This is a genomic window from Paenibacillus timonensis (genome assembly GCF_022427145.1).
GTDB classification, from domain to species: Bacteria; Bacillota; Bacilli; order Paenibacillales; family Paenibacillaceae; genus Fontibacillus; species Fontibacillus timonensis.
In genome coordinates, this window is record NZ_JAKSXN010000007.1 from 1 (window position 1) to 56,361 (window position 56,361).

64 protein-coding genes and 1 riboswitch (1 of these 65 only partly in view) are annotated in these 56,361 nt (G+C 54.9%); of the genes, 55 read left to right on the forward strand and 9 right to left on the reverse strand.

The annotated features are described in order from the left end of the window. A partial coding sequence (locus MJ257_RS03870; protein ID WP_240267999.1) for a GNAT family N-acetyltransferase occupies positions 1-842 on the reverse strand: 842 nt, incomplete at its 3' end. Between the two features lie 120 nt (positions 843-962). Here MJ257_RS03870 and MJ257_RS03875 point away from each other — a divergent pair. From MJ257_RS03875 to MJ257_RS03890, 4 genes are all read left to right on the forward strand, one after another. Further along, positions 963-1,454: a hypothetical protein gene (locus MJ257_RS03875; RefSeq protein ID WP_240268000.1), complete on the forward strand. Its 492-nt coding sequence runs from the start codon at positions 963-965 to the stop codon at positions 1,452-1,454. After that, the gene (locus MJ257_RS03880) at positions 1,451-1,966 is read left to right on the forward strand and encodes a DUF6886 family protein (protein WP_240268001.1); all 516 of its coding nucleotides are present in this window, start codon (positions 1,451-1,453) and stop codon (positions 1,964-1,966) included. The genes MJ257_RS03875 and MJ257_RS03880 overlap by 4 nt, the downstream gene beginning before the upstream one ends. A 53-nt stretch (positions 1,967-2,019) precedes the next feature. Further along, positions 2,020-2,469: a PH domain-containing protein gene (locus MJ257_RS03885; RefSeq protein ID WP_240268002.1), complete on the forward strand. Its 450-nt coding sequence runs from the start codon at positions 2,020-2,022 to the stop codon at positions 2,467-2,469. A gap of 90 nt (positions 2,470-2,559) precedes the next feature. After that, on the forward strand, positions 2,560-3,024 hold the full coding sequence (locus tag MJ257_RS03890) for a hypothetical protein (RefSeq protein ID WP_240268003.1): 465 nt from the start codon (positions 2,560-2,562) through the stop codon (positions 3,022-3,024). A 46-nt stretch (positions 3,025-3,070) separates the two neighbouring features. Here MJ257_RS03890 and MJ257_RS03895 read toward each other — a convergent pair whose 3' ends face one another. Further along, positions 3,071-4,321 carry an RICIN domain-containing protein gene (locus MJ257_RS03895; RefSeq protein ID WP_372489738.1) on the reverse strand — a complete coding sequence of 417 codons (1,251 nt, stop codon included), beginning with the start codon at positions 4,319-4,321 and terminating at the stop codon, positions 3,071-3,073. Positions 4,322-4,529: 208 nt separating this feature from the next. On the opposite strand from MJ257_RS03895, the gene MJ257_RS03900 reads away from it, so the two are divergent. The 27 genes from MJ257_RS03900 (at position 4,530) to MJ257_RS04025 (ending at position 22,352) form a co-directional block, all read left to right on the forward strand. Continuing rightward, positions 4,530-5,036 (forward strand): GNAT family N-acetyltransferase, encoded by a 507-nt coding sequence (locus tag MJ257_RS03900; RefSeq protein ID WP_240268004.1) that lies wholly within the window; start codon positions 4,530-4,532, stop codon positions 5,034-5,036. A gap of 19 nt (positions 5,037-5,055) precedes the next feature. Continuing rightward, on the forward strand, positions 5,056-5,604 hold the full coding sequence (locus MJ257_RS03905) for a GNAT family N-acetyltransferase (RefSeq protein ID WP_240268005.1): 549 nt from the start codon (positions 5,056-5,058) through the stop codon (positions 5,602-5,604). Then, entirely contained in the window at positions 5,601-6,059 is a 459-nt protein-coding gene (locus tag MJ257_RS03910) for a DinB family protein (protein ID WP_240268006.1), read from the forward strand. The genes MJ257_RS03905 and MJ257_RS03910 overlap by 4 nt, the downstream gene beginning before the upstream one ends. Positions 6,060-6,294: 235 nt before the next feature. Beyond that, a complete protein-coding gene (locus MJ257_RS03915; RefSeq protein WP_240268007.1) occupies positions 6,295-6,864 on the forward strand; it encodes a GNAT family N-acetyltransferase in 570 nt (189 codons plus the stop codon). 78 nt (positions 6,865-6,942) lie between these two features. After that, on the forward strand, positions 6,943-7,503 hold the full coding sequence (locus tag MJ257_RS03920) for a DEAD/DEAH box helicase family protein (protein ID WP_240268008.1): 561 nt from the start codon (positions 6,943-6,945) through the stop codon (positions 7,501-7,503). Between the two features lie 41 nt (positions 7,504-7,544). Next, positions 7,545-8,183, forward strand: a complete 639-nt coding sequence (locus MJ257_RS03925; protein WP_240268009.1) for an alpha/beta fold hydrolase — start codon at positions 7,545-7,547, stop codon at positions 8,181-8,183. 38 nt (positions 8,184-8,221) lie between these two features. Further along, on the forward strand, positions 8,222-8,851 hold the full coding sequence (locus tag MJ257_RS03930) for an NUDIX hydrolase (RefSeq protein WP_240268010.1): 630 nt from the start codon (positions 8,222-8,224) through the stop codon (positions 8,849-8,851). Positions 8,852-8,857: 6 nt separating this feature from the next. Further along, positions 8,858-9,277, forward strand: a complete 420-nt coding sequence (locus MJ257_RS03935) for a VanZ family protein (protein WP_240268011.1) — start codon at positions 8,858-8,860, stop codon at positions 9,275-9,277. Between the two features lie 75 nt (positions 9,278-9,352). Beyond that, entirely contained in the window at positions 9,353-9,817 is a 465-nt protein-coding gene (locus MJ257_RS03940) for a putative immunity protein (protein ID WP_240268012.1), read from the forward strand. Between the two features lie 191 nt (positions 9,818-10,008). Next, positions 10,009-10,344, forward strand: a complete 336-nt coding sequence (locus tag MJ257_RS03945; RefSeq protein WP_308193152.1) for a GNAT family N-acetyltransferase — start codon at positions 10,009-10,011, stop codon at positions 10,342-10,344. Positions 10,345-10,363: 19 nt separating this feature from the next. Continuing rightward, positions 10,364-11,059, forward strand: a complete 696-nt coding sequence (locus tag MJ257_RS03950) for a response regulator transcription factor (protein ID WP_240268013.1) — start codon at positions 10,364-10,366, stop codon at positions 11,057-11,059. Then, on the forward strand, positions 11,056-12,567 hold the full coding sequence (locus tag MJ257_RS03955) for a sensor histidine kinase (protein ID WP_240268014.1): 1,512 nt from the start codon (positions 11,056-11,058) through the stop codon (positions 12,565-12,567). Before MJ257_RS03950 ends, MJ257_RS03955 begins: the two co-directional genes overlap by 4 nt. 565 nt (positions 12,568-13,132) lie before the next feature. Beyond that, positions 13,133-14,353: a WD40 repeat domain-containing protein gene (locus tag MJ257_RS03960; protein ID WP_240268015.1), complete on the forward strand. Its 1,221-nt coding sequence runs from the start codon at positions 13,133-13,135 to the stop codon at positions 14,351-14,353. Between the two features lie 49 nt (positions 14,354-14,402). Continuing rightward, positions 14,403-15,104: a stalk domain-containing protein gene (locus tag MJ257_RS03965; RefSeq protein ID WP_240268016.1), complete on the forward strand. Its 702-nt coding sequence runs from the start codon at positions 14,403-14,405 to the stop codon at positions 15,102-15,104. A 226-nt stretch (positions 15,105-15,330) separates the two neighbouring features. Then, positions 15,331-15,834: a DinB family protein gene (locus MJ257_RS03970; protein WP_240268017.1), complete on the forward strand. Its 504-nt coding sequence runs from the start codon at positions 15,331-15,333 to the stop codon at positions 15,832-15,834. Next, positions 15,818-16,270 (forward strand): DinB family protein, encoded by a 453-nt coding sequence (locus tag MJ257_RS03975; RefSeq protein ID WP_240268018.1) that lies wholly within the window; start codon positions 15,818-15,820, stop codon positions 16,268-16,270. Before MJ257_RS03970 ends, MJ257_RS03975 begins: the two co-directional genes overlap by 17 nt. 88 nt (positions 16,271-16,358) lie before the next feature. After that, positions 16,359-17,249, forward strand: coding sequence for a pentapeptide repeat-containing protein (locus tag MJ257_RS03980; RefSeq protein WP_240268019.1), 891 nt, complete (start codon positions 16,359-16,361; stop codon positions 17,247-17,249). Continuing rightward, positions 17,246-18,163, forward strand: a complete 918-nt coding sequence (locus tag MJ257_RS03985; protein WP_240268020.1) for an AraC family transcriptional regulator — start codon at positions 17,246-17,248, stop codon at positions 18,161-18,163. The genes MJ257_RS03980 and MJ257_RS03985 overlap by 4 nt, the downstream gene beginning before the upstream one ends. Positions 18,164-18,177: 14 nt before the next feature. After that, positions 18,178-18,528 carry a VOC family protein gene (locus MJ257_RS03990; protein ID WP_068786143.1) on the forward strand — a complete coding sequence of 117 codons (351 nt, stop codon included), beginning with the start codon at positions 18,178-18,180 and terminating at the stop codon, positions 18,526-18,528. A 42-nt stretch (positions 18,529-18,570) separates the two neighbouring features. Continuing rightward, a complete protein-coding gene (locus MJ257_RS24955; RefSeq protein WP_372489739.1) occupies positions 18,571-18,894 on the forward strand; it encodes a YjjG family noncanonical pyrimidine nucleotidase in 324 nt (107 codons plus the stop codon). Positions 18,895-18,907: 13 nt separating this feature from the next. Continuing rightward, a complete protein-coding gene (locus tag MJ257_RS24960) occupies positions 18,908-19,291 on the forward strand; it encodes an HAD-IA family hydrolase (protein ID WP_372489740.1) in 384 nt (127 codons plus the stop codon). A gap of 101 nt (positions 19,292-19,392) precedes the next feature. After that, entirely contained in the window at positions 19,393-19,896 is a 504-nt protein-coding gene (locus tag MJ257_RS04000) for a GNAT family N-acetyltransferase (RefSeq protein WP_178024652.1), read from the forward strand. Between the two features lie 116 nt (positions 19,897-20,012). Next, positions 20,013-20,522 carry a cupin domain-containing protein gene (locus tag MJ257_RS04005; protein WP_240268021.1) on the forward strand — a complete coding sequence of 170 codons (510 nt, stop codon included), beginning with the start codon at positions 20,013-20,015 and terminating at the stop codon, positions 20,520-20,522. After that, positions 20,515-21,009: a GNAT family N-acetyltransferase gene (locus MJ257_RS04010; protein ID WP_240268022.1), complete on the forward strand. Its 495-nt coding sequence runs from the start codon at positions 20,515-20,517 to the stop codon at positions 21,007-21,009. The genes MJ257_RS04005 and MJ257_RS04010 overlap by 8 nt, the downstream gene beginning before the upstream one ends. Next, positions 21,006-21,512: a GNAT family N-acetyltransferase gene (locus tag MJ257_RS04015; protein ID WP_240268023.1), complete on the forward strand. Its 507-nt coding sequence runs from the start codon at positions 21,006-21,008 to the stop codon at positions 21,510-21,512. Before MJ257_RS04010 ends, MJ257_RS04015 begins: the two co-directional genes overlap by 4 nt. Positions 21,513-21,531: 19 nt before the next feature. After that, a complete protein-coding gene (locus tag MJ257_RS24900; RefSeq protein WP_308193155.1) occupies positions 21,532-21,927 on the forward strand; it encodes a zinc ribbon domain-containing protein in 396 nt (131 codons plus the stop codon). 2 nt (positions 21,928-21,929) lie between these two features. Further along, on the forward strand, positions 21,930-22,352 hold the full coding sequence (locus MJ257_RS04025) for an NUDIX hydrolase (protein WP_240268024.1): 423 nt from the start codon (positions 21,930-21,932) through the stop codon (positions 22,350-22,352). A gap of 58 nt (positions 22,353-22,410) precedes the next feature. On the opposite strand, the gene MJ257_RS04030 is transcribed toward MJ257_RS04025, so the two are convergent. Continuing rightward, on the reverse strand, positions 22,411-23,691 hold the full coding sequence (locus tag MJ257_RS04030; RefSeq protein WP_240268025.1) for an amino acid permease: 1,281 nt from the start codon (positions 23,689-23,691) through the stop codon (positions 22,411-22,413). Between the two features lie 116 nt (positions 23,692-23,807). Between MJ257_RS04030 and MJ257_RS04035 the strand changes: the two genes are divergently transcribed. The 8 genes from MJ257_RS04035 (at position 23,808) to MJ257_RS04070 (ending at position 30,963) form a co-directional block, all read left to right on the forward strand. After that, complete coding sequence (locus MJ257_RS04035) at positions 23,808-24,716, forward strand: LysR family transcriptional regulator (protein ID WP_240268105.1); 909 nt, start codon at positions 23,808-23,810, stop codon at positions 24,714-24,716. A 162-nt stretch (positions 24,717-24,878) separates the two neighbouring features. Further along, positions 24,879-25,196 (forward strand): PadR family transcriptional regulator, encoded by a 318-nt coding sequence (locus tag MJ257_RS04040; RefSeq protein WP_240268026.1) that lies wholly within the window; start codon positions 24,879-24,881, stop codon positions 25,194-25,196. Continuing rightward, complete coding sequence (locus MJ257_RS04045; RefSeq protein ID WP_240268027.1) at positions 25,193-25,735, forward strand: DUF2812 domain-containing protein; 543 nt, start codon at positions 25,193-25,195, stop codon at positions 25,733-25,735. Before MJ257_RS04040 ends, MJ257_RS04045 begins: the two co-directional genes overlap by 4 nt. A gap of 70 nt (positions 25,736-25,805) precedes the next feature. After that, a complete protein-coding gene (locus tag MJ257_RS04050; protein ID WP_240268028.1) occupies positions 25,806-27,272 on the forward strand; it encodes an amino acid permease in 1,467 nt (488 codons plus the stop codon). Between the two features lie 149 nt (positions 27,273-27,421). Next, positions 27,422-28,630 carry a hypothetical protein gene (locus tag MJ257_RS24905; protein ID WP_240268029.1) on the forward strand — a complete coding sequence of 403 codons (1,209 nt, stop codon included), beginning with the start codon at positions 27,422-27,424 and terminating at the stop codon, positions 28,628-28,630. Next, positions 28,627-29,391: an alpha/beta hydrolase family protein gene (locus MJ257_RS04060; protein WP_240268030.1), complete on the forward strand. Its 765-nt coding sequence runs from the start codon at positions 28,627-28,629 to the stop codon at positions 29,389-29,391. Before MJ257_RS24905 ends, MJ257_RS04060 begins: the two co-directional genes overlap by 4 nt. A 125-nt stretch (positions 29,392-29,516) precedes the next feature. After that, a complete protein-coding gene (locus tag MJ257_RS04065; protein ID WP_240268031.1) occupies positions 29,517-30,254 on the forward strand; it encodes a sulfite exporter TauE/SafE family protein in 738 nt (245 codons plus the stop codon). A gap of 187 nt (positions 30,255-30,441) precedes the next feature. Continuing rightward, a complete protein-coding gene (locus MJ257_RS04070; protein WP_240268032.1) occupies positions 30,442-30,963 on the forward strand; it encodes an HXXEE domain-containing protein in 522 nt (173 codons plus the stop codon). Here the strand turns inward: MJ257_RS04070 and MJ257_RS04075 are convergent. After that, positions 30,960-31,649, reverse strand: coding sequence for a hypothetical protein (locus MJ257_RS04075; protein WP_240268033.1), 690 nt, complete (start codon positions 31,647-31,649; stop codon positions 30,960-30,962). The two genes, MJ257_RS04070 and MJ257_RS04075, sit on opposite strands and share 4 nt — an antisense overlap. Before the next feature lie 158 nt (positions 31,650-31,807). Here MJ257_RS04075 and MJ257_RS04080 point away from each other — a divergent pair, with 158 nt between their 5' ends. The 6 genes from MJ257_RS04080 (at position 31,808) to MJ257_RS04105 (ending at position 37,854) form a co-directional block, all read left to right on the forward strand. Beyond that, on the forward strand, positions 31,808-32,428 hold the full coding sequence (locus MJ257_RS04080) for a class I SAM-dependent methyltransferase (protein ID WP_178024686.1): 621 nt from the start codon (positions 31,808-31,810) through the stop codon (positions 32,426-32,428). A gap of 53 nt (positions 32,429-32,481) precedes the next feature. After that, a complete protein-coding gene (locus tag MJ257_RS04085; protein WP_240268034.1) occupies positions 32,482-33,090 on the forward strand; it encodes a GNAT family N-acetyltransferase in 609 nt (202 codons plus the stop codon). Between the two features lie 40 nt (positions 33,091-33,130). Further along, a complete protein-coding gene (locus MJ257_RS04090; RefSeq protein ID WP_240268035.1) occupies positions 33,131-33,922 on the forward strand; it encodes a lipid II flippase Amj family protein in 792 nt (263 codons plus the stop codon). Between the two features lie 11 nt (positions 33,923-33,933). Further along, a complete protein-coding gene (locus MJ257_RS04095; protein WP_240268036.1) occupies positions 33,934-34,578 on the forward strand; it encodes an NUDIX hydrolase in 645 nt (214 codons plus the stop codon). A gap of 38 nt (positions 34,579-34,616) precedes the next feature. After that, positions 34,617-34,931 (forward strand): hypothetical protein, encoded by a 315-nt coding sequence (locus MJ257_RS04100; protein ID WP_178024692.1) that lies wholly within the window; start codon positions 34,617-34,619, stop codon positions 34,929-34,931. Positions 34,932-35,055: 124 nt separating this feature from the next. Then, a complete protein-coding gene (locus MJ257_RS04105; RefSeq protein WP_240268037.1) occupies positions 35,056-37,854 on the forward strand; it encodes a glycoside hydrolase family 3 C-terminal domain-containing protein in 2,799 nt (932 codons plus the stop codon). A gap of 74 nt (positions 37,855-37,928) precedes the next feature. Here the strand turns inward: MJ257_RS04105 and MJ257_RS04110 are convergent, their stop codons facing one another. Then, complete coding sequence (locus MJ257_RS04110) at positions 37,929-38,927, reverse strand: iron-hydroxamate ABC transporter substrate-binding protein (RefSeq protein ID WP_178024696.1); 999 nt, start codon at positions 38,925-38,927, stop codon at positions 37,929-37,931. A gap of 85 nt (positions 38,928-39,012) precedes the next feature. Next, positions 39,013-39,867, reverse strand: a complete 855-nt coding sequence (locus MJ257_RS04115) for a helix-turn-helix transcriptional regulator (protein ID WP_178024698.1) — start codon at positions 39,865-39,867, stop codon at positions 39,013-39,015. A 195-nt stretch (positions 39,868-40,062) separates the two neighbouring features. Between MJ257_RS04115 and fabF the strand changes: the two genes are divergently transcribed. The 3 genes from fabF to MJ257_RS04130 all read left to right on the forward strand — a co-directional run bounded on the left by fabF (position 40,063) and on the right by MJ257_RS04130 (position 43,975). Continuing rightward, on the forward strand, positions 40,063-41,301 hold the full coding sequence (gene fabF / locus MJ257_RS04120) for a beta-ketoacyl-ACP synthase II (RefSeq protein ID WP_240268038.1): 1,239 nt from the start codon (positions 40,063-40,065) through the stop codon (positions 41,299-41,301). A 181-nt stretch (positions 41,302-41,482) separates the two neighbouring features. Next, positions 41,483-42,595: a DUF4349 domain-containing protein gene (locus MJ257_RS04125; RefSeq protein WP_240268039.1), complete on the forward strand. Its 1,113-nt coding sequence runs from the start codon at positions 41,483-41,485 to the stop codon at positions 42,593-42,595. A 180-nt stretch (positions 42,596-42,775) separates the two neighbouring features. Next, on the forward strand, positions 42,776-43,975 hold the full coding sequence (locus tag MJ257_RS04130) for a VanZ family protein (RefSeq protein ID WP_240268040.1): 1,200 nt from the start codon (positions 42,776-42,778) through the stop codon (positions 43,973-43,975). 23 nt (positions 43,976-43,998) lie between these two features. Here MJ257_RS04130 and MJ257_RS04135 read toward each other — a convergent pair whose 3' ends face one another. After that, positions 43,999-45,384, reverse strand: coding sequence for a sensor histidine kinase (locus MJ257_RS04135; RefSeq protein ID WP_240268041.1), 1,386 nt, complete (start codon positions 45,382-45,384; stop codon positions 43,999-44,001). After that, a complete protein-coding gene (locus tag MJ257_RS04140; protein WP_240268042.1) occupies positions 45,381-46,067 on the reverse strand; it encodes a response regulator transcription factor in 687 nt (228 codons plus the stop codon). The genes MJ257_RS04135 and MJ257_RS04140 overlap by 4 nt, the downstream gene beginning before the upstream one ends. 160 nt (positions 46,068-46,227) lie before the next feature. Between MJ257_RS04140 and MJ257_RS04145 the strand changes: the two genes are divergently transcribed. From MJ257_RS04145 to MJ257_RS04155, 3 genes are read left to right on the forward strand one after another with little or no spacing between them, the layout of a single operon-like run. After that, complete coding sequence (locus MJ257_RS04145) at positions 46,228-47,238, forward strand: multicopper oxidase family protein (protein ID WP_240268043.1); 1,011 nt, start codon at positions 46,228-46,230, stop codon at positions 47,236-47,238. Next, positions 47,172-47,711 (forward strand): multicopper oxidase domain-containing protein, encoded by a 540-nt coding sequence (locus tag MJ257_RS04150; RefSeq protein ID WP_240268044.1) that lies wholly within the window; start codon positions 47,172-47,174, stop codon positions 47,709-47,711. Before MJ257_RS04145 ends, MJ257_RS04150 begins: the two co-directional genes overlap by 67 nt. 30 nt (positions 47,712-47,741) lie before the next feature. Next, on the forward strand, positions 47,742-47,948 hold the full coding sequence (locus tag MJ257_RS04155) for a DUF5957 family protein (protein WP_240268045.1): 207 nt from the start codon (positions 47,742-47,744) through the stop codon (positions 47,946-47,948). A 5-nt stretch (positions 47,949-47,953) separates the two neighbouring features. On the opposite strand, the gene MJ257_RS04160 is transcribed toward MJ257_RS04155, so the two are convergent. Continuing rightward, on the reverse strand, positions 47,954-48,835 hold the full coding sequence (locus tag MJ257_RS04160) for a LysR family transcriptional regulator (RefSeq protein WP_240268046.1): 882 nt from the start codon (positions 48,833-48,835) through the stop codon (positions 47,954-47,956). 140 nt (positions 48,836-48,975) lie between these two features. Between MJ257_RS04160 and MJ257_RS04165 the strand changes: the two genes are divergently transcribed. The 4 genes from MJ257_RS04165 to MJ257_RS04180 form a co-directional block, all read left to right on the forward strand. After that, positions 48,976-50,358 (forward strand): MFS transporter, encoded by a 1,383-nt coding sequence (locus tag MJ257_RS04165; protein WP_240268047.1) that lies wholly within the window; start codon positions 48,976-48,978, stop codon positions 50,356-50,358. A gap of 98 nt (positions 50,359-50,456) precedes the next feature. After that, positions 50,457-50,536: riboswitch (cyclic di-GMP riboswitch) on the forward strand. 15 nt (positions 50,537-50,551) lie between these two features. Next, positions 50,552-51,358, forward strand: coding sequence for a transglutaminase-like domain-containing protein (locus tag MJ257_RS04170; protein WP_240268048.1), 807 nt, complete (start codon positions 50,552-50,554; stop codon positions 51,356-51,358). A gap of 218 nt (positions 51,359-51,576) precedes the next feature. Then, entirely contained in the window at positions 51,577-52,008 is a 432-nt protein-coding gene (locus tag MJ257_RS04175; protein WP_240268049.1) for a hypothetical protein, read from the forward strand. Between the two features lie 204 nt (positions 52,009-52,212). After that, positions 52,213-56,361, forward strand: the 5' portion of a protein-coding gene (locus tag MJ257_RS04180; RefSeq protein WP_240268050.1) for a SpaA isopeptide-forming pilin-related protein. The gene runs 222 nt beyond the window's last position; the window shows 4,149 of its 4,371 coding nt (coding positions 1-4,149); its start codon is at positions 52,213-52,215; the stop codon falls past the right edge of the window.

Below are 56,361 nucleotides of genomic sequence, written 5' to 3' on the forward strand. Positions count from 1 at the left end.
AGCACGAGGCCCGGGAGCAAACGAAGGTTTGGGACGCGGTATTCCCGGAGCACGCCGGTGAACTCGTGGTACATCGCCTGTGTTTGCTCGTTTTGCTGCAGCGTCGCGACACCGACGTATCGTTCCCCGTCTTTGGCGATATGGATCCATTCGGGACGGACGCCGGGCTGGTCGATACTCCATTTTTTCCACTCTTCGAACCAAGGGAAGCTTCCGGAGAATCCGGGGATATCCAGGTGTGTCGCCTGGTAAAGCGCATGCAGCTTCCGCTCGTTGGCTTCGCCGGGTTCGTCGGCCAAGGTGACGAATTCGACGCCGGTCCGCCGGGCCGCAGGAATCGCGTCCATCAGATTGCCGCCTTCGAAAGCCGCCAAATCCAGTACGGATTCGAACAGGTGCCGCTCCTGGACGTACCCTCTGCGCTCCGCAAATGCCAGAGAAGCGGCATCGTTATCCTTCATAAAAGTAATCAGTCGTGAGGCCTTCACTTCGGCGGACCAGCGGCGGACTTCATTGTAGATGGCGCGGCCTACGCCGGTTCCCCGCTTCTCCGGGTGTACGACCAGGTTAAGCGTCAGGTCGCCTGGCTCCGTCCAAGGAGCGCGCCAAGCATGCGCATAAGCGATGACCTGCCCCTGCTCGTCTTCGGCTACCCATTTAGGATGATCCCAGCCCGTCAGTTTCCCTTCTTCGTTATAATCCAGCTGGCCCGGCGGAATTTTGGCGTCTTCTTCCTCCAATAGCTTCCCGGTCGTGGGCTCCGATGCGATGAAGTTCAGAAGTTCGGCTGCCGCGTTGTAATCGTCCGGTTTACGCATTTGACGAATCGTGTGTGCGTTCAATAAACTACCCCCATATGATATGAATGAATAACTATTTACTGCTATTATCTCATTCCAGGCGGTTATGGGGAGGGTAAGGTTTGGATATATATAGAAATTCCTGATCTGGAGGGGTACCTATTGAAGAACGTAAGAGGTTGGCTTGTCTTGATCGCGACGGCATTTTTGGTGCTCCTCGGGCTTTATGAATACCAACGGCCCCACGAGGTGAAGCAAACGATCCCCAGCACCCTATACGCGCTCGATCCGGCATTTGAACATCAAGTCGTGGTATCGATAGAAGGAGAGAGGGTCCCGAACCTGTTCGGGCGTGACGTGTTTATTGGAGAGCTGCGAGTCAATGAAGGGTTAAAGTATGATATCACCTTAAAAGAAGATCAAGACGGTTTTTTCGCCCTGATCCGTTCGGAAGATCCTCAGGACATCCGGACAGCGGGATCGATCATAACCTCGAACAAGCTGGATAAAATTTATTTGAAACTCCCGGAATTAAATGCCCGATTTGGATTGAATGACGCGGATATTGCCGGCCCGGCCCATACTTCGGCAGAGGCCCAAGCGATTGCCGGAGAACTGGCATTTGGGGAAGGAGGAAAGGAGGCGTCTCCATGAGACTCTACCATTTCAGCGAGGAGCGGGATATTCGGGAATTCGTACCGAGGCGTATACCGTCCGAACCGCCTTCCGCTCCGGCCATGGTATGGACGATTGATGAGGAGCATGCCCCGCACTATTATTTTCCTCGGGATTGCCCGAGAATTTGTTTATGGTGCGGAGAGGGGACGACGGCAAGCGATCGTGAACGTTTCTTTGGACTTTCGGAGACCTCGCGGATCATTGCGATTGAAGCGGGCTGGTACGATCGGGTGAGGCGGGGAAGGATTTACCGGTATCGCTTTGAATCCGGCCCTTTTCAATTACAGGACGTAAATGCCGGTTACTACACCGCAACTGAACCGGTTCAAGCGGTTGCCGTAGACCAGATCGACGATCTGGTTCAGACCCTGGTCCAAGAGGGCATTGAGCTGAGGGTGACGCCGTCGCTCTGGCCAATGGTTGATGGTGTGTTGAATTCGACGGTGTCTTATTCGATGATACGGATGAGGAACGCGACTCCCAGGTAAAGCCGGAGGAGTTTCAAGAGAATGAAGTTGAACAGGTTTGCAGGAGGGATGCTATGCGATTCAAAACGAAACGGGACCCGTTGTTCGTTTGTCTGTGGCTGGCGTTGATTTTGGTGGCGAATCTGGTCATTCTTTGGCCGCTGCTTCTCGATCCGCAAGCGTTAACGCCGGGCGGACTTGTTGGCTTGATTCTGCCTGATGCGCTCGTCACCGCACTGCTGGCTTGGCTGGCCATTGATATCTCTTATGTCATCCAAGAGGATGTTTTGTTCGTCAAAGGTGGGATGTTCCGTTCGAAAATTCGCTTCGAGGAGATCACCCGGATTACGCGGCATCCGAACATCTGGGTGGGGTATCGGCTCATCTTCTCTCGGGATGCGATCGAAATCCATTACCGGACCGGCGTCCTGGGCAGCGTCGTTATCTCGCCGGCGGAACAGGAGAAATTCATCGACGAGCTGATTCGCCGAAATCACTCCATCCAAGTCGTCGACAGAGCGTGAGCGAAGGGACGCAAGTCATATCCCCGCAAGCTCTATTTTGCTAAGCTGGATGATATGTATGGAGAGAGGCGGGCTTAACCCATGGTGCATGTGACCAGTTTACTGATTCCGGCAGTGATGTTATTGCCTAATTTATTGTTTATGGTGTGGCCTCCAAAGTCGATGCCCGGGGTGAAGGTTCTCAAAGAAAGCTTGCTCTATAAAGTCGCCGAAGGCATCGGACGGGCGGGGGTCGTGGTCCTGCCGTTGTTCTCGGCCGTACGAGTGGAAGGCAATCTTGAACGGATCGCTCTCGTGCTGATGCTCCTCAGCTTCGGGCTTTATGTCATCGGCTGGTTACGTTACCTTCGCGGCGATCGGCAGTACCGCTTATTATTCGCGTCAATATTGGGGATTCCGGTGCCGATGGCGATCATGCCGGTCCTGTATTTCATGAGCGCTTCGCTAATGCTGCATTCCGTCCCTCTGCTGGTTTGCAGCCTGATCCTGGGGATCGGGCATATTCCAGCCAGCCTGAGAGTCCAGCGTTTCCTCGACAATCATGAGCCAACCTGAAAAAGGGCGGAAACCCATTCCGCCCCTTCGAATCCGAAACTCCCGCTTAGTTTACCTTCGTAAACATCCACTTCTGCGCATCCGTGCCGTTGTCCGTCCACTGCTGGATTGCCGCGCCGTCCGTGGTCGAGGCGCCGGACACATCCATCGCCAAACCGCTCGCTTTGGATACCAGCTTGAAATATCCACCGCCTGCATCCACGATTCGCCAACGTTGCGCGTCGGTGCCGTTATCGGTCCACTGCTGCAGTTGCACGCCGGTGGCCGTGCTGGCGCTTGGCACGTCCAGCACCTTGCCGCTATGGACGGCAGTCAGCTTGTAGTAGCCGTCGCCCGTGCTATCCAACCGGAAGCGTTGATTGCCCGCGCTATAGTTGGTCCACTGCTGGATTTTGGCCCCGTCCGCGGTGGAGACGTCTACGACGTCCAGTACCTTGCCGCTGGCTTTGGAGGCAATGGTATAAACCGCGCCGTTCTCAAGGGTTGGCGAGGAACCCGCTTGATCCTGATAAACGCGAACATAATCCACGAGCATCTGCGCCGGGAAAGGCGTGGAACCGTCCGGGCTGCCCGGCCAATTGCCGCCGACGGCCAGATTCAGCAGGAGGAAGAACGGCTTCTGGAATTCTTCCGTATTCCCGGTTCCGTTTGCGATATAGAATTCATTATACTGGACACCATCGACGAACCAACGAATATAACTGGAGTCCCACTCCACGGTGTACGTATGGAATTGGGAGAAATCCAGATTGCCGGAGGTCCGGCCGTAAGAGGCGTATCCGTTTGCGTCCCAATGGACGGTGCCGTTGACGAACGCGTTATGGTTTACGCGTTCCATAATGTCGATTTCGCCGCAATAAGGCCAGTTGACCGAAGTGATGTTCTGTCCCAGCATCCAGAACGCCGGCCATAGGCCTTGTCCAGTCGGAAGCTTGATCCGGGCTTCAATTTTGCCGTACGTGAAGTTCTTTAAGCCTTGGGTTTTGATTCGCGCCGAGGTATAATTTCTTCCTTCATAATTTTCCCGCTGGGCGGTGATCACCAGATTGCCGCCAGTGACCTGCACGTTTTGCGGCCGGTCGGTATAATACTGAAGCTCGTTGTTCCCCCAACCGTTCGTACCTGTGCCAATTTCGGGAGTCCAGTAAGCACGGTTAAGTGAAGAACCGTTAAATTCGTCGCTCCAGACCAGCTTCCAATTGGGAGCCGCGCTTGTGGTTTCGGGTGCAGGGACAAAAACGACCAGGAGGGTAAGCAACAGAAAGAGGAGAATCGGTTTACCGCGTTTTAGCATCATGAATTCGCTCCTTTCAAAAATGAATGGTTTGGGCTAACCTGCCACGTGCGACGTTCATACTAAACCGGTTTCGATTTATTTGATAGCGCTATCATTACATAGATTACCATTTAAAGGTTGAATTTACAACTGTTATTTTGGCAGGTTTTTCAAATGACATCGGTTCTGGTATTCTTGTATCAACCAAGGATAGAACGGGGGAAACGCGATGAAACTGCAATTATTGGAGGAGAGAGATGCGGCAATCTATCAATCCCTTCGATTGCAAGGTTTGCAGGAGAGTCCGGAAGCCTTCGGCTCGACCTTCGAGCGGGAAGCGGCTTTTTCGATCGAAACTGTAGCGGATCGCATCAAACCCAACGAAGACCGATTCGTGCTGGGCGCGTTCGACGATCACGGGACCTTAACGGGGATCGTTGCTTTTATTCGGGAGAACTCCCTAAAAACACGGCATAAAGGGGCTGTGTTTGGTCTGTACGTTACCCCCGAGATGCGAGGCAAAGGGATAGGCAAAGCGCTGATGCGGGAACTCCTTGTTAGAGCCAAGCAGATGGACGGGTTGGAGCAGCTGAATTTAACCGTAGTATCCGCAAACGGTTTGGCTCGCCGGCTCTACGAATCGATCGGGTTTCAGGTCTATGGAACCGAACGGAGAGCCTTGAAATGGGAAGGGGCATATTTTGACGAGGATTACATGGCTTTAGAACTGAAATGAACGGGGGGGGGGCAGAAAGGTGGAATTGAACACGGAACGTCTACGGCTTAAGGAGTTTACGCGGGAGGATGAACAGGCGGTACACGCTTATGCCTCCGATCCGTTGGTGGTGGAGCATATGCTCTGGGGGCCGAATTCCGCGGAGGAGACGCAGGACTACTTGAGGCAAGTGATCCAGAAGCAAGACCTCGTGCCGCGCGAAACGTATGATCTTGCTGTGGTTCTCCAAGCGACCGGTCAGTTGATCGGCGGCTGCGGCCTGTTCCTGGTGGGGTATCGACAAGCCGAGCTTGGTTACTGCTTTAATCGGTCATTCTGGGGACAGGGTTACGCAACGGAAGCGGCACGAGCCATGGTGCGCATGGGCTTCCGGGATCTGGGGCTGCACCGGATCTATGCGACCTGCCGGCCGGATAATGCGGAGTCCGCCAAAGTGATGCAAAAGCTTGGGATGCGATATGAAGGACATTTTCGGGAACATCGCTGGCATCAGGGGAGCTGGCGGGATTCGTATCAGTATTCGATTTTAGCAAGAGAGTTTGAGGATGAGGGGGAGGTCAAAGAATGACAACGCAAGCTACTAAAGATGATTTATTAAACCAATTCCGCGAGTGGACTAGCTACGTCCATGATATTGCGTCATTGGATTGGACAAAGCCCATCGGCGAAGGCAAATGGTCCGTTCACGGCTTGGTCAGCCACTTGATGATGTGGGATAAATATTTCTGGGATAAGGCCATCCAGCCCATCTCGCAGGATCAACCCATTTCGCTTCAGGATCTGGATTTTGACGCATTCAACCGTGATGCCGCGGAGTTCGGACGCTCGATAACGAAGTCGGAATTAATCGAGCTTGCCGTGAAATATCGCCGCTTGATCATCGAGACGATTGAGGGCTTGGACGAGGAGAAGTTCAGTAGATCCTATGGGGATTTTACGGTCGAATCCTACCTGCGCGATTTTATTGGGCATGATCATCATCACCGGAGTCAAATCGAAGAACGTAAAGCGTATCTTGCATAAAAAAGGATCGGCAGGTGAGACATGAAACTCGCCTGTTGACCCATGGGATCATCCTGGTGCCCGAACCCTGGTGGAGCGTGGAAACGCCGGTCCGTTCGGAATGGATTTACCTGCCTAACGGTATCATGTTGATTTATCTTGTGATATTATTTTCCACTAAGGGAAACCGGACCTGACACGAAGTTGTCGCTGGTACGAAGGTGATCAAAGTTCGGGAGAGAAAGGGAGATTACTGATGAAGTATTTCAAGAAGCTGGTGGGATCCAAACTGTATTTGTCCCCCGTGAATCCAGAGGATGTAGAGACTTATACCCGGTGGATCAATGACCTCTCTGTATCCATTAGACTAGGGGCTTCCCGGGAAGTGTTCGGGTTGCCGCGGGAACAGAGCTTGCTGGACGATATGGCCAAAGAAGGCCAACATTTCGCGATCGTCCGGCTGGACGGGGACCAATTGCTTGGCAACTGCTCGTTGTTTGCCATCGATCCGATCCGCAGAGTGGCAGAGGTCGGGATCTTCTTGGGAGATGAGGAGCAGCGGGGGCAAGGGTACGGAACCGAGGCGTTGCAACTCATTTGCGAATACGGATTCAAGATCCTGAACCTGAACAACATCATGCTGCGCGTATTCGAGTTCAACCAACAGGCCGTCCGATGCTACGAAAAAGCCGGGTTCCGCGAGTTCGGCCGCCGTTCGCAAAGCTACTACGTGAATCATGCGTATTTCGACGAAATCTACATGGAATTGCTGCGGGACGATTGCCAGACGACCTATCTGGATGCGAAGCTGCCCCGCCGCGACTAAGATGCCTGATGCTTCATGGCCCGGCCAACGCTTAAGACGAGCCGGGTCAAACTATATGCGGAGGGGGAGACGGCATAGATGGAGCTGGTGATTATTTTCGGCCCGCAGGCTGTGGGAAAGATGACGGTGGGCCAGGAGTTGGAGAAGCTTACCGGTCTAAAGCTGTTTCACAATCATATGACGATTGAGTTGGTCTCGCAATTTTTCGACTACGGTTCTCCCGCCGGCAAGCGGCTGGTCGGTTTATTCCGGGAGGAAATCTTTGAGGAGGTAGCGAAAAGCGACTTGCCCGGGCTGATTTTCACCTATGTTTGGGCGTTTGACCTGCCGGCCGACGGAGAATATATTGAACACATCAGCCGGATTTTCGAAGCCCAAGGCGGAGAAGTGTACTATGTGGAACTAGAGGCCGATCTGGAAGAACGGTTGATCCGCAACCGTGATCCCCATCGCCTGCTGCACAAACCGACCAAAAGAAATGTGGCCCGCTCGGAAAAGGACCTCCTTCAAACCCTGGAGAAATATCGGCTGAACTCTTTTGACGGCGAAATACGGAAACCGAACTATATCAGGATCAACAATACCACCTGCCCACCGGACGAGGTGGCCCGAATGATTCAGGAGCGGTTTCAGCTATAATGGATTGAGATTACCGTAAAGCCGAGAGGAGCGGGGCAGGCATGAAAGCAACCCTTATGAAATTTCCTCCCCGTTGGAACGTGGAGATCAGCGTGAGATACGTTCAGGTCGCAGAGACGAATCGGAAGCTGGTCGTTTTGTTCCCCGGGAAGAATTACTCCTGCGATAAGCCGACGCTGCACTATGCCGGTCTTGCCGCCCGGGAGTGCGGATATGATATCCTGGCATTGGAGTACGGTTATCAGGCAGCCCGAACGGAGCTGGAATACCGGGAGATTCCGAAGATCATCGAAGATAGCGAACGCGCGGTACAGCAGTTGATCGGCAGCTATGAAGAGATCGTGTTCATCAGCAAAAGCCTGGGAACGGTCGTGGCCGGGGAAGTCCATCGCCAGCTGGGCGCGGGAGCGGACATACGGCATATCTACTTGACTCCGATCCCCGATACCCTCCCGTATATCCAGGAAACTCGAGCGGTTGTTGTTTACGGCACGAAGGATGATTTGTTTCCGGCCGAACTGGCAAGCCGCCTGACGGCGTCAAACCGGCTTAAGGTTGTGGCCATTCCCGGTGCCAACCACGGCTTGGAGACGGAACGGGCGGAGGAAAGCCTGGAAATTTTGCGCGAGCTCACCGTTTTATATAAGGATGTGCTTCTCGGAGGCGGGCATCAAGCGTGAAGACGAAGTCATGAGAACGAAGCTACTTGGAGGACAGCATGAGCGAAACCGAATTTTTTGACATCTGGACCAAGGATATGATGAAACTGGGCACCGCCTCCAGACAAGAGGTGCATGCGAAAGGGCTGTGGCATCAAACCTTTCATTGCTGGATCATGAAACGGGATGCCAAGGGACAAATCGATCTCCTATTTCAACGGCGTCATCCCAACAAAGACGTGTTCCCTTCGCTGCTGGATACATCTTGTGCAGGGCATCTCCAAGCCGGAGAAGACGCAAGGGACGGGGTCCGCGAACTGGAGGAGGAGCTCGGCTTAGCGGTAGCGGTAGAGGACCTAACCTATATCGGCAGGGTGGCGCAGGAGCATATCCTTTCGCCCCATTTGATCGACCGCGAGTTGAACCATGTATTTCTCTACGAAAGCGAACGGCCTTTAGTCGATTACCGCATCCAGACCGAGGAGCTGACGGGGCTTTATTGGGTTGGCATGCGGGCCTTTCAGGAGCTGCGCCGCGGGGAACGCGACCAGCTGACGTCAACCGGAGTTTACGTGGACGAGGCCAGCGGGGGGCTGACGGAAGAACAGGCCAAATGGCGGCTCACGGATTTTACGCCCAATTCGGACGAGTACTATCAACTGTTATTTGACCAGATTGGAAAGAGGTAGTTGAAGGTGAAACCGCAAGATAGAAGGTGGGCCTTGCTTGCGCTCGCAGGGTATACCTTATTGCTGGCCTACTGGATGCTGTTTGGTTTCGGCCGAGCCCCGCAAGATACCTATATGTACAATGTGAAGCCTTTTTTTACGATCCGCCAATTTCTTCGGTCAGGGGACTTGATGTCGAGCCGTTGGCTCATCAACATGATCGGGAATATCGGCGTGTTCGTGCCATTCGGCCTCTTGATGCCGATCGTGCCTGGAGGAAAGCTGCGGCGGCTGCTTTCTCTTTTTTTGCTGGGGGTTGCGATTCTGGAGGTTTTGCAGCTGGTACTTAAGAGGGGCAGCTTCGACGTCGACGATATGATTCTGAACACGGCGGGTTTTCTGTTGGGCGTCGGCATATATAAATTATATGATCGTATGCGGCGTTAGCCGAGACTAGCCTATTTATTTTCTACTGGGGTATATTCGCCTCGCTGTGTTCTGGGGGAAAGGGGAAAATCCACATTGGAATCCAGGAAGTTTGTCGACACGAAAATCAAGCGATCCATCGCAAACCAGGCGGAGCAGACGGACCAGCGAACGTTGGCGTTATGGGCGGCGGATTGCGCCGATCGCGTGCTGGCCAGCTTCGAGGCGGAGCGGCCGGGGGATCAGCGGCCGCGATTGGCGATCGAAGCCGCGCGGGCTTGGGTGCGCGGCGAAGTGAGCATGGCCGCGGCGCGCGCGGCGGCGTTTGCGGCGCATCATGCGGCGCGCGAAGCCGGCCATGCCTCCGCCAGCGCTGCGGCCCGTGCTGCCGGCCACGCGGCGGCAACCGCGCATGTGGCGGGCCACGCGGCGCATAGCGCCACCTACGCCGCCAAGGCGATGGCCTACGCCGCGGGCGATGCGGAAGCGGCCAAGGCGAAAACCGAGCTGGAGCGGCAGTGGCAGCTTAGCCGGCTGCTTGAGCTGGGAAGTAACCGGTGATTGGGGCGGTATAGCTTGAGCTCTCGCTAATCGCCGGCGACTTTAACGATTGAATCTATCATCCATGAAGGAGATGTACCTATGAACCATACACTGCTCATTGTACGTCAAGCGGAGCTCGGGGATCTGGAACCATTGGCTCGGTTGTTTGACGAATATCGCTTATTTTATGAACAGGAGCCCGGCAGTTTTTGGAGGAACGGTTGGGTCGGCGCGAATCCGTCGTCTTTCTGGCCATTGAGCCGGTCAGCGGGGGCGCGGTCGGGTTTACGCAACTCTATCCGTCTTTTTCCTCCATTTCGATGAAACGGGTTTGGATTTTAAACGATTTGTACGTGCGGGAGGAATACCGGAACCAAGGCGCGGCGAAGCTGCTCTTGGAAGCGGCGAAATCCCACGCCCGGCAAACGGATGCCAAAGGCCTGGAACTGTCGACGGCCATGACCAACGTCCGGGCTCAGCGCTTGTATGAAACAATCGGGTACGAGCGGGATACGGCGTTTTACCATTACTTCTTAAGCTTGTAGTACGAGAAGGAGTTGTCGCATGACCAAAGTGCTTGTAGTGGATGACGAGGCGAGTATTTCAGGAGCGGTGTCTTATGCGCTGCGGCGGGAAGGGTATACGGTGGAGACGGCGGCGGACGGGCAAGAGGCGCTGGACCGCGTCGAAATGTTCAGACCGGAGGTCATGGTGCTCGACGTCATGATGCCGAAGCTAAGCGGATACGAAGTATGCCGTAAGTTGGAGGGACGGCCGTCGCGGCCGGCGATCTTGCTGTTGACCGTCAAAAACGACATCGTTGACAAAGTGCTGGGCCTGGAGCTCGGGGCGGACGATTACATGACCAAGCCGTTTGATATGCGGGAACTTGTCGCTCGGGTCAAAGCATTGACGCGGCGTGGCCCGCGGACTACCCCGGAAAATACCGGCGAGGAGCAGGAACCCCTTCGGCTGGGTGGACTAACGATAAACCTGCTCAATCGAACGGTTCAGGCTGGCGATACCCTGATCGATCTGACGCCGAAGGAATTCGATTTGCTGGCGCTCCTGGCTGGACACCCTGGGCGGGTGTATACCCGGGAGGCGCTGCTGGAGCAGGTGTGGGACATCGACTTCGCCGGCGGCACGCGAACGGTTGATATGCACGTGCAGCGGCTGCGCAAGAAGCTGGGCCCGTGGAGCGATTGCATTCAAACCGTGTACGGCATCGGCTATAAAAGCGCGGAGCAACTGACATGAAGCGGCGGTCCTGGCGGTTTGGCTTGAAGTGGAAGGCTGCCATGCTGCTTGCCGTCCTGCTTGCTGCGGTCATTGCCGTGCTCAGCGTCCTGGTGTTAGCCGGGATCCGGGAGGACCAGTGGCAGAGGCTGGAGCAAACATTGGCAGCGGAGGCGGAGGCCGCGAATCTGCGGGTCCGCCAGGAAGCGCTGACGAGCGGCTCGCCCGCTCCGGATGCGTTCATGGAACAAAGCGGCCAAGGCCTCGCCGTTGATTTAGGTGCGGAAAGCGGACTACCCGTTACGTTGTACAAAGCGGACGGGTCGCTAGCCGGCACCTCGCTGCCGTTTCAGCCGAAAGCAGACGTCCAGGATGCGCTGGCTTATACGGCAAAAGGACAGTCGGCTTATATCACGGAAGGGGATCGGCTGTTGTATCTAGCACCGCTCTATACGGTTGATCAGCAGCCGGTGGGGACGGTCCAATTTCATGTGTCTCTCACGGAGCAGCACGCTTTTTACGCGAGGATCCGGCGATTGTTCTGGCTGGTTGGCGCTTCGGTGCTGGTCGGTGGATTTCTGCTAGGCTACCTCTACGTTTGGCGACAAGCTCATGTGATCACGCGGTTAAACCGCGCCGCAACGCGGATTGGGGAAGGGGAGTACCTCGATGAGCCAACGGTCCAACGGAAGGATGAACTAGGCGAGTTGGCGCAGGGGATTTATGAAATGAGCGGAAAAATCGCTACGACCCACGCCCAACTGACGGATGAGAAAAGCAAGCTGCTTGAGGCCGTTACCCGTTTACAGGAGCTGGAGCAACAGCAGAAGCTGTTCATCGGGAACATCAGCCATGAGCTGAAAACGCCGCTGACCTCGATCCTCGCCTACACCGACCTGTTGGACATGTACCGGGACGACCCGGCCCTTCTTGAGGAGGCGTCTCGTCACATCGGCATGGAAGCGGAGCGATTATACGCGCTGGTCGAGAAATCGCTGAAGCTCTCCTCCATGGACGTCTACGAGTTCGAAACGCATGCGGCCTCGGTTGATTTGAAGCCTTTGCTCGCGGAAGCGGCGGCACGCCTGCAGGCGAAAGCGGAGAAACAAGGCATCCAAATCGTTACCGCCTTGCAGGAAGGCAAGGTGTGGGCGGATGCGGATAACGTGATGCATATGGTGATCAATCTGCTGGATAACGCCGTGAAATACAACAGACCCGGCGGGAAAGTGTTTTTGTCCAATGAGGTAACCTCGGAGGCGGGTGAATCCGGCCGGATGCAAATCATAGTGAGGGACACCGGCCTCGGTATTCCGCCGGAGGCATGGTCCCGCATCTTCGATCCTTTCTATACCGTCAGCAGCGACCGATCCAGAGCCCACGGCGGGACAGGTTTAGGCCTGCCACTCGTTCGCAGCCTCGCGGAGAAGCAGCATGGCTCGGTTAACCTGACGGCATCCGGACCCGAAGGATCGATGTTCGTGATCGAACTGCCGCTGGAACGTCCGCATCTTAACGGTGGCGGCTAATCCCGCAGGTTTCAGCCCAGACTTGAACAAGTCGGGGCTTTTTTGCATGGTGCCCGGGCGGGTGGATAAGCTCCTGGGCGGCTAAGCTGCTGGACTGTTGGCTTATTGGCTTCCTGGCCGCTGGATTGCGGCTGTAGGCTGGTGGGCTGTAAGCCGGCGGGCTGCAATATGCTGGGCTATAGGCTGGTGAGTTGCCGCGCTGCCGGGCTGTTTGCTGCTAGGCGTTGGGCTTCTGGTAGCCAGGCCTCGGATTATCCGGTTGCAAGGACTCCGGTTGCAGGCCACTGAGCGATAAGGCCAACTGCAAAAGTGGCGTTTTCGGCCGAAATGAACTGCATTTTTGCATTTGAAGGGCCACCAGCCGCCATTTGCGTACAAATCGCCTGCACTTTTGCATTTGGCGAAGCCGTTACAAGAATATGCCGTTACAAGAACGTTACAAGTCGGATATTTTTACGTGATAACTCTTTTCTATACTGAGGTCAACAGGGGAAACGGTCCGGGTAAAGGGCAAAAGTTTCGGAGCGCTCAAGCCCCTGTGACCCTAACGCGGGAGGTACCTCTGATGAAACAGCACGCCGGGAAGTACGGTTTCAAGCTGTTGGCGGCAGCGCTGATGTCCGTCGCCGTGACGGCCTGCCAATCGTCCGGAGAACGGCTGACGGTCGTTGACCCCGGGGCTCACCGAACCGGACAGCAGCAGCCCGTCCGGGATGGTGCGGTTGAAGTTGGCGCCAACCGGCAATTGACGGTTGTAAACGCGCCGACACGATCGGAAGGCCGGGAGATTAGCGTTGCCAGGACGCATGTCATTAAGGCTTCGAGCATTCAGTCCTGGATTTCGGAGGACGAGATCGAGGTCGAGACGACCAGACAGATCAAAGCAGGGACGGCGACAGAGGAACCGGAGTATGCGTACGAGGCCTCAATCGTGAACCTGGTGACCGGCGAAACGCGCAAGCCTGCGGGAGAGGAGGGACAGCAGATGGACGGCTACATGCTTGTGAAGGGAACCACGTCTCCTGACGGCCGGTACCGTTTTGTTCAGAAATGGAAGGATAAATACATGGCCGACAATTTCGTGGAGGATCTCCGGACGGGAGATACGATTCAGATTCCGGGAGAAAACTACTTGGAGCTCGGCGGCTGGCTGAACGAAGAGACGTATATTTTGGCAGCAGGTTCGCCTAACGGCCGAGGAGATATCAGGCAAATTTCTGCGGCAGACGGGAAGGTGACGACGCTGGCGCTGGAGGATCCCGACATTGAGGTGTTTACGCAATTCGGCGTTAGCCACGGACGGATTTACTATACCGACAACCACCAGACCTTGAAGGTATTCGATCCCGGTCAATCCAAGCCGGTCAGCTTGATCCGTGACGTCTGGAATTTTCTGATCTCGCCCGACAGCCAATATATTGCGGTCTCCACGGTTACTCAATCGGGAGCTTTTCAAGGCAGTGAACTGCTGATCTACGACTCGACTGGCCGCTTGCAGGGCACGCTCATCGGAAAAGGAGACCTAATCTCCTACGTATCCTGGTCTCCGGATTCTGCGAAGCTGGCATTCGATGTGTATACCGAGAAGGCGCCGGGGATGAATGGAGTCTATATTTTTGATACCGGCTCCGGGCAAGTGTCGCCGCTCGCTCCCTATTACGCGTCCGCTGACCCGCTTCCCCATCCAGTGTACCCGCTAAGCTGGAGTCCGTCGGGCAAACGTCTGGGAATTACGTTGGATGATCCGAAATCGCTGCTCGTCACCCAAGTCATCGACTTTAAGTAACCACGAAAATATCCATTAAGGGAGAGGAATCAACGACATGAACAATCACATGAAAAAATCCATCTTGGCTTTCGCCGTAGTAGGCATGACCTTTACCGGAGCCGCCGGAGTCTATGCCGGAACGCAACTGCAGAAAATCACCGCTTATTTGAACCATCAGATCGGCATCCAGGTCGATGGCAAAACCTATGCTCCGGTTGACGGACAAGGCCGTCATTTAGCGCCAATCACGTATAACGGCACAACGTATTTGCCGGTACGGGCATTGGCGGACGTGCTGAAGGTCCCAGTGAACTATGACGCGAACAACCATCTGGTGCAAATCGGCAGCAAAACGCCGGAAACCCCGGAAGCTCCAAATACGGGCTTAATTCCCGCAACCTATACGAAGGCCCAATTGGAGGAGATCACGAAGGCGTTCGCCCAATTCGAATCTTTTGAAACGCCTTATGCGCCTCAACAAATGGCCAAAGGAGACGCCTTTAACATGGTGGGCGCCTCGGAGGATGGCGTAAATCTGATCTTTAATCATATGACGGTTACGGTATCCCCGCGGGACTACGCTTATGAATACGAAGGGAAGACGGTGACCCTGTCGAACGGCGTTCAAGCCAAATGGTACACGCCGTCCGAAACGCCGATGCTTTCCTTCAAGCTGGACGACCGTTTCGTTACGCTGAGCTCGCCGGACGGCAAATTAAGCAAAACGCAGCTGGAGAAAGTTGCCGTTACCGTTGCGAAGTTGAAATAAAAAAATAAGCCAGCACGAGATGAAAAAGGAAATATCCTAAGGAATCTCGGGAGGCCTGCCGGAGCAGAAGGAATTCATGCTTCGACAGGCCTCTTTCCGTTAGGCGAATGTCAGTAAATCGGCATTTACGACCCACCCGTTCTGGCCTAATATGGTGTTATTGGGCAAATCTTGATATGTTTCGGAGGTGACGTAAATGGGAGAGGACGAACTAGGCGAGTTATTCATGAGAATAACGCTCCATCGCATGACGGATCTGTATAGGCCGAAGCTGCGGGAAGCTTTAAGCACAATAAGCTTAGAGGAGTTGTGGTCAGAACCGTACCCCTCGGGTAATCCGGTCGGCAGCATCGTTCTGCATGTGACCGAGCACGTAGCCAGAAGCAGTTTGCGGCTACATCGGCACTGCGATCAATTGCAGCCGAATTTCGAACGTTTTTTTCCGGCGGGGGATCAAACCCCCGAGCAGCTCATCCAGCTCTTTGAGGGGGAACTCCTGTCATGGAAAATCTTCATGCTCGAGTGTTTGAGCGATGGAACCCGGATGGATCCGGAGCAGATGCACCAGTTGTATCACGTGGTCGAACATACCGGCTATCATTTAGGGCAAATCATCGACCGAGTGCAAGCGTCAACCGGAAAGAAGTTTTCCTTTGCCCAAAACGGGTTAAATGAAGCGTATTTGCGGCGTCAAATCGAGGAGGGGAAGTTGGATGAGCAGATCCATTGAACGATTTGAACTTCTGCTGGCGGAGCTTTCAAGCATCGTCAGCAGCATGGACGAGGTAAGGTTTATGAGTAAACCGTCGCCGGAGAAGTGGTCGAAGCTGGAAATCCTCGGGCACTTGTGCGATTCGGCAGCAAATAACCATTTGCGGTTTACGCAGATCCTAACGACGGACGAACCGGTAAGGATTGAGGGGTACGCGCAGGGTGAGTGGGTGAAGCGTCACGGGTATCAGCATCATTATCGCCGCGAGGAACTTCTCTTGTTGTGGAATCAACTCAACGTGTGGATCCTGAACGTGCTGCGGAGCGCCGCCGAATCGGATTGGGCGAAACCGTGCGTACTCGGCGACGGCACCTCGCTAACGCTCGACGAATTGTTTGAAGATTATGTCCGGCATGCGGAGCATCATCTCGGGCAAATCCGCGAAATTCGTTAAGAAGATAAAATCCCTATGATTTTCCCGGTTCCTTGTTTATATTAGATACACATACACAACCATGAAGAACAAAGAGAGGGAAATAGCCATGCCTGAGAATGAAACGACCGGGGAATCCGCATACGGGCAACGCCGCTTGACGCTGCAGGCGGACTGCGAGCATTGCTTTGGTTTGTGTTGCGCTGCCCTGCCTTTCGCGGCGTCGGTGGATTTCGCCGCGGATAAAGCGGCAGGACAGCCCTGCGGGCATTTACAAGATGATTTCCGCTGCGGGATTCACGGCAAACTGCGGGAGCAAGGGTATCGGGGGTGCACCGTTTACGACTGCTTTGGCGCGGGACAACAGGTATCGCAGGTCACCTTCGCCGGCATGAGCTGGCGTCAGGTTCCGGGATCGGCAAAGCCGATGTTTGAAGTTTTTCCGGTGATGTGGCAGTTGCACGAACTGCTTTGGTACCTGGACGAAGCGTTGAGTTTGCCTCAGGCGAGCCATCTGCACGATCGTCTGCGAAACGCCTATGACGAGACGGAACAACTGACTTATGCGGACGTGGACGGCTTGATCAGTTGTGACCCGGCTGCTCATCGCGCGAAAGTCAACGAGCTGCTGCTGGAGGTAAGCGAACGCGTCCGCGCCGAAGCGCTCCGGCAGGCCCAATCTGCGCCTGGACGCCGCAGAACCTTTGGACGCGGCGCCGACCTGATCGGTGCTAAGCTCCGGGGGGCCGATTTGCGCGGCGCCCACTTAAGAGGGGCCTATCTGATCGCCGCCGATTTGCGGGGAGCGGACCTCCGCGGCGCCGACGTGATTGGCGCGGACCTGCGGGATGCCGATGTAAGGGGGGCCGATCTGTCCCACAGCCTGTTCCTGACCCAGGCCCAGGTCAACGCCGCCAAAGGGGACGCGGCCACCAAGCTGCCTCCCCTCCTGAAACGGCCCTCCCATTGGGAAGAGGCTATGGGGAGGAAAAAGGCTTGATCAACGATTATCGGGATAGAGTCAACCAAGTCTGCAAGTATATCGAAACGCACTTGGATCACAAGCTCAGCTTGGATCAATTGGCGGATTTGTCCCATTTCTCCAAATACCATTTCTCGCGGATTTTTGCCTCGGTGACGGGGGATACGCCTTTTGCGTATATCACCAAGCAGCGGTTAGCAAGAGCGGCCGCTTATTTACAGAATACCGACCAATCCGTGCTGGAGATTTCGCTGCGCTGCGGGTTTGAATCCGCTTCGAACTTCAATGCGGCTTTCAAGAAGCATTATGGCCAAACGCCGACCGAGATGCGTGAGCAGGCCATGCAGGATCGCAATATTTCGCTATGGGACCGCAATTCCGAGGAAGCCGGCTCAGCGCCAACCCTTTATGATCAAACTGTAAAACACAGTTTATTGAGGAGGGTTTGGCAAATGCAAGCAACCATCGAAGAGCTTCCCTTGATGGAAGTAGCGTATGTAAGGCATGTCGGCAGTTATCTGGAAACTTATCGGGCTTGGGCGAGATTAGGAGAGTGGGCCGCAGAACATCGGTTGTTTCCGCCGGAGCAATCCTTTATCGGCATTTCCCTGGACGATCCGGCGATGACCGAGGAGGAGGAATGTCGATACGATGCCTGCGTAACCGTACCGAATACGCTAAGCCGAGCGGATGCGCCGCCGGAGATCCGATTTCAGACGCTGCCTGGAGGGCTATATGCCAAGTTTACTTTTTACGATACGCTGGATAAATTCGCGCTTCTGTACCAGAGCATATTCGGAAACTGGTTGCCGGACAGCGAATACGATCCGGACGACCGGTACTGCCTGGAGTTCAGCATGAACGATCCGGCGCAGGATCCGGAAGGCAAAGCTAAGGTGGACTTATACATTCCGATTAAAACAAGGGCATGAAAGGGGAGGGTTCCTTGAATCCGATCAGCAATCAAATCGGGACGGTGTTTCTCCCGGTCAGCGATATTGAACGGGCCCGGGACTGGTACTGCGGCTTGCTTGGGCTGCCTGCCGATGGAGAAATTCTGCACGGGCATTTGTACGTGCTGCCAATGCAGGGAACTAGCTTGGTGCTGGACAGCAAAATCTACACCAAGGAAACGACGTTTCGCGCTCCGGCATTTCATTTCAACGCTCGGGACATTGCGGAAGCTTATGCCTACATGAAGGAACGGAACGTGGAATTGATTACGGGGATCGAGCATAACCACTGGTTTAATTTCAAGGATCCCGACGGGAATGTGCTGATGGTGTGCCGGTGCTAGGTATTTTAATTCGTTAACTGACAACGCAACAGGAGGAGCCCCATGACTTACACGCATATTATATTCGACGCGGATGATACGTTATACGATTACCCTAAGGCGGAAAACCAGGCCCTCAATCGGACGCTTTCGGAGGCGGGCATCGCCTGCACCGACGAGCTGATGAAGGCTTATCAGGCGATTAACCAGCAGTTGTGGCGCGATCTTGAGCAGGGCCTCGTGACGCAGGCCACGCTGAGGACGGAGCGGTTCGCCAGGCTGATTCAAGAGCTCGGCTTAACTCCCCGGTTCCGAGTAGAGGAGATCAGCGAGCGTTATTTGGAACGGCTTGGGGAAGGCATTTTTCTGATCGACGGCCGCTTATGAGCTCTGCCGCGATTTGAACGAAGCCGGTGTTCGCCTCGCGATCCTCACGAACGGCATCAAGAAGGTGCAGACAAGCCGAATTGCCGGCTCGGAATTGGCAGAGATGTTCGAAGCCGTCATCGTGTCCGAGGACACAGGATATCAGAAGCCGCATCCGGGGATATTCGACTACGCGTTTGATAAACTGGGGCTTCGGCAGGCGGACAAAAGCCGGGTGTTGATCGTGGGAGATTCGCTGACCTCCGACATGAAGGGCGGCCTGAATTACGGCATCGACACTTGCTGGTATAACCCGTTTCACCGTCCGAACACGCTGGACCGGAAGCCGACTTACGAGATTCGCAGCCTGGCGGAAGTGAAGGAACTGGCAGGCGGCGGGGGCCGACCCGCACGATAGAAGGAGATCTGATCCGCATATTTGGATTGCATCGAAGCCCTGAATATTTATCTCCGGGACAAAAGAGGAAGGCAATTCGCGAAACCAAGGAGGGGTTCAGCGTGGACGTTCATCTCGCGGAAATTTTACCGTCTCAAAAGTCGCTGTTCTTTAATTTGTTTAACTTGTACTTGCATGATTTGTCGGCTTTCACCGGCGAGGAGCCGGGTGAGGACGGGAGATTCGATCTGGCGAACACGTACCTTTATTTGGAGCGGGAAGAACTGCATCCTTATTTTATTTATTGTTCGGGAAAGGTGGCCGGATTCATATTGGTTTGCGCACCGCCATTCGTGCCCGAGGACATCGACTTTACGGTGCAGGAGATGTTCGTGCTGCATAAATATCGCGGGCGAAAAGCGGCGGAAGCGGCCGTGTCCGACATCCTTCGGCGCTTGTCGGGCCGGATCCGGGTGGAGCAATTGCAGAATAACGCCGTTGCCGTGGCTTTCTGGAAGAAGATTTACCGGCAGCATGGAATCTCGTTCGTCGAGTCGATCGAAAGCGTGGAAATCGAGGGGTTGTCCGGCCTCCACGACGTTCTGGCACAAACCTTTTCGTTGTAAGAGAACGCGAACACTCCAAACGGTCCCAAATTAGGTATAATGGAGAAACCAACACATGACCCGGCCCCAGGAAGAATGATCGGCGGCCGGGCATTTTTTTATCTAGGGGGAGAGACATGGCACATCTTTTTCATGCGGACCGCGTTACTTATCATCAGAAGCAATCGCCTATTCCGGAGTTTGCTTGGCACACCAGCGAACGTTTGGCGGAGCTGACCGGCTCCAAGTACTTGACGTTCGATATCCGCTCGCTGGATCCGGGGAAGTACTCTTATCCTTATCATTTTCACCGCAATGCGGAGGAACTCTTCGTCATTCTGGAGGGAAGCGCGTTGCTTCGTACGCCGGAAGGGCATCAGGAATTGCATACCGGAGACATCGCGTTCTTCGAAATAGGGCCCTCAGGGGCGCATCAGCTGTTTAATCATACGGAACAACCGTGCAAGTACCTGGATATTCGCACGAGTATGGGACTGGATGTCTGCGAATATCCGGACTCGGGGAAAATTAATATTTTGCCTGATCAAGAAATTTACGAAAGCGCCGGCCAAGTGGATTATTTTAAGGGTGAGGACCGGGTTGCAGACAAGTGGGCGGCGAAAGAGCGCGGGATTGAGAATGAGTAGCCCGACGCATCTTCGTTTGTATACCGAGGCGGATTTCGAAGCGCTCCAACGGTTTGAGCTCCCCTCCGAGCAGGTCGCGTTTACGGCGCTGCCCGGGGAGGCTTTGGAAGTGGCGGCCCAGGATCCAAACCGATATCCGGTGGTTATCCAATCGGCGGAAGGGGAAACGGTCGGGTTCTTCGTTCTGCATCTCAACGCGGAATCCGCTTCGTTGGTCGACAACCCGCGGGCCATCCTCTTGCGAGCCCTGTCGGTCGACTTCCGGCATCAGGGAAAAGGATATGCCAAAGCGGCAATGCTGCAGCTTCCCGCCTTCGTGGGGGAGCATTTTCCGGAAGTCGATGAAATCGTTCTGGCCGTCAACGCGCGGAACCTTACGGCGCAGCGGCTATACCATCAAGCCGGATTTGAAGACCGCGGCTTGACCCGAATGGGTCCGATGGGGATGCAGTATATCTATCATTTCAAGGTGGAGAGAAACGTATGAATGAGATTAGAGAAATCAGGGAGGACGACGCCGAGCGATTCTTGCGTCTTTGCTTGCGGTTGGATCAGGAAACGAAATTTATGCTTTATGAACCCGGGGAACGGACCACGACGGTAGAGGCGCAGCGGGACCGGATTCAATCGATCCTGACCGAAGGCCGCTCCACGATTCTGGTGGCGGAGGATCAGGGAGATCTTGTTGGCTATTTGGCCGTGTTCGGCGGGAATGCCAACAAAACGAAGCATGTCGGTTACCTCGTCGTCGGCATCGTTGAAGCCCATACCGGAAAGGGCCTGGGGACTTCGTTGTTTCAGGCGGCCGAGGCGTGGCGTTCGCAAACCGGACTTACGAAGTTCGAATTGACGGTGATGGTCCCGAATGAGCGGGCTGTTGCCCTTTATAAGAAAATGGGTTTTGAAGTGGAAGGCGTCAAACGAAACTCCATCCGCATGGATGGGCAATACGTCGATGAATATTATATGGGCAAAATTTTCCCAGCCTAACCCATAAGGAGGTGAAAGCGTGGTTCAATGTCCTTGGTGCGGAGAACGGGTCGTTTTGGTCGGGGACATCTGCCCCGAATGCAGACACGAGGTGTTGCCGGAGCATCTGGAAGGGCTACCCGGGCCGGAACCCGGGGATCCTTCTGACCCCCCACGGGTCATGGATTACTTCGATTTGGAAGAGGTGCTGCAGCGCCGCTTCAAATGCGTCAAGTGCGGGAAGCGGGAGGCCGCGGTGAAAGAAGTGGCGATGACCGGCAACGGGTTAAGTAAACTGATGGACATCCAGCACAACCATTACCTATTCGTCTCCTGCCTGCATTGCGGCCATGTGGAGATCTATGATCCGGATGTGCTCCGGGGACAGCCGTCCGGCAAATTTTCGACGATACTGGATTTATTATTTGGAGGCTAACGATGAAACGAACGGATGTCGTATATCTGTTGATTCCCGATGAGACTAGAACCAAGGTGCTCATGGTGCAAAATGAAAACGAAGCCTGGACGCTGCCGGGAGGCGCGGTGGAGCCGGGCGAAACGCTGCAGATGGCGGCGATCCGCGAAGGGAAGGAGGAGACGGGACTGGAGGTCAAGGTGCACGGGATCGTGGCCGTCAATGAGTTCGTACATATGGAGAAAGAGGAGCATGTGATATTGCTTACCTTCCGGGCGGAAATTGCCGGAGGCGAGCTGGAGATCACCCGTCCGGACGAGATTTTAGACATCGCTTGGGTGGAATTGAATCGCGCTGACACGCTCATGCCGTACTACCCGGAAGGGATTAGCTCTATTGTGACCAAAGGTGCGGAGGTCACGTACTTTGACGAGGGCCGGATATGAAAAAGGCTACGATGGACTGTATGCAGGTCCACTGTAGCCTCGTCCCGCCGGCCTTAAATTAGGCATCCAGCGAAGCGGCCTTCCGCCGGCTGAAGCGCAGCTGGATCACGAGAAACAGCACGGTGATCAGCAAAGGGTAGAGCATGGCCCAGCCCGTGAATGGAAATACGGCGGCCGTGGCCGCAAACGAGATCCAGCTGAGGACGACGCCGGCACGGCTGCCTTTCAGGAGCCGGATTCCGGCTGCACAGCCGCCCATGTACGTCAGAATAAAGGTCGCGTTCGGGAACTGGATCAGCGTGCTTAGGGATACGGCCCCGGTTCCGTATAGCAGCATGACTGCGGCAAAGCAGAACATGAGGAACAAGAGCGACCCGGTTGGCGTATGAAACCGCGGGGATAACCCGTTCCACCATTTTGGTGCATTTCCCTCGCGGGACATGGCGTAAGCGACCCGGGCAGCAGCACCGGTATAGGCGATGATCGCAGCCATGCAAATGAACAGCCCGGTAACCCCGGCGACGATGCCTCCCCAGGAACCCAACGGCTGGCTGATAATCCAGACCATGGAGGAGTCCGATCCGCCCTTCAAGTAACTTTGCGTGCCGACCGTGGCTAACGCCGTCAGAAAATATAAGATTCCTACGATAATCGCGGCGGCGGTCACTCCTTTGATCGCCGCCTTTTGCGGATCCTTAAACTCCTCGGACATGTGCGATACCGCCTCCCAGCCGATGAAACACCAGAACAGCATGGAAGCTGCTTGACCGACGCTGAGCCAGCCGTACGGCATAAACGGGGTGAAATGGACGCTTTCCATCCGCGGCAGCGCGGCCCCGAATGCGAAGATCAATACGGAGGCGATCGCGATGACGACGGCGATCTGGATTTTGCCGGCAAGCTGCATGCCGATCCAGTTCGTCAACAGGCCGGCGGCCAGCATCGCGGCGGCTACGCCCAGCTTGGCCCCTTCGCCCCAACCGAGCGCGGCGGTCAAATATCCGGCGCCGGTTAATGCGGCGACCGGCGCGCCGATCGGCACCGACATCAGGAAGAACCAGCCGACGAGTGTTCCTGCCTTCTCCCCATAAGCCAAAGTGACGAAGTGGGACACCCCTCCGGCATTCGGATATTTGGCTGACAGGAGTCCCATCGACAGCGCCATCGGCAAAATCAGCAACGTCATGAACCCCCACGCGAGCAGGGAGGCCGGCCCGGCCATCTCCGCCGCCAGCCCAGGCACGATCAGGACGCCGGAGCCCAGCACGGCGCCGATGTATAATGCGATGGCCTGCGGCAGGCCAATCCCTTTTTGGAGTTTGCTGCTTGTTTCTTTCATGGAGCGATTCCTGCTTTCATTGTGTTTTTTTCTAGCGTATCAGATAATAGATCCATAGGAAAAACAGAATTATCGAATTTTATCCATTCGAATTTCCGATGGAAGAAGGTGTGCTTATGGAGTCCCGTCATTTGTTTACGTTTTTGGTGGTGGTCGAGGCCGGCAGCTTCACCCGGGCCGCGCAGCAGCTTGATTATGCGCAGTCCAGTGTGACGGCGCAAATTCAAGCGCTGGAAGCGGAAATCGGCTTGCCGTTGTTCGATCGAATCGGCAGGAGGATCGTTTTGACCGATGCGGGGCGGCGGCTGCTTCCTTACGCCCAAGAGATCTCCAAGATCCACGAGATGGCCAAAAACGCGCTGCACCCGGAAGCCGAAATGGCCGGATCGTTGAAGATCGGCGCACCGGAATCGCTGGCCGCGTTCCGGTTGCCGGAGGTCATCCGTCAATACAGGCAGCGTTATCCCCAGGTAAAGATCGTGTTAAAGCCGGGTCAATGTTGGGAATTACGGGATTTCGTGCGTTCGGGAGAACTGGATGTGGCCTTCTTGCTGCAGCCGGAGGTGGAGGATCGGGATTTGCACATCGAAACGCTCATCCATGAGCCGATGGCTCTGGTTGCTCCGCCCGATCATCCGTTATGCGGGGAGCCGGAGGTCGTTCCGGCCCAACTGAAGGATCAGACAATCCTGCACACCGAAAGCGGCTGCTCCTATCGTACCTTGTTTGAGCATTACTTGAACAGCCACGGCGTTTTTCCCGATCCGAATTTGGAGTTCTGGAGCATCGAAGCGATCAAGCAGTGTGTGATGTCCGGGTTGGGCATATCTTTCCTGCCGTTGATCACCGTCCGCAGCGAACTTGCGGAAGGCAAACTGGTCAAGCTGGGCTGGAACGACGCATCGCAGCGGGTCGCGACGCAGTTGGCCTTGCACCGCAAGAAATGGCGTTCTCCCGCGTTGGAGCAATTTGTCTCGATGGTTCAGGAGCAAGCGAAGCGATGGCGTGAAGAAGCCGCCCTCTGAAATGGGAAATGAGCCGAATGAGGATAGATCACGGCGCTGCCGTATCGCTTTGGCGATACGGCTTTTTTCATAAAACAACGGGAGGTTTGATTTGTATCGCAACGTGATGTATATTTATATCACAACGTGATATAATACGGAGCGATATATGGAGGAAGGAACATGAATTTCGAGAGCGCGAAAAAGCGGTTCATTCCGATGAGCGAAACGATGTTTTACATCCTGCTATCTCTCCAGCAAGAGCGGCACGGGTACGGCATCATGCAGCATGTCAAGGAGATCACGAACGATCGCATCGTTCTTGGTGCGGGTACGATTTATCAAAGCCTTGGCAAGCTCGAAAAGGACGGATTAATCGTGCCGACCCGGGAGGCGGACCGGAAGAAATTTTATGCAAGCACGGAGCTGGGCAAACAGATCTTGATGGAAGAAGCTAGGCGAATCCAAGAGCTTCATCATAATGTGGAGGGATTGATATGAGCGAAAACAGGGTCGAATTATTATCTGCATTTCGTTATGTGGTTCCGGCTCAGTATGAGCAGTGGTTCGAGGGATTGGCAGCTAAGGGTTGGCATCCAATTAAGGTGGGGCAATGGAGTTCCATAGCTATGCGCTTCGTCAAGGGAACCCCGGAAAGATACCGTTATGTCGTTGATTTGCAGGCAGTCCCTCAGAAAGGTTATAAGCAGATCTACGAGGAGTTTGGCTGGGAATACGTCGGCTGCATGTCAAACCTATTTGTGTGGCGTAAACCTTATGAGGATGAGCGTCCTGAGTCGTTCAGCGACGCGGAAAACTTGCGGGCCAGAAATCAGCGATTCGTTTGGGCAATCTCGTTCTCGTTGATCGTCGTTGCTATCGTGGCCACCCTGTTGACGGGCTGGATCGTCTCTCACGCGTGGGATAAAGGCCAATCGATTTCATATGCGGTTGGGGCCGCTTTGGGTTGGGGTGTCGCATTTTATCTCGGCTCGGTCATGCGGAAAATCAAGCGGAGCGTGCGCAACGGGACTATGTGAGAATGACATATTTTAGCTTGAAATAGCCAATACTCCCTATAGTTTCTATATTTATCTGGGAGGCGTGCATGTGGGCAAGGGCAAGGCGGGCGAAAAGGGGATCTCGACGTTTCATTTAACGATGCTGGCGCTGGGGACCGTGGTCGGCGGTTCGTTTTTTCTCGGATCCGGCGTGGCGATCAAAGCGGCCGGTCCCAGTATCATGTTTTCGTACATCTTGGGCGGTTTGCTGGTCTATGTCATCCTCTATGCCCTATCGGAAATGACCGCAGCCGATCCGGTGCCGGGTTCTTTCCGCACCTATGCCGAACGCAGCTTTGGCCGGGGCGCCGGATTTATCACCGGCTGGGTGTATTGGGTCGGCTTGATTCTGGCGATGTCCAGCGAATCGATTGCAGCGTCGACCTTTCTGCGGGAATGGTTTCCGAACTTCCCGGAGGTCGCTATGGGCATGCTCATTATTGTGGGGATCACGCTGCTTAATTTGCTTGGGGCCAACTACCTGAGTAAGCTTGAGAGCGGCCTGGCGGCGGTCAAGCTGCTGGCGATCGTCGGGTTTATCGTGATCGGCCTGGCCCTGATCGCGGGCTGGGTTCCCGGAACCCCTGCCGCAGGCACGGGGGAACTGCGAGGCGAAGCTTGGTTTCCCGGCGGATTTGCGGGGATTGCGGGAAGTATGCTCATCGTGATTTTCACTTACGCCGGATTTGAGGTGATCGGACTAGCCGCCTCTGAGGTCGAGAACCCGAAGAAGACGATTCCCCGGGCCATCAATATGACCTTGATCAGCCTGGTTGCCCTTTATATCGCCGCCATCGCCGTGGTTCTTCTCTTATATCCAACGCAGGGGATGATCGCGGACCAAAGCCCGCTGGTACTGGCCCTGACCCGTTGGGGAATGGGATGGGCCGGGACGTTGATCAATATCGTGATGATTACGGCGATCCTGTCCACCATGCTGGCCTCGACGTTTGGTCTAGCCCGGATGCTGCGTTCGCTGGCGTCGGAAGGCCACGCTCCCGCATGGCTGAAGGACCGGCAGGATATCCCGTACAAGAGCATCCTGTTCTCCGGCGCCGCGATGCTGCTCGGCCTGGGCATGGGTTATCTGCTTCCCCAGCAGGTTTACCTCTTTCTGGTCAGCTGCGGCGGGTTTTCGCTGTTGTTCTCCTACTTTGTCATCCTGGCCTCCCACTACCGCTGGCGGCGGACGACGCCTTGCTCTCCTGAAGCGGCCTGTCAGCTTCCGGGTTATCCCTATACGTCTTGGGCCGGTCTCATCGGCATGGTCGGAATCCTCGTGAGCATGCCCTTCATTTCCGGACAAGGAACGGGACTGGTGGTCGGGTTGAGTCTGGTAGCGCTTCTCGCCGGGATCTATTGGATGAAAGAGAGATGGACCCGAGGGACGGTGCGGTCTACGCAACCACGGATCGCCGCGCCGCTAATGGAAGCGTCGGAGGAGATCACAGGGAGTCGAGAAGGACGGAAAGCGGCTGGCAAAACGCCGGGCTCGACGACCAAGCCCCAAAAGTAAAATCGGATATAAGCGCCTGCTGATTTCGAACGACCTACTCCGAGCCTTGTCGGGGAAGGTCTTTTTTATTGATTTCATCGTCGGTTCTTTTGTTCCGAACCCTTGCGTAGTAGAATGGGATAAAATGCCGGAAGAGGAGTGGATATGAAGTGGAAGCGCTACTGCTTGACGACTTTACCGGGTATCGTTTCCTGTCGGCCGTACAACTCTCGCCGAACGGGAGCTATGCCGCATATAGCGTGAAAACCAGCAATCCAGAGAAACAAGGATATCTCTCCGATTTGTGGATCACGTCCGTCGGGGACGGCCTAACCCGTCAGTATACGGGAATGGGGGATGTCGGTTCGTTTAGGTGGCTGGATGATGATACCCTTTTTATTCAGGCGGAGCGGGAGCATCCGGACAAGGAGCCGCACCCGCTTGAAGCGCAGACCCATTTCTACACCTTACGCCTGGATGGCGGTGAGGCGCTTAAAGCTTTTACGCTTCCGCTTCGGGTAACGGAAATATTGCCGCTCTCCGGCAACCGTTGGGCGGTGCGCGCCACGTATGACAACCTCTACCCAACCTTAGCGGGGCAAACGGACGCGGAGAAGGATAAGGCTCGGAAAACCTATGATGAAGAGCAAGATTACATCGTGATGGACGAAATTCCGTTTTGGCAAAACGGTGCGGGGGTCACCAACAAGAAGCGCAGCCGGGTTTATTTGTGCGATGCGGCAGAGGGAAGCTTGACGCCGATGAGCGGTCCTTCCTTTGACGTATCCCTCATGAAAGCGAATGAAGCAGGAACGCAGCTCCTGTACATCGGGGTGGAGTTTTCCGACAAAATGGAGCTGACGGATTCGCTCTGGACGGTGGACCTTAGCACGGGGCAGGCGCATGAACGGATTCCGGCCGGCACCTATCAGTTTCGTTCGGCTGAATTTCTGGGGGAGGACATCGTTTTCGCCGCTTCGGAGCGCCGGAAATATACGATTAACGAAAACCCGACATTTTCTCGGATGGACCCGCAAGGACGCATTATCCGCTTTGCCGACCCGGACCTGTCCTTAGGCAACACGGTAGGAACGGATTGCCGCTTGGGCGAAGGGCGCTGGTTCATGGTGGAGGAGGATGGCGTCTACTGTATCGTCACTGACCGGGCTTGTTCCCGCCTATGCAAAATCACTTACGACGGCCGTTCCGAGTTCCTCAGCCGGGCCGAAGGATCCATGGATGTGTTGGCCAAGAGCAGGGAGACGGTGGTGTTCACCGTCTGGACTTATCCTCTGGAGAAGAGACGAGGCTTACAAATTTCAATGATCAGGTTCTGCATGGAAAATACGTTGCGATCCCGCAGCCGCTCAGCTTCGTGAATAAGGACAGCGTGGAGATCGACGGCTGGGTGCTGTTGCCGAAGGATCATGAGGCGGGCCGAACCTATCCGGCGATCCTGAACATTCACGGCGGACCGAAAACCGTATACGGAACCGTCTTTTTCCATGAAATGCAGCTATGGGCGAATGAAGGATACTTCGTGTTATACTGCAATCCGCGGGGCGGGGATGGTCGCGGGGACGATTTTGCCGATATTCGCGGCCGTTACGGCACGATCGATTACGACGATTTGATGGAATTCGCCGATCGGGCCTTGGCGGCCTATCCCGCGATCGACCCGCAGCGGCTGGGCGTTACCGGCGGCAGTTACGGCGGGTTCATGACGAACTGGATCATCGGGCATACGCAGCGTTTTGCCGCCGCCGTCTCGCAGCGCTCCATCTCCAATTGGATCTCGATGTGCTGTACCACCGATATCGGATATTATTTCGCCGTGGATCAAACCGCTTCTACGCCGTGGGACGGGGTGGAGCGCATGTGGGAACAGTCTCCGCTGAAGTATGCGGACCGCGTGCAAACTCCGACCTTGTTTCTCCACTCCGACGAGGATTTCCGCTGCTGGCAGGTGGAGGCGCTGCAAATGTTTTCCGCTTTGAAAATGCATGGCGTGGAGTCGCGATTATGCTTATTTAAAGGCGAGAACCACGAGTTGTCCCGCTCGGGCAAACCGGCGCACCGGATTCGCCGTTTGAAGGAGATCTCGGCGTGGTTTAAACGTTATTTGCAGCCGGCGACGTAACCAGGTCCTTTGAGCTTCGGCCGGTTCGGGAGATTTGGCATGGAAGGAACCGGCCGATGGTGGTAAAGTAGACGGAGCATGTCCACCATGTCTTCAGGAATTTACCCCAGAAGGAGCTCGTGATCATGGAGTTGCCCGTTCTTATCTTACTTGGAGTCGTCGTCGTATTAGCCGCCGGATTTACCCAAGGGCTGACGAGTTTTGGTTTTGCGCTGATCGCGACGCCGATCCTGGGGCAAATCATCCCGCTGCAGCAGACCGTTCCCATCGTCGTAATTTTGAGCCTCTGCACGAATGGAATTGTATTCGCCGGCTGTTACAAACACGCCGACATTCGTAAGATCTGGCTTCTGATCCTCTCCAGTCTGCTGGCGGCTCCGCTTGGAACGTATCTCTTGCTGTTTCTGAGCGGGGATACCTTGAAGCTGGCAACGGGTGTCCTCATTATCATTGTCGCAACGCTCCAGTTGGCGGGCAAATCGTTTCCGGTCAAGCGGGATAAGCTGGCGTACCTGCCGGTTGGCGCGTTAAGCGGGCTGTTGAATGGAAGCATCTCCATGAGCGGGCCGCCGGTTGCCTTGTTCCTGTCGAACCAGGGCGTAGGCAAGGAGACGTTTCGGGCGAATATTTCGGTTTACGGGATCTTCCTTAACATGGTGACGATCTTGACCTACCTTTACGGCGGATTGCTAACCCGGGAGACGCTCCATTATACGGTATGGTTCGCCCCAAGCATGCTGATCGGCGTGTTCGTCGGCATCCGTGCGCTTAAGAAGCTCGACGAGCAGCGGTTTAAGCGAATCGCCCTGTGGCTGATCCTCGCGTCCGGCCTCTGGACGATCATCGGGGTCGTGACGGGGTAAACCGACCGGGATTGGGCAGGAAGTTCCAGCCTCGCAGTACAATAAATCGGCAACAGGATATGATGTGGTGGTGTATCCGATTTTTCATACATAAAGTAGTTTAGTAATCGTTCGTTAGCTTTTAAGGGGGATCGGCGTGATAAGGATGGAGCAGGCGGTTGAACGGGACATTGAGGAGGTTTAATAGATGGACAACTTAAGCGTTACATCCCTGGTTTGGCTGTTTCTCGTGACTTTCGTCATCCATGACATGGAAGAGATTATCTGGGTGGGGCCATGGGCGAAGCGGAATCGGCAGAAGGTCACGGTGACGGTCCCAGCGCGCATGAAACGTTCGTTGACGCAGATGCTTAACATCACCAGCAGTCAATTTGCCGTGGCTGTACTGCTGGAATTTATCGTCTTTGTTCCGTTTACGCTGATGGCGGCGGAGCAGGGGAGGTTCTTTATTTTTTTATCGTTTAACACGTTATTCTTCTTGCATGTGTTCACCCACGTGGCCCAGTCGTTGTATCTGAAAATGTACACGCCGGGCGTCGTCACCGCCGTTCTGATTGTGCTTCCTTATTCGCTATTGTTATTTAACCGGTTGCTCTCGGAGAACCTGGTTACCTGGGGAGAAGTCCTGCTGAGCATTCCGGTTGGGCTGCTTGTCGTGCCGCTGGTGCTGGTCGGCCACGAACTGGGCAAACGATGGGTGAAATCTTAGGCGCCGGATCGTTTCTGCTCGCGCAACCGGTTCAGCAGACCCTTCATGCGGGCAGGAATTTCCCGCTTCAGCTCTTCCCAGCTGACCAGCAAGTCGGGCGTCCATTCGAACGGCATATAGGTGCCAGCGATGTCGAACCGGAAGCCGCGGAGGTGCTCGGCTGCCAACTCGTCGGCATCGGGCAGCGTCTTGTACGTGCCGCGCAGCATGTCAGGCTCCAGAACGCCGTCTTTGCCCGCATGCTCTCCGGTCGCTTGATGCAAGCTCGGAAGCAGGTCAAACAACTCGCGGAGCGGAGAGTAGGCATGTTTTCCCGGTTGGCAGTACAAGCTGATGCGTCCATCAGACCCTACATTCGTTTTGCCGGGGGCGATGCCTTTCAGGTACGTCCCGTGGAAGCTGGCTTCGCAATCCACGACGGTACCTTGCGGAGACAGGAAGATCCACATATGTTCCAGATCGTAGAGATGGGTAATGTCGTAATCCCAATAAACCGCATATTCGATCACAGCCCCGACACGTTCGCCGTCCACCTCCAGCATCCGCTTGAACGAGGGAGACGGTCCGGTTTCGGTCAGCACCGTGACGCCGACCCGGACGGGACGGAATGGCTCGCGTTCGTCGATCAGCATGCGCGGGATATGATGAAAGGCCAGCTCCCGCCAATTGACGTTATACTCCAGCATGTTGAAAGCCTCCTTCGGTTTCATTTTCTCTCCCCAGCCTAGCACACGTTGTTAATCGCAGTATTAACCTCAATTATAAGGTTTTTCCTATAACGATCCCTGGTTCTTTAATATAATGTTTGTGAACGAAATTACATACCTATAGGAGCGTGAGGGTTATGCAAGAAATATTCAAGCAAGTTCCGTTGTACCGGTTTTTGGCTTATTGTCTGGACACGAACAGCCCACGACGTATTCTGGATTGCGGGGCAGGCGGGGACATGCCTCCCTTGAGCCTGTTTAGCGCTTACGGTTTTACCACTTACGGCGTCGATGCGGATCCGGTGCAATGTGAATTGGCTAACGACTATGGCCGGCGAAAGGGCCAAACCCTGAACATCCGCCAAGGGGATATGCGCCAATTGGACTTTCCGGATCAATCGATGGGATTCGCCTACTCGTACAATTCGATTTTCCATATGCGTAAAAAAGAGGTCCAACAATCGGTCGAAGAGTTAAAACGCGTCTTGATGCCGGGCGGCCTGATGTTCGTTAATTTTTTGACGACGAACGACTTCCGCTGCGGGCAAGGACCCGATGTAGGCAACCACGAGCACGAACAATTTGACGATGATCTGCCGGTCATTCATTCCTATTACGAGCCGGGGGAACCGGATGCGCTTCTGAGCGATATGGAGATCCTGTACAAAGAGGACAGGGTGCTAGAAAGAATTTTTGAAGGAGAACGCATCAGACAAGGCTTCGTCGATTACATTGTTAGAAAGAAAGCGATTTCATGATTGGGGGTAGCTTTCCCCGCCGAGTCCAGTGTATCATAGATTTGTAATACGGCATGAATATCATTTTTCGACATCCGACCCGGCTGGAGATCGTCCATATCCAAAGCTGGGTCCAGTTATTTCAGGAAGAGAAAGGATTGAAGCTGATGGATTCACTGCTGATCCGTCCGGCAAGGCTGAACGACATCGAAGGCATTCGCGAGGTGGCCGTGGAAACCTGGAACAGCACGTACGAAACGATTTATCCGGAACATTTCATCGCTACGTACTTGACACATGCCTATGCCAAAAGCAGTCTGGAGCAAAGTATTACCTTGGATGAGGCGCAATCGTCTCGCAAGTTTTTGGTTGCGGAATGGGAAGGGGAGATCGTCGGTTTCGGCCAATTGTCGGAGCCGGATGAAGGAGTCAGCGAACTGACCCGACTCTATATCTTAAAGGAGCATCAGCGCAAGAGCATCGGCAAGCATTTGCTGAACGAGCTGATTCGCCAGAACCCCTTGATTAAGGAAATTTACGCCTGGTGCGAGCGCGAGAACGGCATCGGCACGCTCTTTTATAAATCCAATGGATTTGTGTATACCGAGGACAAGGAAGAAGTATTGTTCGATTACCGAACGATGATGGCTAAATTTGTGAAGCGCATTGAAGTACGGCAATGAAACCTGAAACCGAGGAAAGCTAAGTGGAGATGGGAATAAATTGACCACTAACCTGATAATTGTATGTATCCTAACCATGATTATTCATGCAGCTGAGACCCTATCGTATTCGATCCGTTATGCCGGCGTGAAATTGAACAAAATCGTGGTTGCTTTGTCTCTGACCGGGATCGTCGTGCTTGTATCCAGAACGGCGAATATGCTTCAGGCACCGATGACGGCCACGTTTATCGATTATGCCAAGAAGCATCCCGATTTTCAGGTGATGGATACGTTGCGGATCATCCTGTTGGCCGGTTCTGCCGGAACGCTGCTGGCGATGTTCCTGTTTCCCACCTGCGTGAATCTCTTTGAACGCGTGATCGCCAAGTTGGAGGTGGCAGGATCCCTGCCCAAGCTGGTCACGAGCGTATCGGTCACGCAGCTTAAAAACGCAAGGCATTATTTCCGCAAACCCAGCCTGCGCCTCCGTTCCTTTCGTCTGCTGGGGGTGCCTAAACGCTTCGTTTTGCTGAATATCGCGGTGACCGCCATTTATACGGTCGGCGTGTTGGCTTCCTTGTACGCCGCTTATCTGGTGCCGGCGCTGAGCACGACCGCTTCGCAAGCGTCCGGCATCATAAACGGCGTGGCAACCATCTTGTTGACGATCTTCATCGATCCGCAGCTCGGGCTGATCACCGAACGCGCGCTGCATCAGGAGGAATCCCGGCAGCAGCTCGGGAGGATCTATATTTTATTGATGGGCGCGAGATTTCTGGGGACGCTTGTGGCACAAGCGATAATCCTGCCGGCAGCCCATTTGATCGCCGTGGCGGTGCAATGGATCTAGATCACTTCGATATGAAAGGTTGCGATGCGATGTCGGACTCGGTTCCGCAACAGTTATGGCTGGAATGGGCCAAGCAAATTCAGGCGATTAGCCAGGCGGGGTTAGCCTATTCCAAAGATATGTATGACCTTGAGCGTTTTGAGATGCTCCGCGAACTCAGCGTGGACATTCTGGCCCGTTATACGGAAGTAGAGACGGATAAAATAAAGTCCCTGTTTGCCGGAGAAAGCGGGTATGCCACCCCGAAGGTTGACGTTCGCGGCGCGGTATTTCAGGATGACCGGATTTTACTCGTCAGGGAACGCATCGATGGGGCTTGGGCCCTTCCCGGCGGTTGGGCGGACATCGGTCTTTCGCCCAAAGAAGTCGTTGTCAAGGAAGTGAAGGAAGAAGCCGGTCTCACCGTCGTCCCCGTGCGATTGCTGGCCGTGTTGGACAAGAAATTCCACGAGCATCCTCCCGAAGCTTTCCATATCTACAAAATGTTTATTTTGTGCGAGATTGCAGGGGGCCAAGCGCAAGCCGGAATGGAGACGCTGGAAGTCGGATTCTTCGGCCGGGACGAATTGCCGCCGTTATCCATCGGAAGAAACACGCCGAAGCAGATTGAACGATTGTTCGACCTGTGTCACGAAACCGAAGTATGGCTTGATTAGGCACACCGATCCCGATGAAGGAAGGCAGGTCATTTCTCATGTCGTCCAAACGCAAAACATTGCTTTTCTTGATCCTGTCGCAGCTGGTGTATTTGATGTTCTCCATCGCGTGGCTCGTGGTGCTCGGCATTTCCGCGTATCTATTTCATGATTCCGGCGATGTCAACCAGGGAATGCGGCTGTTGTTCGCTTATCTTCAGGCTTATCCCGGAGGGCTGCTGCTAGCCCTGATTTTAGGTTGGACCTATTTCGCCAAAGGCAATTACAAACGTGCGGTTGGGTGGAATCTACTGCCCTTGCTATGGGTGGTGCCTTATCTCGGCATCATCGTTTACGCGAATTTTTTCGCTTGATTTCTTAGGACAAGGATCACGTTATTCTATCCAACAACACGTTGGTTTTGGTATAGTTAAAGCTAGGACTACTTATGAGACATCCCATTTTGGGATCTACTAACGGATAGGAGAGAGCAGAGAAATGAGCAAATCGATGCTAGGCGTTCCTTTGGAAGGTTTCGCCGAATATAGCAGAATCGCGGCAGCCGAAGGCGGCGTCCTGCTGAAAAATGAAAACGCTATGCTTCCGATTCGGGAACATGAAGTTGTATCCGTTTTCGGAAGATGCCAAATCGATTCCTATCGAAGCGGTACGGGGTCCGGCGGCGCCGTGAACGTCCCTTATGTCGTCAGCATTTTGGACGGGCTGCGGGCCAATCCGCGCATTCGCCTCAATGAACGGCTAGCCGGGCAATACGAGCAATGGATTGCCGAGAACCCGTTCGATAACGGCGGCGGCGGATGGGCTGCCGAGCCTTGGTGCCAAAAGGAAATGCCGCTCACCGACGAAATCGTGGCCGAAGCAAAGAAAGCGACGGACAAAGCGGTGGTCGTTATCGGCCGGACCGCTGGCGAGGATAAGGATAATGCCGATACCGAGGGCAGCTATCGGTTAACGGAGCAGGAACGGCTGAATCTCGAAACGGTCACCCGGCATTTTGAACAGGTCGCCGTCTTGATGAACGTCGCCAATGTCATCGACATGAGCTGGATCAACGATCCGGTACACCAAGGACGGATCCGGGCGGTTATGTTCGTGTGGCAAGGCGGGATGATCGGCGGTCATGCGGTGGCCGACCTGCTGTCGGCGGATGTCACGCCAAGCGGCAAGCTGCCGGATACGGTCGCTTATCATATCGAGGATTACCCGTCGACGGCCAACTTTGGCAGCGAAGTGCGGAACCTCTATGAGGAAGATATTTATGTAGGTTACCGCTATTTTGAAACGTTTTGCCCGGACAAGGTCCTCTTTCCGTTCGGTTATGGCCTTTCCTATACTTCCTTCGCCTGGAACGTGCAAGGCGTGGAGCTCGAAGGCGCTGGCCCGGCGGCCCGGCTCGAGGTCGAAGTGGCGGTGACGAATACCGGAACGGAGTTTGCCGGGAAAGAAGTCATTCAGCTGTATTATGAAGCGCCGCAAGGCCAACTGGGCAAGCCGGCCCGGGCACTCGGGGCTTTCGCGAAAACGAAGCTGCTCCAACCTGGCGAGACCGACGTACTGACGCTGCAGCTACCGTTGGTTCGAATGGCTTCCTACGACGATGGCGGATTTACGGGAAATAAATCCTGTTATGTGTTGGAAGCCGGCGATTACGAGCTTCATGTCGGCAACAGCATCCGAAATACGGAGTGGGTGGCCGTAAATGGGAAAGCCGCTTTCCATCTTGCAGAACTGGCGGTCGTGGAACGGCTGGAGGAAGCGGCGGCCCCAACGGAGCGTTTCTCGCGGATTAAGCCGGGAAACCGGAAGCCGGACGGGACGTATGACATTGTCCGCGAGGAAGTGCCGCGGCGCACGGTTTCGCTGAAAGAGCGCATTGAGAGTCGATTACCGGAAACTTACCCGCAAACGGGGAATCGCGGCATCAAACTGAAGGACGTGCAAGCCGGCAAAGCCAGCTTGGAGGAATTCATCGCCCAACTGAGCGATACGGACCTGGCCACGATTGTACGGGGCGAAGGCATGAGCAGCCCGAAGGTCACGCCGGGAACGGCTTCCGCTTTCGGCGGGGTGGGGGACAACCTGCTTGAGTACGGGATTCCTGTGGCAAGTGCCGCCGATGGCCCTTCCGGCATTCGCATGGACAGCGGCCTGAAGGCAACCCAGCTTCCGATCGGTACGCTGCTCGCTTCCAGTTGGGATGTCGGGCTCGTCGAGTCGTTATACGTGCTGGAGGGACAAGAGCTGCTGCAGAACGAAATCGACACCTTGCTGGGCCCGGGGATAAATATCCATCGGCATCCGCTGAATGGGCGGAATTTCGAGTATTTTTCCGAAGATCCGTATTTGACCGGTTGTTTTGCGTCAGCAATGACGCGGGGGATCAAGAAAGGCGGCTCTTCCGCCACCGTGAAACATTTCGCCGGCAATAATCAGGAGCAGGCGCGTTCGAAGGTCGATGCGGTCGTCTCCGAGCGGGCATTGCGCGAGATCTACCTGAAAGGCTTTGAAATGACCGTGAAGGAAGGGGAAGCCACGTCGATCATGACTTCCTATAACCCGGTCAACGGGCATTGGGCGGCTTCCAACTATGACCTCAATACGACCATTCTCCGTAACGAATGGGGATACGGGGGCATCGTCATGACGGACTGGTGGGCGGTCATGAACGACTGCGCGGAAGGCGGCCCGGCCGACGCGAAGAACACGTCCTTTATGGTACGGGCCCAAAACGACCTGTATATGGTCGTGAATAACAATGGCGCGGAGATCAACTCGCTGGGGGATAACACGCTGGAAGCCTTGGCCAATGGCACGTTGACGGTCGGAGAATTGCAGCGCTGCGCCATGAATATTTGCCGGTTTTTGATGAACGCGCCGGTATTTACGCGGGAACCGAAATCGGCTGACGAAGTCCGCTCGATCCAGGCTGTTCAAGGCCGCCAGTCGGTTGCCGGGGACGGAACGCAAGGATATGCGTTGTCCCGTTCGCAAAGCGCCAAGATTTTGGCGAATGCACAAACCGCGGTCGTGAGCGTTCAGGAAGCCGGGATCTATACCGTCGTAGCGCATATTCGCTACGAAGCGATGAACCTGTCGCAGTCGGCCTGCAATCTGCTGCTGAATGGCGAACTGCTGACCACGGTACAGACGAATGGCACCTTCGGCAAGTGGGTCACGCAGAAGCAACTGCGCATCGAGCTTACGGAAGGCGATTACGAGCTGAAGTTTGATTATATCAAGCCGGGGCTGGAGATCGGCTGGATCGAGTTCGTTTAGCCAATGAAAAAGGGATGAGCCCTTCCGTTCGGAAGCGGAGCTCATCCCTTTTGATTTTAAAGCGCCGCGAGGCCTTAAGGCAAAGAAAGGAAACCATCCTTAAAGATCTTCAGCAAATATTCCAGCGTGACCGGATCGCTGTACGTCGAAGCGGCGGTGTCGATCTCGATCACATGACCGTTTTTGACGGCCGGGATATTCTTCCACGTATTGGATTGCAAAAACTCGTTTTGGGCTTCTTTGTTCTGGCTCAGAACGATGTAGTCTCCGGCATACTCGGGAATGATCTCGTTCGATAACGTGTAGTAGCCGGGGCCCAAGGCATCCTTCTTCGCTTGTTCCGGCATGTTGAGCTCCATCATCTGATACAACAGCTCCGTACCGCGGGCCCAGTTGTTCCCGAAGACATAGAAGCTCTTCGAGTCATATTCGAGAACGGAGACGGTGGCGTCCTTGCCGATCTTCGCTTTGATCTCTTCGCCTACGGCTTTGGCGCGAGTCGTGAAATCCTCAACCCAAGCCTTGGCTTCCGCTTCCTTGTTCAGCACCTTCCCGATTTCCACCTGCTGCGACAAATAGTCCAGCTTGCCCCAGGTATAAATGATCGTCGGCGCGATTTCGCTCAGCTTGTCGAGATTCTTCATGTGCGATCCGGCAATGATGAGGTCGGGTTCCAGGGCGAAGATCTTCTCCGGATTCTCTTCGGACACGATGGCGACATCCTTTAATTTGTCGGTGAAAAGAGGGTTATTCATCGTCCAGGTATCAACGCCGACTAACGTTCCGCCCAGAGCCACGACGTTCGGAGCATTCGTCAGAGCCACGATCCGCTTCGGATTGGCGGGAATTTCAATCGGACCGTTCTCCGATTGATAGGTAACCGTACCGGAAGCCGTCTCCGCCGCCGCCGAGTCGTTTCCGCCCGTCGCGTTTGCAGCTTCCTCCGTCGAGGTATTTGCAGCCGCTGCGTTATTCTGGGTGTTGGCGGCAGGATCCTGCCGTGCCGTTTCGTTGCCGCAGGCGCCGGCCAGGACGGCGAAGGCTAAAATAAGGGGGATAAACAGCTTCTTCATACGTGATTCTCCTTGTCACCGATTATTTTATGATAATGATTATCAGTATCACTAAGAATCACAATACGAATTTCTCCGCGGTTTGTCAATACAAATCCTTGGATGTTCCCTCTATCAACTTCTTGAGCTTGGATTCGGTCGCCGTTCCTTCAATGGGGGTATAAATGCTGCAGCGCAAATCGGCATCGCCCTGTACCTGGAGCGAGGTCAAATTAAATAACATCTTGCCGGCTTTGGCATGGCGGAATTCAATCATGACCTCCGGGGCGGCGCTGACCTCGCTCTGGTTCCACAACTCCTGGAAATCCGGATAACGCCGCGACATCCTATCAATAAACCGGGAATACCAAGGATCGGCGACGTATTGTCCATAGTAGGCGCGAAAGATAGCCAAGAACCCTCTTACGAAATCAGGCCAGTTGACGGCCAAGCTGCGCAGCTCTTTCTTGGCGAACAGAAGGGAGATCAGGTTGCGCTCCTCCTTGGGGATCTGCTCGAAGTCCACGAACACGTGGGCGGCGGCGGGATTCCATCCCACGATATGGCAGTGCCGGTCGGAGATAATCGTCGGGCAATATTTCAGCTCCTGCAAAATTTTATGGAGCGAGGGATTGATCACCGGCTCCTTTTCCTCCACCCAATCGGGGTGAAAGCCGCTGTCGGACGCCAAGTCGAACAAGTACTTGCGCTCGTCGGCGTTCAGTCTCAGCGCCCCGGCGATCGCGTCCAGGACGGAAGCGGACACCTTGATATCCCGGCCTTGCTCCAGCCAGGTATACCATGTCGTACTCACCCCGGCGAGCTGGGCGACCTCCTCGCGGCGCAGGCCTGGCGTTCGCCGGCGCGAGCCTGCCGGCAGACCTACCGTATGGGGATGCAGCTTGGCGCGCTGCGTTTTCAAAAATTCGGATAAGGCTTCCAATCTCGGTTCCGTGCTCATTGGCCGTGTCCTCCTCCTGGGCAGCTTCTTAATGTGTTATCTATTATACTAGGATAACTAAAAACTTGTAATAGGATACTTTGGGGATACAATAGATAACAACAGAGAGTTATATCTTCAACACGAGGCTGGCCGTACTGAGCCTGCTGAACGTGAGATGCAAACCATAAATGAAGTTGCCGAAGGAGGATGCTTATGGAACGGGTTGTCATTACCGGAATGGGGATATTGTCTCCGCTGGGCAATGATGTGGATACATTTTGGCAAGGCTTAAAAGAGGGACGCTCCGGGATTTCGCCGATTGATCGGTTCGACGCTGCCGCGTTTGGCACCCGGATCGCGGGGCAAGTTCGAGGGTTTGACGGCGAGGCGGTGTTTGGGCGAAAAGAAGCGCGCAAAATGGACCTCTTCTGCCAATTCGCGCTGTTTGCCGCCGAACAGGCGGTCCAAGACGCCGGGCTTGTGCCGGAGAAGCTGGACCGTGAACGGTTCGGCGTGTACGTCGGTTCGGGAATCGGCGGGATCGAGACGCTGGCGGACAACGTGAAGGTGCTCGAGGAGCGCGGACCGAACCGGGTGAGCCCCAGTCTGGTGCCGATGATGATCTCCAACATGGCCGCCGCGCAGATCAGCATCCGCTTCGGAGCGTTAGGCGAAACGCTGTCGCCGGTTACGGCCTGCTCGATCGGCAATTCGTCGATCGGCGAAGCGTTCCGGCTAATCCGCAGCGGGGAAGCCGATGTGATGATCGCGGGCGGGACCGAAGCGGCGGTGCATCCGCTCGCGCTGGCCAGCTTCGGGAACGCGACCGCGTTGTCGAAGCGGAACGATTCCCCTGAGCAGGCCAGCCGGCCGTTCGATGCCACCCGCGACGGTTTCGTGATGGGCGAGGGCGCGGGGATCGTCGTACTCGAATCGCTGACGCACGCGCTGCGGCGGGGGGCGCGCATCCACGGCGAGGTGATCGGCTACGGTGCAAGCTCCGATGCCTACCACGTTGTCGCATCGCATCCCGAAGGCTTAGGCGCCTACCAGGCGATGAAGCGGGCGCTCGCTTCGGCGGGCATCGCGCCGGAGCAGGTGGACGTGATCAGCGCCCATGCGACAAGCACCCAGGTCGGCGACCTCGGGGAGACGAAAGGGATCAAGAAGGCGTTCGGCGAACATGCCTACCGGATTCCGGTTACGGCGAACAAATCGATGATCGGACATATGTTTGGCGCCGCCGGCGGCGCGGAAGCGATCGCCCTGGTTCAATCGCTGAAGGAAGGCATCATTCCGCCGACGATCAACCTGATGAACCCCGATCCGGAATGCGATCTCGATTATGTGCCGAACCAGGCCCGCCAGGCTGACCTTGAAATCGGATTGTCTAACTCGTTCGGGTTCGGCGGCCACAACGCCGTAATCATGCTGCGCAAATATCAGGCATAAACTGTATTCGAACCGTCCCGGCTTCCGGGACGGTTATTTATTTTGCGGGACGGGCAACTTTCGGGACTCTTCAAGCGTTAGGATGGTAAGAGACGACAGTGCATGGTGAACATAAAAAGCGAACCGACCAAGCCAGCATCGTGCGGGAGTCTTGAACCTGAAACAGTAGGGGGTCATACCTATGGGAAAAAGGGGAAAAAAGGTTGTCATTTGGGGCATCATCGCGATGCTTTTGCTGCTGCTTGGCGGCTGCGGAAGCGCAAGCCATGATGCGGCATCGAATTCGCTAGCCGATAGCGGAGCAGCGAATGGGATAGCCAGCACGGCCGAAAGCGAAATGGACGGGGGAGGCTCCGAGGAGGTTGCTGCCGATACGGCCGCAGCGCCCGCGGCCAACTCCGGTGCGGCGGATTCAAAGGCAGCCGGCAACGCCGGAAGCAGCAGTGCGGCGGTAAACTCCGCGCCGGGGTTTCAGCAGGCAGCCACGGACGCCGGGCTCAACAGCAAGCTGATCTACCGGGCGAGCGTCGTCATGGAAGTGAAGGACTACGCCAAAGCCCAATCGGAGATCCGCAATTTGGTGATGCTGGCGGGCGGGTACATCGTTGAATTTTCCGAAAATCAATCGCAGCATGAGCTTGGCGGGAACTTTGTGTTGAAGGTCCCGGCGGCGGGCTTCTCCTCGTTCTTGGACCGTTTGGAGGGACTCAAGCCCGAGTCGTTGCAGCGGAGCATTCAAGGACAGGACGTCTCGGAAGAGTACGTCGATCTGGAATCCCGGTTAAAGGTCAAGCAGGCCATGGAAGCTCGGTACTTGAAATTCGTCGAGCAAGCGACCCAAACCAAGCAGTTGGTTGAATTCGTGAACGAACTGGAGCGAATTCAAACGGAGATCGAGCAGATCAAAGGGAGAATGCGGTACATCGACAGCAATGTGTCCTTCTCGACAATCGAGATCCGCGTCTACCAGCCGGATGCGTCGAAGCTGGCGGCGGCGTCAAGCGGCGACACGCCGCTGCTGGAGCGGATGAAAAACGCTTTGACGGGCAGCATCGACGTCTTGTCGCTCTTCTTCCAGTGGCTGGTCGTGTTTGCGGCCGGCGCGCTGCCGCTCCTCCTCATTGCCGCCCTCATCGTCATCCCGATCTGGATGGCGCGCCGGAAAAACCGGGCGGAGCGGGAACGCCGCCGTGCCCAGCTCCATGCAGGCCACGCGGCAGTACCTACGACGGGTTCCTCGCCGCCGAAGGCGGATACGGAGGAGGAGCGCGGGGACACGACGGAAGAGCTCTAAGCGCAGGAACGAATTGAAACACAAGCCCAAGGGAATGCCCTTTGGGCTTGTGTTTTTTTGCGCGTAAGGATATATGGATAAACCTTCCCAAATCTTAAACTAAACTTAAACAGGATGTATTCCGTTCTATGTTAAGATGAATGAACCAAACACCCCGAGATTGAAAGGGTTGAACCTGCGATGTTAGAAAATTACCTCTTTCCCATTACGTATGCATTCGGTGCGTTTCCGTTTGCGGCGCTGCTGTTCACTTTGCCGTTTCTGGTCGTGCAATACCGGCGGCACGGTTACGTCAACAAGGTACGGGCGTTCGTGCTGTACCTGTTCCTGCTGTATTTGATGAATGCGTTATTCCTCGTGATGCTGCCGCTGCCCGCCAGCCGGCATAATCTGCCGCTCAGCGACGGGGCGTTGCAACTGATTCCTTTTCATTTTATCCAGGACATTGTAAAGGAAACCGCGATCGTTCCGGGGGAGCCGTCGACGTATTGGCGGGTGCTCAAGGAGCGGGCTTTTTTGCAGGTTGTATTTAACGTGGCATTAACCGTTCCGTTTGGGATGTTGATTCGGTATTACTTTCGTTCGGGTCCGATCGCAAGCCTGATCCTGTCGTTCCTGCTGTCCTTGCTGATCGAAGTGACGCAACTGACCGGAATATTCGGATTTTATGACCATCCTTACCGCGTCTTCGACGTCGACGACCTGATGACCAATACGCTCGGGGGCATGATCGGCTTTTTGCTGGCCGTGTGGCTGTCCCGGTATCTGCCGCGGATTGAGCACCTGGACAGGGGGGTGGACCTGGCGACCAAACGGGTGACGTATACCCGGCGCGGGTTGGCGTTGTTTTTCGACTATCTGCTATGGGGCGGTTTGATGACCGTGATTTATCGGCTAGGGATTACGGAAGCTTACTTCGTGTCCACGGGGCTGTACTTCATGTTGATTCCTTACTTGACCGGCGGAAAGACGCCCGGAAAATGGCTGGTAAGGATCCAGCTGGTCGGACTTCCAACCGAAGAGGGGGAGCGGCAGCCGACCGTCAGCCTGGCCGCAGCCTTGCACCGTTATTTGTCCGCCGCTAAGAGCGGGCGGCAAACCGTGGGACTGCTCCCCTTGATCGTCCGTTATGGGCTGCTCTATTGGGGAGTGTTTGGCCTCAACCGCCTGCTGGTTTTCCCGCCGGCCGATATGCCGAGCTTGTTCCGGGTGCTGTTGGCCTTGGTCGTTCTCGTCGTGAACGTGGGCTTCTTCATCCATGTCGCCAAACGATTCTTTCGCAAGGAACCGCTGCTGTTCTACGAAAAAATCAGCCGTACGGGTCATGCCATCATGTTGAAGGAGCCGGCACGAAAAACGACGGCCCGTGTACGGCGCTAGCGTATGATTCGAGAAAATCCAGGCTAAGGCGCGTTACGTGTTACCGGGCCAATAGGCAACGTGACGATAAAAGCCGTTCCTTCTCCGGGGCGGCTTTCGGCTTCCAGCGTGCCCCGGTGGTTCGTTACGAACTCCTTGGCGATGGCCAGTCCCAGCCCCATCCCTCCGGCGTGGCGGGAACGCGCTTCATCCGTTCGGTAAAAGCGATCGAACAAATAAGGCAAGTGTTCGGGGGAGACGCCGGGACCCGTGTCTTGAACGCGAATCTGCAGCATCCGCACCGGGCTGGGGCTGACGGTCGAAGTAACGTCCACTTCCCGCTGCGTTAGAAGGATCCGTCCGCCCTCCGGGGTATACCGGATCGCATTATGCAGCAGGTTAAGAAAAACCTGCATCATTCTCTCCGCATCAGCCGGAACCGACGCGCAGGTGCCCATAACCTCAATGGAAACCGCGATGTTCTTTGCCTCCGCTTCCCAGCTTACCCGCTCTACGGCTTCCCGCAGCAGTTCGTCCATATTCGTCGGGCGAAGATCCAGCTGAAGTTTGCCGGCCTCCGCCAATGATAGCTGGTGCAGGTCGCCGACGAGCCGCGTGAGACGGATCAATTCATCCTGGATCGGCAGCAGGTTCTCCGGCCGAATCTCGCCGCCGCCCTGCTGCAGGAGATCCAGTTTGCCGCGGACGATCGTGAGCGGCGTACGCAGCTCATGAGCGACGTCGGCAACCAGATTCCGGCGCACTTCCTCGGCCCGTGCCAGCTGCGCGGACATGTCGTTGATCGCTTGCGCCACCTTGCCGTATTCGTCCTTGGTACTCACCGGCGCCTGAATCCCGAATTCGCCGCGGCCCAGCCGATCGATGATCGGAACCAATCGGCGCAGCGGGGAAGTCAGCCAACGCGAGACAAAAAAAGCAACGCCGAGCGAGAGCAGCATAAAAACAACCGCTCCGGCCCCAACAAGGAAAACGACCGAGATGGGGGTGCCGATCCGCAGCTTGGACAAATTCGCCACATCGGAATCGTAATAATACGCCCAACCGATGGTTTTGCTCTGGCTGGAGAGCTCCCGGTGGATTCCCAGCCGCTCCAATAATCGAACCGGCAAGTCGTCGCTGACCGCCAGCATCCGACGGCCCGCATCCATCAGGCCGATGCTGGGTGCCCGTCTTCCGTCCGGCGCAAGGCGTGCCAAATCCGCAGGCGTCAGCGCTGCCCAAGAGCTTCCGTGATCCTCATAATAGGCCTCGAGTTTCTCCTCAATTCGATTCAGCTCCTCCATCCTGGAAGATTGCAGCATCACTTCAAGGGAATCCCGGATCGTGAAATAGGTGAACAACATAAATATCAAGCTGACCCCGAAAATAAAAGCGGCGATGACGAGAAAAAGCTTGCGGGAGACGGTCATGGCTGCGGGGTTTCAAACCGGTAACCAAACCCGTATACGGTCTTGATGTAGACGGGATGGGCCGGATCCTCCTCTATTTTTTTACGGATGCGGCTGATATGGGCGTCGGCCGTTCGCTCGTCGTTGGCGAAATCGTCTTCCATGGCGGCGAGCAGTTGCAGCCGGCTGTAGACGATGCCCGGTTTGGCGGCAAGCATCAGCAGCAGCTTGAATTCCGTTGGCGTCAGCGCAATCTCCGCGTCCCGCTTCCATACGCGGCATTGCGCTTCGGAAATCGTCAGTTCCCCGCGGTTCAGCAGCTGTTCGGCCGCCGCATTCCCCTCGATTCGCCGCAACACGGAACGAATGCGGGCTGCCAGCTCACGCAAGGAAAACGGCTTGGTCATATAGTCGTCGGCACCCACCTCAAGGCCGATTAATTTGTCGGTTTCCTCTACCCGTGCGGTCACCATAATAATACCGACCATCCCCGTTTTTCGCAGTTCCCGGCAAACCTCGATCCCGCTCATTTCCGGCAGCATCCAGTCGAGCACGACTAACGAAGGTTTATGCAATGCGGCTTTGTGCAGCGCATCACGTCCTGTCGCGGCCGTGATGGTTTGAAATCCTTCCTGCTGCAAAAAGGGCTCCATAAATTCTATGACTTGACGCTCATCGTCGACAAGCAGCAAAGTATGCGGCATTGATGTTCGTCCTCCCATGCCTGTTTTTTTCATTATATCCGCTTTCCTCCTGCTTTCCATCCCGCCCGGGGAATTTCACGGAAACCGTAAAGGATCGTCACAAGTTCTCAACATTTGACGGATATGATGGGGTCGAACCAAGAAGGAGGAGGAAGGCAAGATGGCCGGATTCGGCTTGATACTTAAAAAATCGGCACTCTGGAGCGCATGCTTCGGCGTCCTGCTGCTCTTAGCTTCATGTGGCTACAATGAGCTTCGTTATCCGGAGGAAGTGGATATGAGCCAAATGCATCGTGAAGCCTTAGAAGGCGATGCCCTTAATCATACCGGCCATGAAGGCCACGATGCCCCTGCAACCGGAGATTCTACCGATGCGGTATCCTGCACCGAGTTGAAGGAGGCCGAACCGGACTCAGGGGAACCGGTGAGGAGTTTTGAACTGACCGCGGTAAAGTCCGTTCTAACTCTGGACAACGGGAAAAGGACGGAGGCTTGGACGTTCAACGGAACTTCGCCCGGTCCGGAGCTGCGGGTCAAGGAAGGGGAACGCGTAAGAGTAACGCTAACGAATCGCGATATCGGCAAAGGGGTGACGATTCATTGGCATGGCGTCATCCTGCCCTGTTCCCAGGATGGTGTGGCCGGCGTCACGCAGGACGCCGTTTGGCCGGGCGGGCAGTTTACCTATGAATTCATCGCCCGTCATCCGGGAACGTACTGGTATCATTCCCATCAGCAAAGCTCGGAACAGGCGGGCAAAGGGCTGATCGGCCGGTTGATCGTCGAACCGAAGCAGTCGGATTTCGACTACGATCTTGATTATGCGGTCACGCTGCAAATGCTGAACGATAAGCTGAAGCTGACCAATGGCCAAGCCGGTGGTTTATATCTCGATGCAACCCCCGGCAAATCGGTAAGGCTGCGGTTGATCAATGCCTATAGCGAGGTGCAGTGGATCGGGGTGGCCGGCGCGGAGTTCCGGGTGATCTCGATCGACGGGCAGGACTTGAACGGGCCGGGGGTTCTCCGGGAACAGTGGATTCCGATCGGCGGAGGCCAGCGCTACGACGTCCTGTTCACGATGCCGGCTGACGGGCAGGTCAGGTGTACAGCAAAGAACATAAAGCCTGGAACATCATGCTGGGGAGCGGGCCGATACCGGAGCCGCTGAGCAAGGACGCGCCGCAATTCGACTTCACGAACTACGGAACCCCGTTGGCTGACGGGATCACTAACGACATGAAGTTCGATCGGGTATATGATTTAAAGCTCGGCATCCTCGACATAAACGGCAAGAAGTTTCATGAAATTCCGCCGCTCCTCGTGAAGGAAGGGGAGTGGATCAAAATCCGTTTCAAGCATACTTTTGGCGGCCCGCATCCGATGCATCTCCACGGACATCTCTTCAAGATCTTGACGAAGAACGGCAAGCCGCTGACGGGCAGCCCCATTTACGCCGATAGCGTGCTCCTGTTCAGCGGCGAGGAGTACGAAGTGGCCTTCCAAGCGGACAATCCCGGCTTGTGGATGGAACACTGCCACAATTTGGGGCATGCCGCCAACGGGATGACGATGATGGTGAACTACGAAGGGATGACCACACCGTTTCGCGTGGGAACCCGTACGGGCAATCTCCCGGATTAACCATTCAACGAAGAGGAAGGAGGAATTCAAGTGAAAAAAGCACTTTGGTTTATCGCAGCGCTCGTCGGCGGTTTGATCGGCGGGTTGGTCCTTAGCGAGTGGATTGCCGTCTCCGCGGTCGCCTTGCTCAGAGGAGATCTCTCCTGGCTGAGGGGGATAAAATACTTGCCGCTCGTGACGGCGGCGCTGGCCGGCATCTTGGTACTGAAACGGAACTCTCGCCGTAGGAACCGCTAAGACATTTACGCGCCGCTATAATATTCGCTCAGAAACTGCCGGAACCGGCGGGCGGCTTCGGATAAATACCGCCGTTCCAGCCAAGCGACGGAGAAAACACGCCGGCACGTCGGGCTTTCGATCCGCAGCATCGGGTAGGGAGGACGTTCGTCCTTCCGGCATGCCGGAACGAAGGCGACGCCCAATCCGGCTTGGACGAGGCTGCCAAGCGCGGTGGGTTCGTCGACTTCGCAAACGATGCGGGGACGAATGCCTGCGGCGAGGCAAAACGATTCGTTGATCTTGCGAAACGGGTGTCCCGCTTTATATTCGATGAAAGGTTCGTCCGCCACGTCTTCGAGGCGGACGCTTTCGCTTGCCTCCAACCGGTGACCGGGCGGGACGGCGAGAAACACCTCGGCGTCCAGCACCGGCAGCTCGCGCACTCCCGGATGATCAAGCGAGGAAGCGGTGAAGCAGAGATCCACCTCGCCTTTCTCCAACAGCTCGATCATTTCCTCAACGGATGCCGGCGACGTTTGCAGGATGCGGAAGTTCACCTCCGGGTAGGCTTCGCGGAAGGCACCAAGCGCGGCGGTAATGCGTCCCAGGGTATTCGTAGCCAAATGGATGCTGCCACGCTCCATCCCCGCCAAATCCGCCACCTCCTGCCGGCCCTCTTCCAGGACGTCCAACGCCGTCTCGACCTTTTTCAAAAAGGCTTTGCCAAAGGCATTCAGCCGAATCTGGCGATTTTGCCGATCGAACAACGGAACTCCCAAGTCCTCCTCGAGCCGGGCGATCGTTTTGCTGAGCGCCGGCTGGGCAATATGCAGCTCTTGGGCGGCCCGGGTCATATGCTCCAAATGAGCGACCGTGCGAAAATACTCCAATTGAAGCAACTCCATGTGGATGACAACTCCTCTCGGTCTGGAACTTGGTAATTGATAACCTCAAGTTTATGGATATATAAATTAATATATATTTTTCATTATTAATATTCAATCATACAATAACTTGTGAGGAAATCGATGGGGGGACGATAACGATGAAAAATGCCGGTTCATCGGAGGCGAACGAGAAGCTGATCCGGATTTTGGCTTTTACCATGATCTTGTCATCCATGGGGGCAACGATGTTTAATATCGTGCTTCCTGAAATCAAAGACGAATTCGGCTTATCCGTTACCCAGGTCAGCTGGGTTTCGACGGCTTATGCCCTGATTTACGCCATCGGCGCCGTGATTTACGGAAAGCTGGCGGATGCTTTCCAGTTGAAAAAACTGCTGACGTTCGGGCTAATCTTGTTTTGTTTGGGTTCATTGACCGGATTGTCGGCTCAGGCGTATTGGATGGTCTTGCTGGGCCGCGTGCTGCAGTCGGCTGGCGCTTCTGTGGTTCCCGCGGCCGCGATGATCATACCGGTGCGGCATTTTCCCGCTGAGCGCCGCGGGTATGCGCTCGGCATTACGGCCACGGGACTGGCGATTGGAGGCGCGATTGGGCCGGTCGTATCCGCGCTGCTGGTCACCCTGGTCGATTGGCGGTGGTTGTTTTGCATCCCGATGTTGATGCTGTTTACGTTGCCGTTCTACCGGAAATACCTTAGCGATGAGCCGATTCGGGCCGTTCGGATCGATTGGCTCGGCGGTGGGGCGCTTGGCATCACGGTCACTCTGTTATTGCTCGGCGTCACCTATGGTCGCTGGGAGCTATATTTAGGCAGTTTGATCGGGTTTCTCCTGTTTCTATGGCGGATCCGCCTGGCTCCGCAACCGTTCGTGGATCCGCGATTATTTCGGAACCGAAGCTATTCGCTTGGCCTGCTGTTGGCGGTGCTGGTCATGGGGATCGGCTATGCGCTGCCGTTCCTGACGCCGCAGCTGCTGGCCGATGTGAACCGGTTGCCTGCCGGTTGGATCGGGTTTGCCATGGTGCCCGGGGCTGTCGCCTCGGCAATCCTCGGCCGCAAAGGCGGCAAATTGGCGGATGCCAAGGGCAACTCTTTCGTCATCTATGTGGCATCCTTGCTGCTGATCAGCTGTTTTGCCCTGATTTCGGTGGCGTCCGGGGCGGCGGCGGGCTGGATTGCGGCGATCTTGATCCTGGGCAATGTGGGCCAAATGTTCATGCAACTGGCGTTGTCCAACACGATCTCCCGCACGCTGCCCAAAGAGCAGACCGGGGTAGGCATGGGGCTGCTATCCATGCTGGGCTTTTTGTCCGGCGCGGTTTCGACCAGCCTTTACGGCAATGCCGTAGATCACGGTTCGGCTTCGCATTGGAATCCGTTGAATTCATTTGAGGGCTCCGCCGCGTTCGCCAACATTTATTTGATCCTTACGCTGCTGCATATCGGCATCCTACTTTTTTACTATTTTTGCTTCGGTCGAGTCGGACGGTCCCGCATGGAGGAATCAGTATCGAGGTAGGTCTAAAGACCTGAGAAAAAACCGGTTTTGGAGCCTATCTCCATAAAACCGGATTAACAAATGGCATGAATTGTTCCGATAGATCTTTCAAGGAGCTTTTCCGATAAAGGCAAACCTGTCGAAAGGCAGGGACGCAAAGCTATAGGGCCTAAGCATGTTGTGGCAGCCAGCTACCGAAGGGAGTTTTTTTGGCATGAGAAAGTGGATATCCGTGGCGCTTGCGATCTTAATTTTGTTCGGAGGAGCCGGCGCAACGCAGGTTCATGGTTCGGAATCCCCGGGCTGGATCGATAAAACCCGGGTGGATCAGGGAGCGATCCGCATCAACTATGACGTGAAGACGAACATCAAAACCAAAGTGCTGATCGCCAAGGGCGAGGGGAAATACACCTACACGCTGACGTCTGGGCCCAACGGAGTAACCTTCCCGCTTCAAATGGGGAATGGAGAGTATACGGTCAGTCTTTTGGAACAGATCAAAGGGACTACGTACCGTTTGGTCCATAAGGGCACGGTCAAGCTGCAATTGCAGGACGAGAAGCAGGTATTTTTGCATTCCACGCAAAACGTGAATTGGGAACCGGACGGCCGCGCGGCAAAAATCGCCTACGAATTGACCCAAAAAGCGGTCGGAACCGAAGAAAAAGTGAAGATCATTTATGATTACGTTACAAGTACCATCAAATACGACGACAGGTTGGCGTTCAGCGCCACCTCCAGTTACCTGCCCGATCTCGACCGGACGCTAACCGAAAAGAAGGATATCTGTTATGGATTCTCTTCCTTATTCGCTGCGATGCTGCGCAGCGTGGGGATTCCGGCCAAATTGGCGATGGGAACCTCGGATTACGTCAGTACCTATCACGCCTGGAACGAGGTTTACGTAAACGGCAGCTGGATCACGATCGATACCACGGCGGATGCAGGCTGGAAAGGAACGACGACCGCTTTTACGATGATCAAGGATCCCGCGAAATATAAGACCGAGAAAGTATATTAAGCGACGAATCCAATTACGACGGTTGCGGAACACGCGCCGCTTCTGACATTTTGAACCTGCTTGCCGGGTCGGGTGTCGAAGCGGTTTTTTTGCGTTTTCACGCCCCCTAATCCCCGCCAACTAGCTAGAATGTCCAGAAGTTGTATAGACTCCCTATTTATACTCCTAGCAAACGTATTCCACAACAATGACGACTTACCAGGGAGAGGTAAAAGGTGATGGATGTTGTCGCTCATTTTAGGGACGGTTCCCGCGGCCTGGAGCTGGATACCTTCCAAGAGATCGAACTTACCAAGCGGCTGAAAAGAGATCAGCAAAGAGGCTTTTATATGAACTACCGGAAAAATCGGATCGGCATCGTTGCCACGCCGGACGGCCCCGTTTTTTTTGGCAACGGGCGTTTTTACCCTTTGAAGGAACGGCCGTTTCGATTTCGGCTCCACCGCCAGAAAAGGCGAATCGGGTTTCGCTTTGAATGGGACAACGAAATGAAGCTGAGCTTCACCTATTCGTCGATGGTTTACCGTGATGGGCGAATGTGGGAGGTCGACGAATTTCGCGATTTTGGCTGCTGGTTAGCGGAGGCGGCGAGAAAACATAATTTTTTGGATTTCTATACCGTAAAAACCCGGGACAAGCAGGGTTTATGATTTGGAAAATGACGGATGCGTCAATGAATAATGTCACTTATTAGCAAGGTAATCCTGTTTTTTCGGTCGATTGTCGAGAATTTGTTTAGAATGCTGAAATACGATGGTCATGTTGCCCAACACAACGTTTAACGAAGGGGGCAGGGAGACAAAGCCATTTGATAGTATCGATACCTTGGATAAAAGGAGGCAAAAACACGACTTATGAAACGCAAATTCTTGGCCATCATCATGGCCGCCGCGCTCGTTTTTCAAGGGATCTTCGGAGCGGGAGCGACCTTGGTCAGCGCCGATACGGAGGGATCCCCAAGCGATGCCGCCGCCGTGATCGCTGCGGATGCCGTTACTGACGCGGTTTATGAGGATCATGCCGCTGCTCTGGGCGCTTCCGCGGGGCAGGTCATTTCGGAGAATCTGATTACGGGTGTGGAGATACGCAATCAAAAACCCGAATATGATCCGGCTGCCGAAAAACTAATCATCAAGGGAGATCGTATTCAGGACATTCGGCCGGCGGTAAAGGACGAAGTGGCCGTCATTTACGCCTGGGCGTTCCCGAACGACTCCCACGGTTACAGCGACGGCTCCACCTTTGCTTTTCATTTACCCGATAAACTTAAAATCGGGCAGCAGTTGGAAGGTAATTTGGATGGCGAGGTTGGAACATATGTTGTCCATCCGGACGGAGAGGTCGTTTTTACATTTAACGACAGTATCGTTGGGCAAAAGCTGGAAGGCTATTTTTACGTATGGGTCAGCTTTGACGAAGACAAGTTTGAGGATGGCCTGCACCAACAGATTGATTTTAGCTCCACCGGGCTAGGAGTCATCGATGTTCATTTTGCGAATACGGCCGAGGACAGGCTGAAAAAGTCGGGGATCGCCAACCGAAACGGCTTTAACTCCGACGAAATCGAGTGGACGATTGATTTCAACCAAGGGGAAAAGGAGATCACAGCCGCGATACTCGAAGACACCCTGCCGGAAGGGTTGAAGCTTAAGGGCGATATCGAAATTCGCAAACTGCAGGTACAGGTCGACGGCTCGGTCAAAGCGGGGGAGGTAGAACGTACGGCGAATGCTTTCCCCATCGCGTTGGGCGATATCCATGAAGCCTACCGGGTGATCTACAAAACAAGCGTGGAAGCGCCAACCGCAGGGCCTTTTAATCGACTTTACGACAATACGGCCGTGCTCACCGGCAACGGGGATCAATACCGGGAAGAGGCCGACGGCAGCGTGAACATTCGCTTTAACGAGCCGCTTAACAAAGTAAGCAAAGCTTACGATCCGGTGAAGCAGAGCATTACCTGGAAAATCGAGTACAACTACAATCAACAAACGCTGGACCCGTTTGATCCGGCCGATCCCGATAAACCCGATGCTGCGTGGCTTAAAGACGAGTTTGATACCACGAAGCAGCGGCTAGTCGAGTCTTCCTTCGAAGTGTATGAAGTTGAGATGGATACGAGCGGCAAGGCGGCGAAACGTACCGGGCCTATCGATTCCTCGGCGTATACCGTCACCAAGACGGCCGACGGCTTTGAGTTCAAGTTCAATCAGGCCATCAACGGCGCTTACGACATCGAATACCGGACCGAATCGATCAAACGGGTTTACGAGGACGATCACATCACCAATAAGGTCGAAATCAAAAACGGAATGAAGAAATCGGCGGGACAGGACATTCGCGAACATATTTTTGCGAAAAGCGTAAGCAAAGAGGATTTCAACAAGAAGGAAATCGAGTGGAAGCTGGTTCTCAATTCCGACCTGAAGGATATGTCGGATATCGTCATTACGGAGAACTATGCGGGAAGAAATATGAAACTGGTCCCTGGCAGTTTACAAAAGACCGGTGCTCATAAGGATGATTTCCTGTTGGAAGCCAACGCGGATGATCCGAATTTTGAAAAAGGTTTCGTGATCAAGCTGAAACCGGGCGTTACGATTAATACGGAGCACGTGTTTACGTTTGCCACGGCCTTTGATCCGACAAAGGGAGTGCCAGCGGGCGGCCTTTATAGAAATGATGCTACCCTAGACTGGAAAGAAGCTGGAATATCGCAAGACTCGATTACCAAGTCGGCTTCGGTCACTCCGCAAAACTATACGATTGATAACGGCAACAAAAAAGGCGAGTACAGCGCCAAAGATAAAGCGATCACCTGGACGATCGACGTGAACTACAATTTATACGATATTCAAGATGCCGTGCTCAGGGATGCTTACACCGGCAACCAGGCTTATATCGACGGTTCGGTTCAGGTGAATAAGCTGGTGCTGGATAGCCGAAATAACGCCGTCGCTATTGGTGAGGAAATTAAACCGAAAAGTCAGGATAATCCGAACGGCTTTGATTTCCAGCTAAATCCGGATGGCAAGGGTTTTATGTTGAAGCTGGGCAACATCGGCAAAACGGCCTACCGGATCGAGTACAAAACCAGCCTTGACGGGGCGTTTCCGATTGTAGATACTTACTCCAACTATGCTACATTACACGACGGTGGAGTTCTACGGTTTGAAAAATCGGCCAATGTCACGCCGGCACACGGCGGGGTGTTTGTCAACAAAACCGGGAAGCAGCAAGGAACGAGCGATATCGCTTCCTGGACGGTCAATATCAACCCGAGTCAATCTTATATCGCGGCAGGCTCCAAGCTGACGGATACGTTGTCGGACAATCAAATTTTATTGCCCAACACCTTGAAGCTGTTCAAAACGGATTTGCCCGCGGATAATTCCGGGAACGTTTCGACCAAAGCCGGGTTGGTTGATCCCGAGGATTACGAATTGGCCGTAAACGGAAACACCTTTACGTTCACCTTCAAAAAAGCGTTGACCACCGCGTTTATTCTGGAATACCAGTCGTATATTAACGCGGATGATGGTGACAAAATTACCAATAAGGCTGAATTTGCCGGTCAAACCTCTTCCGTGAAGGGAGGAGATGGACAGGTAGGTGTGAAGGTTGCGTTAGCCGGCGCCGGCGGCGGCGCATCGGGAGGACGAGCCCCCATCCAAGTCGTCAAGGTGGACGATCGGGGTCAACCTCTGGAAGGTGCAGTATTCGAAATTTATAACGCTTCCGGAACCGTATTGCTGGAGACGCTTCCGGCAACGAACGCTTCCGGCGAAACGGAAAGCTTGCGGGAGTACCGGTTTAACGGCACGGACGGCCTTCCGTATCGACTGAAGGAAGCGTCGGCACCTGCGGGTTATTTGGTCGATCCCGAATACGGCGCTGGCACAGGCAAACTCGTTGCCTTCAAAAACGATGAGCCCTATAAAATCGAAAACAAAAAAATTCGGCAGGGATTTCAGTTTACGAAGGTGGATGCCGCAGATCCGTCCAAAAAATTAAAAGGTGCGATTTTCGATCTATACGTTAAGAACGGAGCAGACAGAGATTTCATCGAGACGTTGACGTCAGGTGAAGACGGCACGATCGCAAAGGCCGATCTGGCGCCGGGAGAATATGAACTGGTTGAAACGAAGGCTCCCGATTATTATCAATTGAATTCGCAGCCGGTTGCCTTTACCATCACCGCGAATCAAACCGCGATTGTTACGCGCGATCTGCCGAATGAACGGGGGTCCGGCGGCAAATTGGTGATCACGAAGGTCAATGCCAAGGATCAAACCGTCCTGAGCGGCATCGAATTTGAATTGCGGGACGGCACGAATGGGGCGGTCGGAAAGAAAACCACCGATCGAGACGGCGTGGTCGAGTTTGATAACCTGCCGTATGGTCCATATACCTTAGTGGAGACCAAGGCGGAGGGATTCGTGATCGAGCAGCCGGAGACCGAGGTTTCCATCAAGGAACCGGTCACGGCTTTGACGATCGAAAATAAACCCAATGACCGCTCGGTGAAGTTAATCAAAACCAATGCCGCGAAAACGCAAAGACTCCAAGGTGCGGTATTTGAACTGCTCGCCCAGAGCGTGTTCTTTAATCCGCAGGGAAATTATGAGTTTAGAAAAGTCGACGCGATCGATCCCTCCAAGCTCGTCACGGATCGGAACGGCGAATTGTACCTGGATCAATTGGAACCTAACAAGTACCGGCTAGTGGAAATTTCCGCGCCTGCGGGTTATGTGTTGGACAAAACGCCGATCGAGTTTGAAATTACGGAGAAACAAACCGAATCCGTGATTGTAGAAAAAACGAACAACCTGATTTACTCCCCTTCCAACCCAGGGGGTGGAGGCGGACCTGGCAACCCTAGCGACCCTAGCAATCCGGTTACCCCGAATACGCCGGTAGATCCGGCACAACCGGGCGAAGGCACGGTCGAGGTGCCGGAGGATCCGTCTCCGTCTGACGGAACGGGCGGCGAGAAGCCGCAG

What these genes read in the sequence shown, in the direction of transcription:
- MJ257_RS03880 (WP_240268001.1), top strand. Translation starts at nt 1,451, where the DNA reads ATGAGACTCTACCATTTCAGCGAGGAGCGGGATATTCGGGAATTCGTA.
- MJ257_RS03885 (WP_240268002.1), top strand. Translation starts at nt 2,020, where the DNA reads ATGCGATTCAAAACGAAACGGGACCCGTTGTTCGTTTGTCTGTGGCTG.
- MJ257_RS03895 (WP_372489738.1), bottom strand. Translation starts at nt 4,321, where the DNA reads ATGATGCTAAAACGCGGTAAACCGATTCTCCTCTTTCTGTTGCTTACC.
- MJ257_RS03900 (WP_240268004.1), top strand. Translation starts at nt 4,530, where the DNA reads ATGAAACTGCAATTATTGGAGGAGAGAGATGCGGCAATCTATCAATCC.
- MJ257_RS03910 (WP_240268006.1), top strand. Translation starts at nt 5,601, where the DNA reads ATGACAACGCAAGCTACTAAAGATGATTTATTAAACCAATTCCGCGAG.
- MJ257_RS03915 (WP_240268007.1), top strand. Translation starts at nt 6,295, where the DNA reads ATGAAGTATTTCAAGAAGCTGGTGGGATCCAAACTGTATTTGTCCCCC.
- MJ257_RS03920 (WP_240268008.1), top strand. Translation starts at nt 6,943, where the DNA reads ATGGAGCTGGTGATTATTTTCGGCCCGCAGGCTGTGGGAAAGATGACG.
- MJ257_RS03925 (WP_240268009.1), top strand. Translation starts at nt 7,545, where the DNA reads ATGAAAGCAACCCTTATGAAATTTCCTCCCCGTTGGAACGTGGAGATC.
- MJ257_RS03930 (WP_240268010.1), top strand. Translation starts at nt 8,222, where the DNA reads ATGAGCGAAACCGAATTTTTTGACATCTGGACCAAGGATATGATGAAA.
- MJ257_RS03950 (WP_240268013.1), top strand. Translation starts at nt 10,364, where the DNA reads ATGACCAAAGTGCTTGTAGTGGATGACGAGGCGAGTATTTCAGGAGCG.
- MJ257_RS03955 (WP_240268014.1), top strand. Translation starts at nt 11,056, where the DNA reads ATGAAGCGGCGGTCCTGGCGGTTTGGCTTGAAGTGGAAGGCTGCCATG.
- MJ257_RS03960 (WP_240268015.1), top strand. Translation starts at nt 13,133, where the DNA reads ATGAAACAGCACGCCGGGAAGTACGGTTTCAAGCTGTTGGCGGCAGCG.
- MJ257_RS03965 (WP_240268016.1), top strand. Translation starts at nt 14,403, where the DNA reads ATGAAAAAATCCATCTTGGCTTTCGCCGTAGTAGGCATGACCTTTACC.
- MJ257_RS03970 (WP_240268017.1), top strand. Translation starts at nt 15,331, where the DNA reads ATGAGAATAACGCTCCATCGCATGACGGATCTGTATAGGCCGAAGCTG.
- MJ257_RS03975 (WP_240268018.1), top strand. Translation starts at nt 15,818, where the DNA reads ATGAGCAGATCCATTGAACGATTTGAACTTCTGCTGGCGGAGCTTTCA.
- MJ257_RS03980 (WP_240268019.1), top strand. Translation starts at nt 16,359, where the DNA reads ATGCCTGAGAATGAAACGACCGGGGAATCCGCATACGGGCAACGCCGC.
- MJ257_RS24955 (WP_372489739.1), top strand. Translation starts at nt 18,571, where the DNA reads ATGACTTACACGCATATTATATTCGACGCGGATGATACGTTATACGAT.
- MJ257_RS04005 (WP_240268021.1), top strand. Translation starts at nt 20,013, where the DNA reads ATGGCACATCTTTTTCATGCGGACCGCGTTACTTATCATCAGAAGCAA.
- MJ257_RS04010 (WP_240268022.1), top strand. Translation starts at nt 20,515, where the DNA reads ATGAGTAGCCCGACGCATCTTCGTTTGTATACCGAGGCGGATTTCGAA.
- MJ257_RS04015 (WP_240268023.1), top strand. Translation starts at nt 21,006, where the DNA reads ATGAATGAGATTAGAGAAATCAGGGAGGACGACGCCGAGCGATTCTTG.
- MJ257_RS04025 (WP_240268024.1), top strand. Translation starts at nt 21,930, where the DNA reads ATGAAACGAACGGATGTCGTATATCTGTTGATTCCCGATGAGACTAGA.
- MJ257_RS04030 (WP_240268025.1), bottom strand. Translation starts at nt 23,691, where the DNA reads ATGAAAGAAACAAGCAGCAAACTCCAAAAAGGGATTGGCCTGCCGCAG.
- MJ257_RS04035 (WP_240268105.1), top strand. Translation starts at nt 23,808, where the DNA reads ATGGAGTCCCGTCATTTGTTTACGTTTTTGGTGGTGGTCGAGGCCGGC.
- MJ257_RS04040 (WP_240268026.1), top strand. Translation starts at nt 24,879, where the DNA reads ATGAATTTCGAGAGCGCGAAAAAGCGGTTCATTCCGATGAGCGAAACG.
- MJ257_RS04045 (WP_240268027.1), top strand. Translation starts at nt 25,193, where the DNA reads ATGAGCGAAAACAGGGTCGAATTATTATCTGCATTTCGTTATGTGGTT.
- MJ257_RS04065 (WP_240268031.1), top strand. Translation starts at nt 29,517, where the DNA reads ATGGAGTTGCCCGTTCTTATCTTACTTGGAGTCGTCGTCGTATTAGCC.
- MJ257_RS04070 (WP_240268032.1), top strand. Translation starts at nt 30,442, where the DNA reads ATGGACAACTTAAGCGTTACATCCCTGGTTTGGCTGTTTCTCGTGACT.
- MJ257_RS04075 (WP_240268033.1), bottom strand. Translation starts at nt 31,649, where the DNA reads ATGCTGGAGTATAACGTCAATTGGCGGGAGCTGGCCTTTCATCATATC.
- MJ257_RS04080 (WP_178024686.1), top strand. Translation starts at nt 31,808, where the DNA reads ATGCAAGAAATATTCAAGCAAGTTCCGTTGTACCGGTTTTTGGCTTAT.
- MJ257_RS04085 (WP_240268034.1), top strand. Translation starts at nt 32,482, where the DNA reads ATGAATATCATTTTTCGACATCCGACCCGGCTGGAGATCGTCCATATC.
- MJ257_RS04095 (WP_240268036.1), top strand. Translation starts at nt 33,934, where the DNA reads ATGAAAGGTTGCGATGCGATGTCGGACTCGGTTCCGCAACAGTTATGG.
- MJ257_RS04100 (WP_178024692.1), top strand. Translation starts at nt 34,617, where the DNA reads ATGTCGTCCAAACGCAAAACATTGCTTTTCTTGATCCTGTCGCAGCTG.
- MJ257_RS04105 (WP_240268037.1), top strand. Translation starts at nt 35,056, where the DNA reads ATGAGCAAATCGATGCTAGGCGTTCCTTTGGAAGGTTTCGCCGAATAT.
- MJ257_RS04110 (WP_178024696.1), bottom strand. Translation starts at nt 38,927, where the DNA reads ATGAAGAAGCTGTTTATCCCCCTTATTTTAGCCTTCGCCGTCCTGGCC.
- MJ257_RS04115 (WP_178024698.1), bottom strand. Translation starts at nt 39,867, where the DNA reads ATGAGCACGGAACCGAGATTGGAAGCCTTATCCGAATTTTTGAAAACG.
- fabF (WP_240268038.1), top strand. Translation starts at nt 40,063, where the DNA reads ATGGAACGGGTTGTCATTACCGGAATGGGGATATTGTCTCCGCTGGGC.
- MJ257_RS04125 (WP_240268039.1), top strand. Translation starts at nt 41,483, where the DNA reads ATGGGAAAAAGGGGAAAAAAGGTTGTCATTTGGGGCATCATCGCGATG.
- MJ257_RS04130 (WP_240268040.1), top strand. Translation starts at nt 42,776, where the DNA reads ATGTTAGAAAATTACCTCTTTCCCATTACGTATGCATTCGGTGCGTTT.
- MJ257_RS04135 (WP_240268041.1), bottom strand. Translation starts at nt 45,384, where the DNA reads ATGACCGTCTCCCGCAAGCTTTTTCTCGTCATCGCCGCTTTTATTTTC.
- MJ257_RS04140 (WP_240268042.1), bottom strand. Translation starts at nt 46,067, where the DNA reads ATGCCGCATACTTTGCTGCTTGTCGACGATGAGCGTCAAGTCATAGAA.
- MJ257_RS04145 (WP_240268043.1), top strand. Translation starts at nt 46,228, where the DNA reads ATGGCCGGATTCGGCTTGATACTTAAAAAATCGGCACTCTGGAGCGCA.
- MJ257_RS04160 (WP_240268046.1), bottom strand. Translation starts at nt 48,835, where the DNA reads ATGGAGTTGCTTCAATTGGAGTATTTTCGCACGGTCGCTCATTTGGAG.
- MJ257_RS04165 (WP_240268047.1), top strand. Translation starts at nt 48,976, where the DNA reads ATGAAAAATGCCGGTTCATCGGAGGCGAACGAGAAGCTGATCCGGATT.
- MJ257_RS04170 (WP_240268048.1), top strand. Translation starts at nt 50,552, where the DNA reads ATGAGAAAGTGGATATCCGTGGCGCTTGCGATCTTAATTTTGTTCGGA.
- MJ257_RS04175 (WP_240268049.1), top strand. Translation starts at nt 51,577, where the DNA reads ATGGATGTTGTCGCTCATTTTAGGGACGGTTCCCGCGGCCTGGAGCTG.